We start from the raw sequence: 57,671 nt of genomic DNA on the forward strand, positions 1-57,671 counted from the left end.
ACTCGTGCCGGCAGTGCACGAAGAACCCCGACTGCGACGACGAGTGCCACCCGGAGGAGTGCGAGGTGTGCTTCGGCGAGACCGAGCCGCCGCCGGGGTGCGACGAGTCGTCGTGCGACGGCGACGCGCAGCCGTGCGAAATCGACGAGATGGGCCAGAGCGACTGCCCCGAGGGCCTCTTCTGCCAGACCGGCTGCTGCCAGGCGATCATCCCCGGCTGAGGGCGCGCGCCCCCTGGTTGGAAGCGGGGGGGCGGCGGCGGTCTAGCGAGCATGGCACGAACCATCCTGGCCACCACCGCCCTCCTGTTGTCCCTCGGCTGCGACGCCGCCGTCGTCGCCCAGGCCGAGAGCCGCGCACAGGCCGACGCCGAGGTCGTCGCGGCCGTCGATGCGCAGGCGGCCGTCGACGCGCAGGCCGACGTCGCGGTCGTCGCGGCCGCGCCCGCGAGCGCGTCGATCGAGCTGCAGGCGGACAGCTTCCGCCTGGCCGAGGTGACCGCGCTGGTGCAGGGCGGGACGATCGAGACCGCGGAGGAGCTCGAGCTGGCGGTCAACGACCCCGAGGCCGGGATCAATCGCATCGACGTCGACGCCGACGGCGAGATCGACCACGTCGAGGTGGTCGAGGTCCGCAGCGACGCGCGCGTCGACTTCCAGATGAAGGTGATCCCGTCGTCGCGCGCGACGGTCGTGCACGCGGTCGACCTGGCGACGGCGTCGGTGGTGGCGAGCCGGGCGACCAGCGAGGTGTCGTTCTCGGCCAGCTTCTCGGCCGGGGTGCACTTCTCGGCCGGCGCGGCCGTGCACGCCGAGGCGCTGACGTTCGTCGCGCCGGCGCGCTTCGAGGCCAGCATGGTCGTGGTGGCCCAGCCGCTGCTCGCGTGGGCGTTCGTGGTCGACCGGCCGGCGTACCACAGCGTGTACATCGAGGCCGAGACGGGCCGGTGGATCCCGCCCGGACACCTCAAGCACGGCCACTGGAAGGCCACCGGCGGCCTGCCGCCCGGCCACGCGAAGGGGCACGGCGGCGGGAAATTCTCGGGTCACGCGGGGTTCGGCGGCGGCGGGCACGGGCACGGGCACGGCGGCGACGGGCCCGGGCACGGCGGCAAGGGCTTCGGCGGCGGCAAGCACGGCGGCAAGGGCCACGGGGCGACGGGCGGCTCCCTCGGGCCGAAGCACTCGGCGCACGGCGGGCCGAAGAGTGGCGGCGGGCCGAAGAGCGGCGGCGGGTCGAAGGGCGGCGGCGGAGCCAAGGCCGGCGGACCGAAGGGCGGCGGCGGACACGCCGGCGGGCCGAAGGGCGGCGGCGGAGCCAAGGCCGGCGGCGGGAAGGGCGGCGGCGGCGGGCCGAAGGGCAAGAAGTGAATGCGGGGCGAATGGATGATATGTCCCTGAAGACATATCACCCATTCGCCGGGCGGGCGCGGCGGTCCGTCGGTGCCGTGAGCTATCGAGTCGGGCCGTCGGGCCCGCCGCCCGCGAATCGTGTCACCTGGACTCGCAGCCGCAGCCGGACTCCTCGAAGAACGGCTTCCAGTCGTAGGCGCAGGGGAACTGGATCACCGCGCACTCCTCGCGCGAGTAGCTGACGTAGCGGCGCCGGCTCGGGCGCTCCTGGCAGGTGCCGACGCAGTCGGTGTCGCCCGCGTTCGGGTCGCACTCGTCGGTGGGATCGTCGACGCAGGCCAGCTTGCCGGGGCAGCGCAGGCCGGCCAGGCCGCCGCACAGGAGCGGCTCCTCCTCGGGCCGGCACACGCCCTCGCAGCCCTCGTGGCCGCGCTCGGGGTGGCACGAGTCGTCGAGGTCGGCGCAGTATTCACCCTCCGGGCAGACGGCGCCGTCCTCGCCGCCGCACGAGCCGATGGGGGACGGCTGGGGCTCGGCGTCGGGGTCGGGGCGGCAGCCGCCGAGGCAGTCGCTCTCGCGCTCGGGGTCGCAGCCGTCGGCGAGGTCGACGCAGAGCCAGCCCTCGGCGCAGGCGAGGTCGAGCGGGCCGCCGCACAGACCGTCGATCGGCTGGCACTCGCCGAAGCACTTGGGGTCTTTCTCGAAGTCACAAGCGGCGCCGGAGTCGTCGATGCATTCGAGGCCTGCCGGGCACCGGCTGCTGCCGGATCCTTCGCAAATGATAGGCTCCCATTCACCCTGGCGTGGAGAGATATCGTCCTGGTCGCAGGCTGCGACGAAGCCGAGGGCGAACAGGAAGCAGTGAAAAGCGGCTCGATAGAACTTACGCATGATGTCTCCATGGTCCCGCTCGCGTCTAGCGGCTGTCGAGCGGGGTCATGGGTGTAGTGTCACGAGCGGCGCGATGGATCGGGTCGAAGCAGGAAGTGTTCCGAAATCGGTACGACCTTGTCCGGCGCGGGCGCGTCCGCGTCACACATCGGTGACTCATGCGAAATTTCGATCTGGAGCGATTCGACCATTCGCTCGTGATGACGCGCAATCCGGCGAGACCAATTGATTCGCGCGCGCCGGACACCGCACAGCTTTCCCCCCTCGCCCGCACACCAGAATTTGCCGCCGCCGCCGGCCTCGACGCCGGCGCTCATGGCCAAAGGCGCGTCCAGGGCCTCTTCCGGCGCGCCTTCGGCGGCCAGGCGTCCGAGCTCGGAGGGGCACAGCGCCGCGCCGACGCAGGAGACCCCGATGACGAACCGATCCGACGCAAGGGTGTTCAAGCCGTCGATCCAGGCCACTTCGCTGTCCTCGCCCTTGCCGAGGCGGGCGGTGGTCCGACAATTTGTCCGTCGGCCGGGCGGACCACGACAATTTCGCCGCTCGGCCGCCAGGAGGAGGGCATTCGTGCGCCATGGTGTGGGTTCGGCATCACGACCGCTATCCCGCGCCGACATGAAGTGCACCGCGGCTGCGGTGTGATCGCAGCGCATGACTGAATAAGCATGCTCTCACGGCCATGTTGTCATAAACATGGCCGATGAGACATGTCTCCGAGCGACTGCCTGGCCTATGGCCGACGACGACGTCGCGGGCCTCGACGTAGGCGGTCGAACTGTCGCTGTCGCGGAGCAGGACGGCCTGCTCGGGCTTCCGACAGCGAAGATGTTTACTGCGCGCGGGGTCCTCTCAGTTGTAGACGCGCGGGGTGATGCGGGCCCATGCGCTCGTGGATGAACACCGGCGGGCGCGGCGTGGGCGCGCCGAACGGGACCTCGTCGCCGCGGCCGGACAGCAGGTCGCGGACGCGAGCGAGCGCCCAGATACTGTAGAGGGTGGCGAGGATGGGGACGTCGTAGACGAACGGGCGCGGGCCGAGCGAGTCGGGCGCGGACGTGAAGCCGCCGTTGCGATCCTGACCGGCGAGCAAGACGAGGCTCGACTCGTAGAGCTCGCGCGAGGTGAGGCTGCCCGGGCAAGCTACGAGACCGCCGAGCGCGTAGGCGGTGCTGAGCAGGTGGCCGTGTCGATCGTCGGGGTGGATCGGCCAGCTGCCGTCGGCGCGGCGGAGGTCGCGGAGGAAGCCGACGCAGCGGCGACGGATGTCGGCGGCGAGGCTGCCCTGGCGCTCTCCGGCGGCGGCGTTGAGGACGTGGAAGGCGGGATAGGTGACGCACAGCTTCCACTCGCCGCGGAAGCCGCCGCTGGGCTGCTGGGCGCGGGCCAGCCAGGCCCAGGCGGCGTCGAGGACTTCGGGCGGGGCGATGCCGCTGTGGCGCAGGGCGATGATCGACTTGGCGGTGATCTCGGCCTCGGAGGCGGCGCCGTGGACGAAGGTCGGGAAGCCGCCGTCGCTGTTCTGCAGCGCGAGCAGGTTGGCGACGGCGCGGCGGATGCTGGAGCGGTAGACCAGCGGGCTGCGGCGGGCCAGCAGTGACAGCGCGATGCTGGTGTCGTCGGCGTCGGTCTGCGACACGCCCTCGGCGTAGGCCCAGCCGCCATCGGGTCGTTGCAGTGACACCAAGAATTGTTCGCTGCGCCGCAGCTCGTGCGCGGGCAGCCGCGCCTCGGCGAGCACGAGGCCGGCGAGGCAAGTGAGCCACACGTCTTCGTTGGTGATGAACGGGACCCCGCCGCCGGGCCGCATTTGTCCGGCGAGGAAATTGAGGCCGAGAGCGCAGCGCGGCGCGGCGCGGCCGAGGCGGGTCAGCGCGAGCAGGGCCACGCAGGTGACGAGGACGTGCTGCTCCCAGCTGCCGTCGGGCGCCTGGGCGCGGAGGATCGCCGCCACCTCGACGTCGCCGACCTCCGCGGCCCGGTCGAGGTGGCACAGCTGGAGGACGCGAATCGACATCAGCAGGATCGAGACCCAGAGGTGCGACGACTCGGCGCGGGCGACCGCGAGAGGCAATACGTTCTGCCCGGCGGGGAGCGCCCCGAGTTCGACGAGCATGACCTCGATCAGCACGCGCTTGCGCCACAGCGTCGGATGATCGAACTCTGCCAGCGTGCGATGGAGGGAGGCTAGGCCGTCGGCGCCGAGGCTGCCGTGGACCACCAGCTCGCAGAGGATGCGCGAAAGCGTGCGATCGAGCCGGCCGGCGTGGCTCGGGCCGTCGTCGTCGTCGGCCAGGGAGCGGCGGCAAAACCCCTCGATCTCCGCCTGGAGCGCCGGGCCGTGGCCGTGGAGGCGGAACAGGTGCAGCGTCAGAGCGCTCTCGAGGGCCCGCCCGGCGCAACCACCTGCGAGGCGTCCGTCGGGCAAGCGATGATCCAGCACGAAATTTACGGCACGCTCTAGCGCCGGCTCGATCTGTTCGAGCACGCCCACTTGTCGGAACATATCGATTTCGAGAGCTACTCGAAATATTGGTTGCGATCAACGTCAATCGCATCGACCTGCGAATTCCCCGGTCCTGCGTGGGGCCTCAGTGTGGAGCATGAGCCGGGTCTCCGCTATGATCGGGGAATGACGCACGACGACTCGGCAGCACGCGTGGCAATCCTCGATGTCGACGGGACGATGCACCCGCGGACGATCGGCCTGGCGCTGCTACGTGAGGTGAGTCAGCGCGGGCTGGGGCGCGGCGACGCGATCGCGGAGGTGATGACGGCCGTCGGCCAGCTGCGGGCCGGCTCCATTGATTTCCCCGAGATGGTCGCGCGCAGCACGGCGGCTTACGGGGCCGCGCTCGCGGGCGTGGAGCAGGCGCAGCTCGTCGCCCTGGCGCAGGCGATCTGGCAGGAGCTACGCCACGAGCTGTTCGGGTACGTGCGGCCGCTGATCGCGCGGCTCGGCGACGCGGGTGTCACGCCTTATATCGTTTCCTCCAGCCCCCAGGAGATCGTGGCGCTGCTCGCCGCGGACCTGGGCGTGGCGGACTGCCACGGCTCGCTATTCACGGTCGAAGCCGGTCGATACACCGGGGCTTGCGAGTTCATGCCCGGGGCGCCCGGGGGCAAGCTGACCTTGTTGCAAAAATTCGCTGCGGCGCGCGGGGCGGGGTTGTCGCGGTCGATCGCGCTGGGCAATGGGCCCGGCGATCTCGAAGTCCTCGCAGTCGTGGGTCGGCCCCTGGTGTTCGAAGCGGGGCCGCCCCTGCTCACACTTGCCCACGACCGCGGCTGGCCACGCGTCGATCGTCTCAATGTCCTCGACTATGTAGACCGCGCGCTGGCGTCTTGACGCGCCCGCAATTGGACCCGGACCCCGCCGCGGGGTCGCAAGGTCGTGGAAAATTCGGCGACCGCCGGGGCGTGGTGCACGCGCTCGACCTCGAAGCGGCGCAGGAGCGCCGCGGTGGCCAGCACGATCTCGGTCGTGGCCATGTGATTGCCGATACAGGTCCGCGGACCGTAACCGAACGGCAGGTAGCTGGCGCGGGCCCGGCCCTGGGCCACGCCGCCGAGGAAGCGCTCGGGCTGGAAGCGTTCTGCCTGGTCCCACAACGCCGGGTGGCGGTGCGTGAGGTACGGGCACAACATCACCGTGGCGCCGGCCGGCACGAGGTAGCCGCCCAGCTCGTCGTCGGCGACGACGTGGCGCGGGAACGCCCAGAACGGCGGATACAGGCGCAAGGCCTCCTGGGCGGCGGCGGCGAGGAAGGGGAAGCGGAGGCGGTCGGAGACCACCGGCAGCGCGTCGCCGAATGCATCGACCTCGGACATGACACGGGCGCGGGCCTCGGGGTGGAGGTCGAGGCAATAAAGCAACCATGTGAGGGCCTGCGCGGTCGATTCGTGGCCGCCGAGCAGTAGACTCACGGACTCGTCGCGGATCAATCGCCGGACCTCGGGAGTATCCTGACCGTCGCCGACGTGACGCAACAGAAAGGTCAGTAGATCGGGATCGTCGCCGGGGCGGGCCCGGTGCGCATCGATCGCGCGACTCACGAATTCATCGATTACCGCGAGGGCGGCCAGGAAATGGCGATTGCGCTGGGTCGGCCACGACAGCGGGACGCGGAACAGCTGGCCGCTGGCGGCGACGAAGTCGACGGCGTCGCGGATCGCGCCGCGCAGCCGCGCCTCCTCGTCGTCGAGGCGTTCGCCGAGCAGCGAGCCGAGGATCGCGTCGAGGGTGAGGGCGATCATTTCGTCGGCGAGGTCGAGCTCGTCGCCGCGGGCCGCGGCGGCCTGCCAGCGGGCCAGCAGGCGCTCCATGGCGCCGCGCAGCGGGGGCGCGAACTGGGGCAGGGCGCCGACCTGGAACCGCGGCGTGAGCAGCTTGCGCTGGCGGGCCCACAGCTCGCCGTTGCTGGCGGGCAGGCCGTCGCCGATGAGCGGGCGGGCGCGGTGCATCGCCTTGGTGTAGTTCTCCCGGCGCGTCACGAGGACATGCTGGATGTGGTCCGGGTGGACCACGAGATAGAGCAGTCTGGTGCCGACCCGGGCGCAGCTGATGTCGCCGTGGGCCCGCCACATATGATGCAGGAGCTCGAACATGCGGCCCTGCGCGACATCCGGGAGGTTGCCGAGGAGCCCGCCGCGCGGACCGGGGGCGGTGCGCCGCATCACGTGAGCGACGATTCCAGAGCGTGTCATCGCCGGCAGGATAGCAAGTCGGGGCGCGGGGCCCAACGTCGATTTCGCGAGATCCGCGGCGTACCTGCGAGGGTTCGCCCACGCGTCAGGGGTTCACGGCACAGTGCGCCGACTCTCGTGATCTTTCGGTGATCCTCGCCGGCGCGCCGCGACACTATACTCCGGCCGGTGAAGGAGAGGTGTCGTGTCATGCGTCGGAGCCTGCTGGTGTCATTTTCTGCGGCGCTTCTCATGTCTCTCGTGCCAGGGGTCGCGGCGGCCGGCGGACAACTGTCGACTGTGGCCGCGTTCAATCCGGCGCGCGGGGAATTGCCGGAGTCGATCACGACCGACGGAGACGGGAACATCTATGCCTCGATGGGGGCACACATCAAGAAGATCACTCCGTCGGGCCATGTGAGCGTGTACGCGACTCTGCCGCTGCCGACCGGCGTGCTGGCGGGCGGCCTCAAGTTCGGCGATGACGGCGACCTCTATGTCGCGACCGGCAGCATCTCGCCCACGCCGCCGGTGGCGTTCGTGTTTCGCATCGACCCAGACAGCGCGGTGTCGACGTACGCCACGCTCGATTCGACGGGCTACCCCAACGACATCGCGTTCGACGACCACGGCCAGCTGTTCGTCACCGACCCGCTGAAGGGGCTCGTGTGGAAGATCGACGAGGACGGTCATCCGGACGTGTGGCTGGCCGACCCGGAGCTCGCGGGCAACCCGGACGAGCCGTTCCTCGTGCTGTCCAGGTTCGGCGTCGACGGCATCGCCTTCGACGAGCACAAGAACAACCTGTACCTGTCGAACCTCGACTACGGGACGATCCTCCGCGTCGAGATCGAGTGCGACGGCTCGCCCGGCGCGATCGAGATCTGGGCCGACGACTTCGACGCGCTCGCCGGCGCCGACGGCATCGCCTTCGACGACAAGGGGACGCTGTTCGTCGCGGTCAACGGGCAGGACCGTCTGGTAGCGATCGACAAGCACGGCGACATCGACATCATCGCCGAGGGCGGGCTGCTCGACGCGCCGTCGTCGCTGGTGTTCGGGGCGACGAAGCAGAGCAAGAAGACGCTGTACGTGGCGAGCTTCGCCATCACGCGTCACTACGGGATCTTCCCCGGCACGCCGTACCCGGCGCTGTTGCAGCTGCCGGTGAAGCACAACGGCCTGCCGCTGCTGTGAGCGAGCGGTACTACTCGCGGGGGACCTTGGCCACGACCGCGGCGCCGGCCTCGCGCACCAGGGCGTCGCGCGGGATGCCGGCCTGCTCGACGAGCGCGCGCATCTCGGCGGCGAAGGTCCTCGGCACGGCGCGCGGGTCGTCGGGGGCGACCAGCACGACCGCGGGCGCGTCCTTGCGGGCGGGCGCGTGACCGACGGCGAGGCCCCAGGAGGCGCCGGGCGCGGCGAGGTGGACGAGGTGGAGCTCGTGGCCCTCGCCGGTGCCGCTGGTCGGGGCGGCGATTCGGCCGGTGTGGCGGATCATCTCGCTGGCCTGCTGCAACAGGCCGGCGCTGTTCGACCACAGGTGCAGCGGCCGAGATGTCCCCGGGGACAGGCGCTCGACGGCCCGCTGCAGCTGCAGCGCCTGCAGCGGGGCGCTGACGACGCCGTCGGCGGCGAGGAGACAGCCGAACTGGGCCGGCTCGTCGACCAGGTAGACCAGGAGCCCGGCCTCCTGCAGGCTGGGCTCGCGCGCCAGCTGCCCGAGCGTGACGAGCGTCGCGGGCGCGCCGACGTTGAGCTCGACGGCGATGAGCGTCGGCCCGAGCGCGCGCGCCAGCTTGACGCCGCGGCGCAGGTCGGCCTCGACGACGATGTCGAGCTGGACGTCGGCGAGCTGATCGCGCAGGGCCCGGCCGAAGCCGTCGGTCGGCCCGAGCACGAACACGATCGGCAGCTGGCCGCGCTCGCCGGTCGCGAATCTCCGCTCGGGGGTGAGGCCGCGCCAGCGCGCGGCGGCGGTGATGTCGGACGGCAGCGACAGGCGGAACGACGAGCCGCGGCCGATCTCGCTGCGCGCCCGCAGCTCGCCGCCCATGGCCCGCGCGAGCCGACGGCTGATCGCCAGGCCCAGGCCCGAGCCGCCGAAGCGGCGCCCGCCGGTGTCGTCGACCTGCGAGAACGGCTCGAACAGCCGCTCCATCTGCCTGGGCGTCATGCCGATGCCGGAGTCGGCGACGGTGAACTCGACGCACTCGATGCCCTCGATCGGCTGGTCGCCGGCGCGCTGGTTGAAGTCGCTGAGCCGGGCCTCGCGGCGCGTGACGGCCAGCGAGACGACGCCCTTGCGCGTGAACTTGCCGGCGTTCGAGAGCAGGTTGAACAGGATCTGGCGGGCCCGCGTGGCGTCGGCCACCATCTCGCCGAGCTCGTCGGCGGGGGCGTAGACGAAGCGGTTGCCGTTGCGGTGGATCAGCGGAGCGATGGCGTCGACGACCTCGCGCAGGAGGGCGGCGAGCTGGTAGCGCTCGGGCGCGAGGCTGAGGCGCCCGGCCTCGATCCGGCTGAGGTCGAGGATGTCGGTGACGAGCGCGAGCAGGTGATTGCCGGCGGCGCGGATCCGGTTGAGGTCGTCCTCGATGGCGTCGAACTCGCCGGCGCGCGCCTGGTCGATCAGCATGTCGCTGTAGCCGAGGATGGCGTTGAGCGGCGTGCGGAACTCGTGGCTCATGTTGGCCAGGAAGGTGCTCTTGGCCTGGCTGCTGCGCTGGGCCTGAACCTGCATCAGCCGCAGCTCCTCGGTCAGCCGGCGCTGGGCGGCGCCCGTGGCCGCGCGCTCGATCGCGTAGCGGATCGCCCGCTCGAGCTCGCGCGCGGTGAAGCTGCCCTTGATCAGGAAGTCGTCGGCGCCGGCGTGCATGGCCTCGACGTCGAGCTCGCGCTCGGTCTGGCCGGTGAGGAAGATGATCGGGACGTCGCAGCCGAGCCCGCGGACCTCGCGGAGCAGGTCGAGGCCGGTGCGCGCCTCGAGCCGGTAGTCGAGCAGGCACACGTCGGGCGCGGTGGTGACGAGCGCGTGCACCGCGTCCTGATACGACTGGATCCATCGCACCCGGTACTCGCCGGCCGTGATGTCGCCGAGCAGGTCGCCGGCGAGGATGACGTCGTCCTCGTCGTCGTCCACGATCAGCACGTCGACCGGCTCGTGCATGCCTATTCCGCGGCGATCTCGACGATCTCGAACCAGTACTTGCGAAGCACCTGCATGACCTCGACCAGCGAGTCGAAGGTGACCGGCTTGACGATGAACGAGTTCACGCCGAGGTCGTAGCTGCGGTAGATGTCGATCTCGGCCTTGGAGGTGGTGAGCACGATGATCGGGATCCGCCGCAGCTCGGGGTTCTCCTTGATCTCGCGCAGCGCCTCGCGGCCGTCCTTGCGCGGCATGTTGAGGTCGAGCAAGATGACGCCCGGACGCGGCGCGTCGTCGGGGTTGTCGAAGCGGCCCCGCAGCAGGAGATAATCGAGGAGCTCCTCCCCGTCCTCGACGAAGCGGATGTCGTTGGCCAGGCGGCTCTCCTTGAGCGCCTCGGCGGCGAGCATGCGATCCTCCGGATCGTCGTCGGCGATGAGTATCGTGATCGGTCGCTTGCTGTTGGACTTCATACGCGTTGCTGCTGCTTCCTCTCCTGGCGGAGCGGGAGTTCGACGATGAATGGGGTGCCGTGCCCGGCGGCCTCGAGCTCGACGAGCCAGCGGCCGAGGTGCTCGGCCTCCTGCGGGGGCCACAGACCCATCGAGGGGTTGCCGACCAGGTCGTTCGGTGAATGCCCGAAGGCAGGCGTCCAGCTGTCGTTCTCGGCCGCGACGACACCCTGTGCGTCGAGCCACCCCGCCGGGTCGAGGTTCATCGCCGAGATTGGCTCGAGATAGCTCATGGGCCGCTCTTCATCGAACCCCCGGATGATGCCCCGGAACGCCGGAACAGCGCAACATTGCGCGATCGCGCAGGCGGGCGGCTTCGAACACCACGAGGAGTTCTGCGCACTCGCTACGCTCTGCAGGCCCGTGTGTGCGGGAATTCGTGGGGAACCCGATCGCGTGAATTTCGCGGAAGACCGACGAACACCGAGGGTGCGACGGTGCCTTTCCCTGGTCCGACGGCGCAACGTCACAGGGTGCGGTTTCGCGCAAAACCGCGATTGCTGGTATTTCTGCCGCGGGCCGCGGCCCGGGACACGGTTCATTCACCCGCGGCGCCCACGGGTACGGCGATTCGTCGGCGATGAACCGGAGAGGCGATGTGCGCGAGCGCCGACGGCGAACCACCCAGGCAAACCGGCGTTCGGCATCGGGGACAGCCTCGTGTTCGAGGTCCTTCCTTTTTCTACAAGGCGCCACCCGGAGCCGCATGCGAGGAGCGCATGCAGGACCGGGTGGTGAGGTGACTCGGAATCGCGGGAGTTCACCGGAGGTGGGCGATCCCGACCGAGGAGCGCCGCGCTTGCGGCGGGCCGGCCTCGGCGATCGTGCCGCCGAACCACAGGCCGTTGTGTGCCAGGGCCGACGATTCGACGTAGATCGCGGTCGCCCCGCCGCGCAGGCTCTTGAAGGTGGCGCCGTCGTAGACGAAGATGTTGCGTTGATCGGAGTTGGGCCAGGCGAAGCCGGACGCGATCACGTATTCGCCGCGGGCGAGCAGCGAATAGAAGGCGTAGCCGGCGTCGACCGGGCCGGGCTCGGGCGTGGCGACGTCGGTCCAGGCATTGCCGTCCCAGCGGGCGAGGATCGGTCGGCCGGGGGTGCCGTCGTCGGCGGTGCTGGCGTAGATGGCGCCGTCCTCGGCGTAGGCGACGGCGAGCACGCTGCCGACGACGCCGTCGCCGAGCGACTGCCAGGCCTCGCCGTCGAATCGAGCGACGCCGCCGACTTGCATGCCGGCGAACTCGCTGAAGTAGCCGCCGACGACGACCTGCACCGGCTCGCCGGGGGCGGTGGGGCGGAACGCGAGCGCGGACACGCGGCCGTTGCTCTCACCGACGATCGTCAGCCCGGCGTCCTCGCGGGCGACGAAGCCCTCGCTGCCGCCGCCGGCGGCCCACAGCGCGCCGTTCGGATCGAAGCCGAGCGCGGCGACGCCTCCTTGCACGAACGGCTCGCCGACGACCTGCCACGAATCGTCCTCGAGCCGCAGGACGCCGCCGGCGGGCGGCTGGTCGTCCTCGGGCGGGAGGTCGCAGCCGAGCACCGGCGTGCCGGCAGCGTCGATGGCGAGCTGCCAACAATAGGCGCCCGCGGGAATCGACGGACCGACGGGCGTCCAGGCGTCGCCGTCGTCGCGCAGCACGCGATCGTCGGTCTTCAGCGCGCCGGCGTGGGTCACGCCGCCCATGACGTGCACTGCACATTCGGGGCCGCCGACGGCGAGCGAGCGCGTGGCGCCGGAGAAGCCGCGCCCGGGCTCGCCCTCGGCGACCCACTGATCGTCGGCGCCGAGCACGATGACGCTCTGCGAGGCGACGGCGTCGACGCCGGAGAACGCGCCGCCGAGGACGATCTGCTCGCCGTCGACGATCATGCGCTGGTACTGCGCCTCCCAGATCGCCGCCGGGCCCTCGTCGCCGCACTTGAGCGGCGAGAACCACGCCGAGCCGACGCCCGCGGCCGGGTCGGTCAGCGACTCCCACGCGCCGCCGGCCCAGCGAGCCACGCCGCCGGTCGGGATCGCGGCAGGATCGGAGGGCACGCCGCCGGCCGAGGTGAAGCAGCCAGCGACGTACAGATCACCTGACCGTAGGGCCAGGTCGGAGACGACCCCGCGGAAGCTCGGATTGGCCAGACCGCCGGCGACCGACTGCCATGATTGGCCGGACCAGCGGGCGATGCCGCCGGTCTCGACGCTGTTCTCGACCGAGAACAGGCCGCCGGCGTAGAGGTCGCCCTGGCCGTCGCGGGCGAGCGCGTACACTGTGGAATTCGGCAGATCGAAGGCGGTCCAGGCGGCGCCGTCCCAGGCGGCCACCGACTGCGCCGCGACGCCGCCGACGCCGGTGAAGTTGCCGCCGACGAGCAGGGTGTCGTCGTCGACGGTCAGCTCGTAGGCGCCGGCGCCGGCGAGCGCGCCGCCGGGCGGCTCGTGCCAGCCCATGTCGCCGTACACCGCGAGGTGCGGGGCGGCCGGCTCGTCGTCGAGGACGAACACGCCGGCGACCCACAGCTCGCCGTCGTACCACGTCATCGAGCGCACGGCGCCGTGGAAGGTGGCGACGACCTCGAACTCGCCGCCGTCGGCGAGCAAGATCTCGCCCTTGCGCTGCATGAGGTCGGCCGGCAGCGCGGAGTAGGTGGCGAGCGCGACGCGGCCGCCGTCGTCGGCGGCGACGGCGGAGATCGTCGGGCGCTCGAGCGCGACGCCGAGGCTCGGGTCCTCGAGCCACGCGCCGCCCTCGCGACGGGCGAACGGGTGCACGGCGTCGGTGCCGATGTAATGGAAGTAGCCGACGGCGAGCAGGTCGCCGCCGGCGTCGCGGGCGAAGTCGTGGACGCTCGGGGTGAGGCCGTCGTAACCGGCGAAGCCGGAGATCGTGAGGCCGTCGTCCCAATCGCCGTCGTCGACCAGGGCGGCCGGCAGCTCGAGCGAATGACAGGCGAGCCCGGGCTCGTCGCCGGTCGAGGTGCTGTCGCCGGTCGTCGAGGTGTCGCCGGTGGTGGTGCTGTCGCCCTCGCTGCCGCCGGTGGTGGGCGCGGTGGTGGTGGGCGTGGTCGTGGTGGGCGTCGTGTCGGTGGCCGGCCCGTCGGTGGTCGGTCCGTCGGTGGTCGGGTCGGTGGTCGCGTCGGTGGTCGAGGCGCTGCCGTCGTCGCCGCACGCGAGCAGTCCGAGGCCGGACCACGAAATCATCATCATGCCAAGCAGAGGTCGCAGGTGCATGGGGTTGCCATAGCATCGCGCACGCGCGCGCCAAGGCCGATTTCCGCCTGCAGTGATTCGCGCGAGCTGCGCGGGGCGATCGCGCTCTCGTCTGATTCACAGGACCTCGAGCAATCACACCATCGAGTGGGTGATTGTTCGGTATGTGGGAACTGAAGCCCTCGGGCGGTCGCCTGTGTCGTCGCGGCCACACCCCCGGGCGCGATGGACAAGTCGAGGCCGCTGAAACATCCTGTGATTCATGCAACTTGACCTTACGAACCCGCTGATGCGGACAGCCCGCGGTGTGGGCGCAGCCGCGATCGTCTTTCTCACTGCTTGTCCCGAGAAGGGCGCCGATTCGGCGACCGACACCGAGGCGACGACCGCTCCCACGACGACGGCGGAGCCGCCGACGACGACCGACGCGACGACGACGACCGACGCGACGACGACGACCGACGCGACGACGGAGCCGACGACGACCGAGCCGACCACGGACGGGACCACGGGTGAACCGGTGACCTGCGAGGCCGATGCCGGAGACCTCGAGGCGGCGTGCGCCGAGATGTGCGCGAACTTCTCGAACTGCGACGACGTCGACCCGACCGCGTGCACCGAGACGTGTGTGACGAACGCGTTCAAGCCGACGCCGGCGTGCACGTGCGGCTCGATCGCCTACAATCAATGCCTCGCGGGGCTGACGTGCGAGGAGTGGAACGGCGCCGCCGCCGGGGCGGAGGCCCCCTGCTTCGGGCCGGCCGCTAGCTACCTCGTCGGCTGCGGCGACTGCATCTCCGAGCCGGAGTTCATCGCCGAGGACCGCTGCGTGGCGATCCTCGAGTGCCCGGACGCGCTCGGGGTCAGCTTCGTGTGCGCCGAGGGCACGTGCACCTGCAACGACGGCGAGAGCGACTACAAGACGTGCCCCGACCCGGGGGTGTGCGCCGGGATGGATCCGGCGGCGTTCAAGGCGGCCGCCAGCGAGTGCTGCGGCGTGCCGTTCTGATCCGGCCGTGATCGGTCGGACGAAACCTGCGGGCCGGGTGTTGCCGCGGCCCGCGTGTGTGCCAACTTTCCCGGCGGACCCGTGAGAGGAGATTCGCCATGCCACGTGGAAGCAAGGAGAAGTACACCGACAAGCAGAAGCGCCAGGCCGAGCACATCGAGGCGGGCTACAAGAAGCGCGGCGTCGGTGAAGACGAGGCCGAGCGGCGGGCCTGGGCCACCGTCAACAAGGAGACGGGCGGAGGCAAAAAGTCGGGCAGCGGGCGCGGCAAGAAAGTCGATCGCTCGTCGTCACGCAAGGGCGGGCGCGTCGGCGGCAAGCGCCGCACCGCGGCGAGCCGCAGCGAGGCGGCCAAGAAGGGCTGGGAGACCCGCCGCCGCAAGGCCGCGAGCGCGGGTAAGAAGACCGGCAAGAAGACGAGCAAGAAGACGAGCCAGAAGACGAGCAAGAAGCGCTGACGCGGCGCCGCGTCAGCGTCGCGCGAGGTCGGCGAAGGGCCGAGGCCGGCGGTGGAACGGCAGGACCTGCGACACGTCGACGTGCGCGTGGCCGCGGTCGACCACCGCGCGGCCCGTGAGCATCACCGGGCCGGGGTTGCGAATCGGGTCGCCGAGCGCCGCGTAGACGTCGGCGGCGACGACGGCCTCGACGAGGCCGGTCTCGTCCTCGAGGGTGACGAATTGCATGGTCCGCCCGCGGGCGTCGCGGTGGCGGCGCGAGGCGGCGATGAGTCCGGCGACCCGGACCTGCCGGCCGGCGCGGCCGGGGACCTCGCGGGCAGTGATGCAGCCGGCCCGGCGCGCCTCGTCGCGGAGGATCCGCAGCGGGTGATCGGACAGGTGCATGTGCAAGAACGTGAGCTCGTTGCGCACGCGCACGAGGCGACGGTAGAGGTCGGCGGCGGGGCCCGCGGGAGCGCGCGCGACGAAGTCGACGAGGGCGGCCGGATCGCGGTCGCGCTCGAGGCGGGCGAGCAGCTCCTCGTGAGCGATCGGGTAGGCGTCGGCGGACAGCGGCGCGAGGTCGTCGCAGGCGCCGCACAGCACGAGCGCCCGCAGCTCGCGCGCGCCGAGCGGGACGGCCCGCAGCAGCGCGGCGAGGTCGGAGAACGGCCGCGCGTGGACGATCTGCTGCATGGCGGCGCGGGTGAGGTGCTTGACGTGGCCGAGGCCGACGCGTACGCCCTCGGGCGCGAGCGTGGTGTGCACATTGGCGTGGGCGACCGTCGGGGCGAGCAGGCGGACGCCGTGGCGTGAGAGGTCGGCGGCGATCGTGCGCAGCGGATAATGTCCGCCGTAATGGTCGAGCACGCCGCAGGCGAACGCGGCCGGGTGGTGCGCCTTCATGGCCGCGACCTGCCAGGCGAGGTGAGCGTAGCCGGCCGCGTGGGCCTTGTTGAAGGAATAGGCGGCGAAGCGGACGGCGGTGTCCCACACCGCGAGCGCGTCGGGGCCGGCGGCGGCGAGGAATCGCCGCTGCAATGGGGCCAGGGCGGCGGGCTCGGCCGCCGCCAGGGTCGCGCGGGCGGCGTCCGCCTGTTCCAAAGACCAGCCGGTCATGGCGGCGATGCTGGCCGTGACGTCCTCGTCGTAGATCATCATGCCGCGGCTGGCTCGCAGCACCGATTGCAGCCGCGGGTCCTGCGCCAGCGCCGGCTCCTCGCCGCGGGCGCGGCGGATGTAGGTCACCCGCGCGCCGCCCGAGGCCGGTCCGGGGCGGACGACGGCGAGCGCGGCCATGACGTCGTCGACCCCGTCGATCGGCAGCTTGCTCAACGTGGCGCGCACCGGGGGGCTCTCGATCTGGAAGCAGCCGAGCGTGTCGACGGCGCGGACGAGCTGCAGCGTGCGCGGGTCGTCCGCGGGCGCGAGGCCGTCGTCGCCCGCGAATCGGCGCGCGTCGGCGAGGGCGCTCAGGGCTCGATTGCCGAGCAGGTCGATCTTGACGAGGCCGAGCCGGGCGAGGCTGCGCATGTCGTATTGCGTGACGACCATGCCGCTCGGCACTCGCTCGAGCGGCGCGTGGGCGAGGAGGTGCGGCTCGGCGACGACGACGCCGCCGGGGTGCACGGAGAGGTGATGCGGCTTGCCGATCAGGCGCGCGAGCAGGTCCCGGTGCGCGGGCGATTGCAGCGCGGCGGGGAGCCGATCGTCGTCGTCGACGTCGTCGCCGAGCGGCACGCCGAGGGCCCGGGCCAGCTCGCGCGCGGCAGAGCGCCGCGCCAGGCGTTGCATGGTCGAGACGCGGGCGGCCCGATCGGCGCCGAAGCGCGCGAGCACCCACTCGATGAGCGCGTCGCGGCGGTTCGACGGCAGGTCGAGGTCGATGTCGGGCAGCTCGCGCCGGCCGGCGTGGAGGAACCGCTGAAAATGCAGGCCGTGCGCCAGCGGATCGATCGGGGTGATGCCGAGGACGTGCGCCAGCAGCGAGCTGGCGGCCGAGCCGCGAGCGGCGACCTCGATGCCGCGGCGCCGCGCCTCGTCGGTGATCTCGCAGACGATGGCGAAGTAGCCGAAGAAGCCGAGCTCGCCGACGACGGCGAGCTCCTCGGCGAGGCGCGCGTCGTAGGCGGCGTCACGCCAGCGACCCGCGGCCCGCCCGGCCTGCAGGCGAGCGCGAGCGAGCGCGTGCATGTGCTGTTCGGGCGATTCGCCGTGGGGGCCGGGCCAGGTCGGCAGGGCGGCGCGCACGGCGGTGAGGTCGAGCGCGCAGGCCTCGGCGAGGTGCGAGGATTCGTCGAGCGCGGCGGGGTCGTCGGCGAACGAGGCGCGCAGGGTCCGCGGGTCGGGCATGCTGCGGCCTCCCGCGCCGGCGGGCGCGATGTCGGCGAGCGGCCGCTGCTGGCGAATGGCGACGAGGAGGCGCTGCAGCTCGCGGTCGTGGCGGTCGAGCATGGCGACCTCGAAATCGGCGACGGCGCGGAATGTGGAGACCGGCGAGCGATCGTCGGGCGGTCGCAAGCGGCGCAGATCGGCCGCGTCGACGCCGGCGCGCTGCAGCTCGGACAGCGCGCTCGTGTCGTCGGCGAGATAGAACAGCCCGGCCGGCGATTCGGCGAGACAATCGTCGAGATTGTTGCGCGGGGCGCCGGCGCGGCGGCGAGTGACGATCCGGCACAGGCTGGCGTAACCGGCGAGGTCGCGGGCGAGCAGGACCAGGCGCCCGCGCGCTCCGCCGAGCTCGCCGGGGCCGAAGCCGTCGCGCAGCTCGACGCCGGTGATCGCACGAATGCCTGCCGCGCCGGCGGCGTGATGAAATTCGACCTGGCCGGCGAGGGTCTCGACGTCGGTGAGGGCGAGCGCCGAATAGCCGTAGTCGGAGGCGCGGCGGACGAGCTCGCTCGGGGTGGCGGTGCCCTGGCCGAGCGAGTACTCGCTCTTGACGTGGAGCAGGGTGAGCATGGCGCGTCAGCGCCGCGCCGCGATGATCAGCACGGTGCCGAGGCCGACGAGGAACAGGCCCGAGCCGAGGAAGCCGAGGTCCCAGGCGAGCTCGTGGGCGCCGGGGTGCACGTGGTGGATGCCGATGATCTCGTGATCGACGAGGCCCTCGACGAAGTTGAAGAGACCCCAGCCGAGCGCGAGGCCGCCGAGCAGGGTGCGCCCGCGCCAGGGGACGTCGCTGCGGCCGCCGGCGCGCCACAGCAGCGCCAGGCCGACCACGGTCATCAGCCAGGTGAGGACGTGAAACAGGCCGTCCCACATCATGTTGATCTTCATGTCGACGAGGTTGTCGGGCGGCAGGCGGCTGCTGAGCATGTTGTGCCACTGCAGCAATTGGTGCAGCGCGATGCCGTCGACGAAGCCGCCGAGACCGACGCCGAGGGCGATGCCGGCGGCGATCAGCGGGCCGTCGTGCTGTTCGTTCATCGCCATGGACGGGACTCCTTTGCCGCGCCTGCGCGGTAGACGAGGGCGATCACCACCGAGGCGACCACGAACGGGGCGGCGACGGCGAACGCGTACAACCACCGCTCCGGGTCGGCCGCGATGGCGGCCCGGGCCGCACGGACAGGAGCGCAATCGGGGCAGGCCAGCGACGACTGCGCGGAGACGGCGAGCGCGAGCATGGTCGCTGTGTAGCACCGGATCGCCGACGAGCACGCAGGCGAGCGATCCGCACGCGCGCATCGTCGCTACCCGCGCCATGCTTCGCGCATGCACGACGACGAAGACGACGACGTGACGGGCAGCGCGCGGGACTTCCTGCCGGCGCGGCTGTCCTTGCCCGCCCTGCGGGCGGCCGCGGACGGATGCCATGGCTGCCCCCTCTACCGCAACGCGACGCAGACGGTGTTCGGCGCCGGACCGACCGGCGCGCGCCTGATCCTCGTCGGCGAACAGCCGGGCAACGACGAGGACATCGCCGGCGCGCCGTTCGTCGGGCCGGCCGGACGCGTGCTCGACCAGGCGCTCGAGCAGGCCGGCATCGCCCGCGACGACGCGTACGTGACGAACGTGGTCAAGCACTTCAAGTGGGAGGGGCGCGGCAACCGGCGCCTGCACAAGAAGCCGAGCGCCCGCGAGGTGGGGGCGTGCCTGCCGTGGCTCGAGAAGGAGATCGAGCTCATCCGCCCGGAGGTGCTGGTGTGCCTCGGCGCGACCGCGGCCCAGGCGTTGCTGGGCCGCTCGTTCAAGGTGACGCAGCAGCGCGGGGTGCTGCTGCCCGACGAGCGCGTGCCCCACGTGCTGGCGACGGTCCACCCGTCGTCGATCCTGCGCCAGCGGACGTCGGCGGACCGCCGGGCGGAGATGGCGAGGTTCACCGCGGATCTCGAGGTGGTGGCAGACGCGCTGAATCAGCGCAGAGAGGCGGGGCGCCGCCCGGCGGCCGCACGGTGATCGCCGGCGAGGCGGGGGCACGAGGCCGGCGGCGGAATGGTGGGACGAATGAGAGCGCTCGATCGGCCGGTGGCGATATCCGCAGAAGATCCGGCCGTTCGGCGCCGCGGCGGTCCGCGGGATGAGATGTTCTCGGGAGCATGTCCTCGAGGACATGTATTCTTGTTGTACCAGGGACATGGCTGTTGACCGCGATTCATCTTCGGGTTCGGGCCGCACAGCGCCCGCCTTTGCGTATCGGGTGCTCCCTCCCGTGCCTCGCCCGCCGCGGCGAGCGCCCCGCCGCGGCGCGTGAGCGCGCGACCATCGGCCTGAGCCACGGCGGGGACAGCGGCGGGCCCGACGCCGCGATGTGCCGGAATTGTGGGCAGTCCGAGCGGCGACTCATCGGACCCACATTCACCGACGCTCGCTCCCCGTGGTGAATCCAGGCCACGGGAGGCGCGGTCGGCGGTCGCGGGCGGGGGCGTGAAGACGCTTGTTGCCGGGGGTAAACCTCGTTTAGTGTGTCGCCGAATGTCGAATGTCGAGTCGCGGATCCAGCAGCTCGTCCGGCGCGTGCGCAGCATCGCCGACGCCGGCCTCCCCGAGCCGATCGGCGCGCCCGGCGACGACGCGCTCGGCGAGCTCGAGCGCGAGGTCAACCAACTGATCCGCGCCTCCGACGCCCGCCTGCAGGAGCGCCTGCTGTTCGCGGTCGGGCCGGTGGTCGTGTTCCGCTGGCAAAACCGCGAGGGCTGGCCGATCGAGTACGTGTCGCCCAACGTCGAGCAGCTGACCGGCTACCCGCTCGAGGACTTCGCCAGCGGCCGCCGGCCGTACGCGTCGCTCATCCACGAGGCGGACCTCCCGCAAGTGTTCGAGGAGGTGACGAGCCACAGCAAGAGCGGGGCGACGTGGTTCGTCCACCAGCCGTACCGGATCTTGCACGCCGACGGGCGCCCGCTGTGGATCGCCGATTACACCGTGATCCTCCGCGACGAACGCGACGCGATCACCCACTACTTCGGCTACATCATGGACATCACCGACCAGGTGGAGCAGATGTCCCGCCTGCGCGCGCAAGAGCAGGTGATCGAGCGGATGAGCAGCCCAGTCCTGCAGGTCGGCCGCGGGGTGCTCGCGGTGCCGGTGCTGGGGACGCTGCACGGCGACCGCGCTGCGCGCGTGACCGACGACCTGCTGTCGGCGATCTCTCGCAGCGGGGCGCGCACGGCGATCCTCGATCTGACGGGCCTGCAGGAGATCGACACTGCCACCATCGAGTCGCTGCTGCGGACCAGCCGCGCGGTCGGGCTGCTCGGCTGCCGCTGCGTGCTGTCCGGCATCTCGCCGGTGGTGGCGACGCTGATCGTGCGGCTCGGCCTCGAGGCGCAGTCGCTGACGACGGTGGCGACGCTGCAGGACGCGCTCGAGCTGGCGCTGCGCTCCTGACGGCGGCGCCGGCCGGCGCCGGTGACGGACAAATGGCCGATGGGACATGTCATGAAGGACATGTCATGAAGGATATGAGTGCCGCGCCTCGCGCGCCTGGCCCCGTCGGCCAGGCGCGGCCACCCGGACACCCGGGGGGCGAGGCGTCGCTCGACACGACGCTGTTCGACCGGCCGCCGTACCGTACGCTGTGAGCGGTCACTCCCGCCGCAGGCGATCGGCGGCCCAGGACACGCGGTCGCCGATCTGGTAAGAGGCAGGAGGAACTCCCGGCGCATGCGTCCCCGGTTCATCGTGCTCGCGGTCCTCCTCCCGGCTTGCGCGCACGACCAGGTCCCCCGGACCCCCTCGGCCCGCTCGATCGTGCTGCGAGAGGAGGCCGTGATCGCCGCGACGCCGCAGCGCGTGTGGGCCGTGCTGGTCGATCTCGCGGGTTACTCGCGCTGGAACCCGTGGGTCAACCAGGTGGAGGGCAAGGCGGAGACAGGCGCGACGGTGTGGGCCGACGTCGCGCTGGGCGAGGACCGGCGGCGCGCCGAACACGTGGTGCTGGCGGTCGAGCCGAACACGCGTTTCTGCTGGCGCGACGCGGGGTGGACGACCGCGTTCGTCTACGGGCAGCGCTGCCGCTGGCTCGTGCTCCGGCCCGACGGGACGGTGCTGTTCCGCCAGGAGCTGCTGCTCGAGGGATCGAGCAGGAAGACCGCGATGCGGCGCTACGGACCGGCCCTGCGCGCGGGGATGGCGGCCGAGACCGCGGCGCTCCGCCGGCGCGCCGAGAGCGAGCAGTGAGCGCGCTGTGGGCCGCGCGTGCGCCTCGACATCTGCCTGTGTCGGCCGCATGCCGCGGAGCTCGATGGCGGGAGGTCGCCGCGGCCCATGGACCCGGATCTTCGCCCGGGCACCGAGGCTCGCACCGGTCGTCACCTTCGCGGTCGCGGGGGATTCGCCGCATCCCGATATTCACGCTCGCACCGACCTTGGAATCATGATCGGTCATCCACGGTGCTCTCGTCCTCGTCCGGCCATTGCTCGTCCCGGAGGCGTATGAGACCCTGGGAGCGAAAGGGAGCACCATGTCCACGAGCACGACGGTCAAGGAAGTCATGCGCGAGCTCGCCGCGCTGGAAGACCCGAAGATGCGCGAGGCCAACGAACGCCGCGGCGACGATCACGGGGTCAACCTCACCCAACTTCGTACGCTCGCCAAGCGGCTCAAGACACAGCATGACCTGGCAATTCAGCTGTGGGCGACCGGCGATACCGCCGCGCGCCTCCTCGCGACTCTGGTGTGCAAGCCGAAGAACTTCTCCGCGGCCGAGCTCGACGCGATGATCCGCGACATCGGCGCGCCCAAGCTCCTCGATTGGTTCATCGTCAACGTGGTGAAGCCCGGCCGCCACGCCGAGGAGCTCCGCCTCGGCTGGAAGGACGGCGACGACCTCGTCGGTCGCGCAGGCTGGAGCTTGACGACCGAGCGGGTCGTCAAGAAGGCTCAAGGCCTCGACCTCGCCGCGTTGCTCGACCAGATCGAGGCGGAGATGAAGCAGGCACCTGCGCAGAAACAGTGGGCCATGAATCACTGCCTCGCGGAGATCGGCATTCATCACCCGGCGCTTCGCAAGCGAGCGATCAGGATCGGCGAGCGGCTGGCCGTCCTCATCGACTATCCTGCTTCCCCCGGCTGCACGCCGCCCTACGCGCCGCTGTGGATCGCCGAGATGGTTCGCCGACGCGAGGAGGCGGGCGGCCCATGAGGCGGTGGCGTCGAGCACGGCGACGCCGGTGAGGTCGAGGACGTTCACAGGAGGTTGCGCAGCAGCGCCAGGGTCAGCCACACCTCGAGCACGATGGTCGCGGTGGCGGAGAGGCGGCGCAGATCGAACGGCCCGCGCAGCATGGCCACGGCGTGGCCGATCCGGGCGGCCAGGAACAGCCCGCCGAACCAGCGAATCGCGGCAGGGGAGGCGCCGGGCGATTGCTCATAGAAGTAGAGCAGGAGCACGAATGGCAGCACATGCTCGAGCGCGTTGCCGTGCGCGCGAATGGCGCGAATCATGCGCTTGTCGCCGCCGTCGCCGTCGCTGATCTTGAGCCGCATCCGCGTGAGCGAGGTGTTGACGCCCAGGAGCGTGACGAGGAGGAGCAGGAGCGCGGCGAACAGGGGCGTCTGGGTGACCATGACGACGGAGGGTATCAGCCGCGCGAGGACGGTGCAGGCGGGGGCGGCCGGGCGTATCCGCGGGGACGCCTTCACGGGTAGACTCCGGGCCACGACCGCCATGGACCACGCAACGATCCCCGCCGGCGCCGCGCGCTTCCTCCACCCCAAGGGCCACGTGATCGACGGACAGGTGATGCCGCCGACGAGCGGGGCGACGCTGCCGGTCGAAGATCCGGCGACCGGCGAGATCTTCGCCCACATCCCGGCGGGCGACGCCGGGGACATCGACCGCGCGGTCCGGGCGGCGCGCGCGAGCTTCTCCGCCGGGGCGTGGTCGCGCGCCGATCCGGCGCACCGCGGGCGGGTGCTGTGGGCGTTCGCGCGGGCGATCCGCGAGGAGGCCGAGGCGCTGGCGTGGCTCGAGACGCGCGACAGCGGCAAGCCGATCGCGGAGGCCCGCGCCGACATCACCGGGACGGCGGAGATCCTCGAGTACTACGCCGGGCTGGCGTCGCAGATCGCGGGGCAGACGATGCGCGCGCCGGGCAACAACTACGCGATGGTGATGCGCGAGCCGGCCGGGGTGGTCGGGCAGATCACGCCGTGGAACTTTCCGCTGTACGTGGGCGCGTGGAAGTTCGCGCCGGCGCTGTGCTGCGGCTGCAGCGTGGTGCTCAAGCCGAGCGAACTGACCAGCCTGACGATGCTGGCGGCGGCCGAACTGGCGCTGGCCGCCGGGGTGCCGCCGGGCGTGTTCAACGTGGTCTGCGGGACAGGTGCCGACGCGGGCGCGCCGCTGTCGATCCACCGCGACGTCGACGTGCTGGCGTTCACGGGCGGGGTGGTGACCGGCCGCAAGGTGCTGCACGCGCGCGCCGACCTGCTGCGACCGACGCAGCTCGAGCTCGGCGGCAAGTCGCCCAACATCGTGTTCGACGACGCTGACCTCGAGCGCGCCAGCGCGGGCGCGGCGTTCGGCATCTTTTACAATCAGGGCGAGAACTGCAACGCAGGCAGCCGGCTGCTCGTGCAGGCCGGCATCTACGATCGCTTCGTGGCCCGCCTGGTCGAGCGCGCGCGGGCGATCCGCGTGCTGCCGCCGCTCGACGAGCGCTGCCAGATGGGCGCGCTGATCTCGAAGAGGCACGCGCGCAAGGTCGCCGATTACGTCGAGCTCGGGGTGGCGGAGGGCGCGACGCTGCTGTGCGGCGGGCCGCCGCCGCAGGGCGACCACTTCGCGCGCGGGCACTGGTACCTGCCGACGGTGCTGGCGAACGTGGCCGCGGAGCACCGCGTGTTCCAGGAGGAGATCTTCGGGCCGGTGGTGACGGTGACGCGGTTCGAACACGACGACGAGGCGATCGCGCTGGCCAACGCGACCGAGTTCGGGCTGGCCGCAGGCGCGTGGACGTCGAGCGTGCAGCGGGCCCTCCGCTGCACGCAAGAGCTGCAGTCGGGCTACGTGTGGATCAACAACTACAACCCGACGCCCGTCGAGGTGCCGTTCGGCGGGGTGAAGTCCTCCGGCTTCGGCCGCGACTGCGGGCCGCAGGCGATCGAGACGTACACGACGTGGAAGACGGTGCTGTGGGCGCTGGCGCCGTTCGACGACTGGTACCGGCAATGAGGCGATGGCGGCGGGCGCCAGGCGCGAGAGCTGCGCGAGGTGTGTTGGCCGAAGGAGTGATGCGACCGACGCGATCAGGCCGCCCCGGAGCGCGAGCGACCGGGGCTTCGTGCGTCAAGGGGTCGATGCGAAACCAGCGAAGGTGCCGAGCACGACCACGCCGAGCAGCACTCCCGCATGCGCGGCGATCGAACCCGCCAGCCCGACCAGCATGAAGGCCCATGCGAAGGCCCACCCGTGCAGAAAAAAGGCGGGATGTGGCGCCCAACCAGCGAGCCAGTGGTACAGGAAAAACACGACGCCCGACGCCATCGCTGCCCCGCTCCGCGACAGCCGCGAGAGCGCGACCGGGATGAACAGGGCCCGATAGGGTATCTCCTCCGTGAGCGGCGGGAAGACGATGGTGCTCACCGCATGCACGCCGACGTCCCATGTCGAGAGCGGGGGCTCGAGGCGGCCGTAGATGTAGCGGTACTCGTAGCGGAACAGGTGATGGACGATCTCGCTGTAGCTCATGCCGTTCGCGGTCATGGTGCCGAGCGGGCCCGAGATATCGATCAGCGCGCCGGCGAGGAAGATCGCCAGCAGGAGCAGCACGCGACCGGCACGGCCACATCGCATCGTCCAAGCGGGAGCTTCGAGGCCGAGCTCGGCGGGTGTGAAGAGACCGCGGCGGACTGCGAGGACCAGAGCCACGCCGGCGACGATCAGCATGGGTCCGTGGACCAGCACGCCCTGGACCACGGGAGAGTCAGGCGGCATCAGGCCCGAGCGCCAGCTCGCGTTGATCCACACGAGCTGCGCCGCCATGGTCGCCAGCATGAGCGCGACGCGTTTGGACATGCCACGGCTTTACACGTGGACGGCCAGAGCCGCAACGGCTCACGGCGGGGGCTGGCCGGGAGTGTCCGGGAACTTGGGCGAGCCGCCTCCCGGCGGCGGGCAGTTGGCGAAGCAGGACGCGAACAGGCAGGCGCCGACGATCACGACCATTCCCAGCAGGCCGCCGCCGGCTTTCGCTGCCGTGCTCTCGGTGAGCTTCAAGCGCTCGGCGATCTTGAGGGCCTCGGCCTGCTGCTCGGCCGTGCCGTGCGGGCCGAACGCCGTCACGATCTTCAGCACTTCCGGGAAGTGGTCGCGCACCGCGGCCGAGACCAGCTCCAGATCGCGCTAGAGGGTGGCCTGGTCGAGGTCGTTGAGGTGAACGGCGGCCAGGTCGAGGAGAGCATGGCCGCGAGGCACGGCCCACGTGGCGAGCTGGTTGTGGCCGGGGACGGGCACCGTCTGGAACTCCGGCTTCAGGACATAGCGCAGGCTGCCCTTCGCACCCTCAAAGCCCTGTGGGACTGCGGCGAACGTTCCTGACGTGACGACGTGCGTGCGTGGTAAATCAGATCGATCGACAGACATGAACTACCTCCGCGATCTCGCCTATCACGCGACGACGCGCGGAGGGACGCGCGGCTCGAGAGCCGCTGAGCGTACATCGTTCGGAGCATCGACGACGATGTGCATGATGCCGCGGCTCCGCGACCCCCAGCGTGGCGTCGCTCCCTGACGCGGTTAGGCGAGCAGCGTGTACGCGGGCATGAGCTTGCCCGCCTCGGCGGTCACGTTAGCGAGGTTCGGCGAGTCACCGGTGGCGGCGAAGAAGCTCGTGGACGAGGCGCTGAATGACCTCGCGCCGGTGTTCGACGGTATGTACTCGAAGGTCGGGCGGCCGTCGATCCCGCCGGAATCGCCGCTCAAGGCGACGCTGCTGATGGCGCTGTACTCGCTGCGGAGCTACCGGATGTTCTGCGAGCCGCCTGGCATCCGTCGAGCTGGCTTAGATGACCATGCAATGCTTGTAGAAGTCATCGCGTTCTTCCAGGCATTTCGTACCCATGGCATGCAAATACTGATCGTATTCAGTACAGTCCTTCAGCGTGCCAACACAGCTCTCCCGGCTGACACGAGCATCAAAACACTCCGGGTCATCCTTCCGCGCCATGGAGTACGCCTTCGAGGAATGAGCCTCGCACTCCTCCTCGCTGGGGAAGTCAGCCTCAGGGTTGCACATCTGGACAATCGCGCGGTAATCGCGACTGATGGACTCCAAGTCTGGCGCGGGCTGATCGTCTCCGCACGCAAGGATGGAGCAGCAGAAGACGAGAATCATGAGGATCGAGTACGCACGCATGTTTCACCTCGCAACCCTTCATGAGTCAGAGAGGGTATAGGCGTCGACCTGTCCGAAGAGCCAGCCGAATTCACGGTTTGGGCTTGACGCACACGCCGACGTGATCCCAGTCGGGCGGCGGCTCGGTGTCGTCGAGCGAGTAGGGCGACACGCAGTCCGAGCCGTTCGGGCAGTCGGGGGCGTTCACGTCGCAGAACGGGGCGCAGCAAGCGTAATGCCCGCAATCCGTCTGCAGCGGCCACGGGAGGCAGTGGAACCCGGCGTCGCAGCCGTCGTGCTCGGAGCAGTTGTCGAGCAGGTCGCCGTCGGAGCCGGAGGTGTCGGGCAGGCAGGCGAAGCCGTCGAGGCCCGGCGAGCAGACCTGTCCCATGGGACAGTCCTGCACCAGCGGGTCGCAGATCGGCAGGCAGGCGGTGATCGTGCCGTCGCGGAGGGTGGCGCACACCTGATCGACGGCGCACTCCGGGTCGTCCGGAGTGCCGCCGCAGTTGGCGACGCACTTCTTGTCGCCGTCGCCGTCGATCGGCCAGCACAGCGCCCCGGCGGCGCAGTCGTCCTTGCCGGTCGGCGAGCCCGCGGGGCCGAGGCACGGCTCGCCGAGGGCGGGCGCGGGGTCGGCGAGCGCGACGCACTCGAGCTCCCAGTTCGAGCCCACCTTGTCGACGAGCGGGGCGCACTTCTGGCCTTCGGGACAGTTCTGCCCCCACGGGCTGCAGGCCGACGACGACCAGCCGTCGCACACCAGCGCCTCGGCGGGATCGTCGTCGCAATCGGGGCGGGGCGGGGTCGGGTGCACGCACGCCTGCATGCACGCCGCCGAGCACTTCTGCTGCGGTGCGCAGCCTGCAGGAGCCGCGACGCAGATCTTGACCCACGAGTCGCTGAGGATCTCGTAGACGCACAGCTCGTCCTCCGCGCAGTCGCACGGGGGCTGCGGCCCGAGGTCGGGAATGATGATGTACGACCCGTCGTCGCTCGTGCTCGAATCGACCGACTCGCTGGTGCTCCCCGTCGTGCCGGACGTCGTCTCGCCGCCGGTCGAGGTCGGCGATGTGCCGGTGGTGGTGGTGGTGGTCGTCGTCGCGGTCGTCGTCGTGGTCGTCGTCGTGGTCGTCGTCCCGTCGCTGTCGGCCGGCGCCGTCGGGGGACTCTTGCATCCGGTGACCAGCGCGAGCGCCACGCCTGGTAGGTAAACTTTAAAGTCGAACATGGCTGCCATTTCTATCTCATTTCGTCGCGGGTTGCACGGCCGGGGCGCGCGAGATCGCGCTTCTCGGCCACGTGCTGCATCGGGGAAACAGCGAGCCGGCTTCGTCAGTACGATTGCACCATGCGCCGCCTGCTGCTCCTCGCTGCCCTCGTGACCGCCTGTGCGCCTCCCAGCGCGCCCCCCGAGCCTCCGGCGGAGGCGAAGGGGCAGATGCTCTCGGACGCGGAGACCGAGGCGCTGGCGACGGCGTACGGCGAGCTCGGCGGGGCGCTCGGGCGCGGCGATTTCCCGGCCGCCCTGGCGGCGCTGGACCGCGCGGCGGCGATCGATGCCGGCGATCCGGCGCTCGACTATCAGCACGCGTCGGTGCTGGCGGCGGCGAAGCTCACCACCGACGCGCAGGCGGAGCTGACGCGCCTCGACAAGGCAGGCAGCCTGCTCGTGCCGCAGAGGCACGACTTCCCGGGGCTCGAGGGGCCCGAGTTCGAGCGGCTGGTGCAGGCGGCGCGGGCCCGGCTGCCGGCGTCGGCGAGCGTCCGCGCGTTCACGCTGGCCGAGCGCGACCTGATCCCCGAGGGCATCGCCCACGACCCGAAGACCGGGACCTTCTTCGTCGGCAGCATCTACAAGCGCAAGATCGTGGCGGTCGACGCGAGCGGGGCGGCGCGCGACCTCGTGGTCGACGTCGGGCCGCCGAACGAGGGGCTCTACAGCCCGCTCGGGATGAAGTTCGACGCCGACCGCGGCTCGCTGTGGGTGGCCAGCGCGGCGGTGCCGTCGATGCCGGGTTACGTCGAGGCCGAGCACCGCGGGCGCGCGGCGCTGCACGAGATCGATCCGTCGACCGGCAAGATGCTCGCTCGCTATCCGCTCGACGCGAAGCGCCAGGGCCTCCTCAACGATATGGTCATAGCGAAGGGCGGCGAGGTGTACGTGACCGACAGCGAGGGCGGGGGGGTGCACGTGCTGCGGCCGGGACCGGACGCGCGCCTCGAGGAGTTCGTGCCCGCCGGCAGCTTCGGCTACCCCAACGGGATCGCCCTGTCCGACGACGGGGGCACGCTGTTCGTGGCCGACTTCGTGCGCGGGGTGACGGCGATCCCGCTGGCGACGCGGCAGCTGCGGGTGCTGCCGCACCCGCGCGGGGCCTTCACGCACGGCTTCGACGGGCTGTACTTCCACCGCGGGGCGTTGATCGGGGTCGACAACGGCGCCGGCGGCGGGCGGATCGTGCGCCTGTCGCTGACGCCGGGCTTCGACCGGATCGAGGCCGTGACGGTGCTCGAGGCGGGTCACCCCGATTTCATCATTCCCACCACCGGCGTGCTGGTCGACGATTCGCTGGTGTACATCGCCAACAGTCAATTGCGCAGCTTCGAGGGCGGCAAGATCTTCGCGCCGGAGAAGCTGTTCCCGGTGCAGGTGCTGCGATTGCCGCTGCGCTGAATCAGCGCGGGGCGAGCTCGCGGGCCAGCGCGTCGAGCAGGTCGCGCCAGCCCTGTTCGCGCAGGCGCGGGCCGTCGGCGCCGTCGAAGAACGCGGCCTGCTCGGTGTAGACGAGCCGCGTGCCGCCGTCGACCGGGCGCAGCTCGACGGTGCCGAGCGAGGCGGAGATCCGGCGGTCGTCGGCGCTCATGGTGTAGGCCATGACGATCCGCCGGCCCGGGACGATGTCGTAACAATGGCCGTCGTTGCGGAAGGTGGCGGGGTGGGTGGTGCCGCGGAAGCTGGCGGTCTCGCGGCCGCCGACGCGGAAGTCGAGCTCGTAGCCCAGGACCTGCCAGCCCTCGCCCTCGGCGAACCACCGCCGCTTCTGCGCGGGGTCGGCCCAGGCGGCGAACACTCGCTCCGGAGCGACGGGGTAGGTGCGTTCGAGCGTGATGGTGCTGTGGACGGTCTCCGTGTTCATCTGTCTTCCTCCGTGGTGTCGGGCGCTCGCGGTTCGGGGGGCGATTCGGGCCCGGCGAGCAGGTCGCCGAGGCGGTCGAGGCGGCGCTCCCACAGGGCGCGACGGTCGGCGATCCAGCGCTCGGCGACGTTCAGCCCGGCGGGGTCGAGGCGACAGCTGCGGACCCGGCCGACCTTCTCGGTCCGGATCACGCCGCTCTGCTCGAGCACCTGCACGTGCTGCACGACCGCCGCGAGGCTCATCGACAGCGGCGCCGCCAGCTCCTTGACCGAAGCCGGCCCTCGACTGAGCCGCTCGACCATGGCGCGACGAGACGGATCGGCGAGCGCGTGAAAAACCCGGTCGACGGCGCCTTGGTCAAGCATGGACTTGAGTATCGGGGAGGCTGGTTTCATGGTCAAGTTAAAACTTTAGTGTCGTGTCGACGGGATCTGGATGGGCAGGGGAGGGGTTCTGTGGATGCGCGAAAGGCGCAGAGCTCTGCGTTTGCGCAGCACAGGGCCGTGGCGAGGGGGCGGCGCCGGGGCGCGGATTCGGCGGCGTCGGCGAGGCGAATACGGGCAATCGAATTGGAAATGCGGGCCCGATTGCATCGACCGGTTCGCCGGCGATCGAGCGGGCGCGGCGTGATAGACTGGCGCGGTGATTTCGGGCCAGGGCAAATTCGCCGGGGCGCGCGCGTCGCTGCTCGCGTTCGGCGTGGGAATCGTCGCAGTCGGTTGTGGCCAGTCGTCCGGGGCGCCGGCACCGGTCGCGGCACGAGCCGCACCGACGCCGGCGTCGACGCTGGCGGCGCCGGCGGTGCAGCCGACGCCGAGCGCCGCGGAGGCTCCGGCGATCGATCCGGCGCTCGCGGCCGATCCGGCGCTGCAGCGGGCCCACGCCGTGCTCGCCCGCGTGCCGCTGATCGACGGCCACAACGACCTGCCGTGGGCGATCCGCGAGCACGAGGCGGCGCCCGGCGACGTCGCCGCGTACGACCTGCGGGCGGCCACGAAGGGCCACACCGACCTGCCGCGGCTGCGCGCCGGCAAGCTGGGGGCGCAGTTCTGGTCGGTGTACGTGCCCGGCGACCGGCCGGCCGGGGACATGGTGCGCCTGCAGCTCGAGCAGATCGATCTGGCGCGGCGGATCATCGCCCAGTACCCCGACGACCTGGCGCTCGCCGGGACCGCCGACGAGGTCGAGCAGGCGTTTCGCAGCGGGCGGATCGCCTCGCTGCTCGGGGCCGAGGGCGGGCACACGCTGGCCAATTCGCTGGGCGCCCTGCGGGCCTACTACGCGCTCGGGGTCCGCTATTTGACGCTGACGCACAATGTACATACCGACTGGGCCGATTGCGCGGTGCTGCCGCCGCGCCACGACGGGCTGACGCCGTTCGGCGAGGAGGTGGTGCGCGAGATGAACCGCCTCGGCATGCTCGTCGATCTGTCGCACGTGTCGCCGGCGACGATGGACGACGCGCTGCGGGTGAGCGAGGCGCCGGTGATCTTCTCGCACTCGTCGGCGCGGGCGATCACCGACGTCGCCCGCAACGTGCCCGACGACATCCTGAAGCGGGTGGCCGAAAACGACGGGATCGTGATGGTCACGTTCCTGCCGGCGTACGTGTCGAGCGCGGCCAACGAGGCCCGGGAGGCGCGCAGGAAGGCGCGCGCCGAGGCGGCCAAGATCGCCGACCCGCAGGCGCGGGCCAGGCGGCAGGCGGAGATCGACGCCCAGCCGCAGCCGCGCGCCACGCTGGCGCAGGTGGCCGACCACGTCGAGCACGTGCGCCGCGTCGCCGGCGTCGACCACGTCGGCCTCGGCAGCGACTTCGACGGCATGGGCGCGGCGCCGGAGGGCCTCGAGGACGTGTCGCGCTACCCGTACCTGCTGGCCGAGCTGGCCGGGCGCGGCTGGACCGACGAGGAGCTCGAGAAGCTGGCCGGCCGCAACCTGCTCCGCGTGCTGCGAGCGGCCGAGGCGGTGGCGACGCGGCTGCAACAGACGCGACCGCCGTCGCTGGCGACGTTCTCGCCGGGCGCCGTGAAGCCGTAATCGACCGTGCGGCGCGTCGGCTTCCATCGCGAGGGCTGAGGCCGGCGCGCGGCGAGCGACGGCGACGGACGCATCGACGGCGGGGGAGCGCGCAGCGGCCTCGTCCTGCTGGGGACGGAATAGGGTGGGCGAGCGGACGAGCGCCGGGCTGCTGCGCCCACGACGCGCGGCGGCGGCCCGGCCGGCCGCGAGGCACGGTCGCGCCCGCCCAGGGTGCCCACATTCCGATCGCGGCTCGGCAGAGCTCGCCCGCTGGTTTGCGCGCGCGGGGCGATTGACCAGACTTGGCGACAACGAGGTCTGGATGCTCAAGCTTTCCGATGTGAATCGCGTGCTCAGTCAACCGGCGGCCGACAAGACGCTCTCGGTCTACGCCCAGGTCGACCCCTCGCTGTTCGAGAACCAGGGGCGGACGCCGGGCTGGCGGATCTGGCTCAAGAACTCGCTGCGCGAGCTGAAGGCCAAGCACGCCGAGCCGGAGACGGCGGAGCTCATCGCTCGCGCCGAGCACTACTTCACCAACCTGCGCCCGGAGTGCAAGGCGGTCGCGGCGTTCTTCACGCCGAGGGCCGAGCAGGTGCTGCAGCTCAAGGTCCCGATCGTCGCCCCCGAGTGCCACTTCGGGCGGCCGGCCGTGGCCTCGCTGCTGTGGTTGCTCGACGAGTACGAGCCCTACGTGGTCACCCTCGTCGACTCCGAGAAGGCCCGCTTCTTCGTCGCCCAGCTCGGGCGCGCCGGCCTCGGCGACACCCGCTTCAACGAGGTGTTCGAGTACGACTTCCCGCAGAAGACGATGATGCCGACCGGCCGCAACGAGGGCAACTATCCCCAGGGCGGCAACAACCGCGACGCGTTCGCCGCCACGATCCAGGACCACGCGCGCCGGTTCTACCGCGACGTCGCCGAGCAATGCGGTCACCTGCTCGAACAGTCAGGTGCGAAGCGGCTCCTGCTCGGGGGGATCGAGACGTCGGCGCACTGCGTGATCGAGCAGATGCACGACACGGTGGCGCGCGCGGTGATCGGGATCGTGCCGACGCCGCTGCACCTCGGCGACCAGGCGACCTGGGACGCGATGATGCCGCGGGCCCTCGAGTTCGAGCGCGAGCACGAGCGCGCGCTCGTCGACGAGGTGGTCGACCTGGCCAAGGCCGGGGGGCGCGGCGCGCTCGGGATCGCCACGGTGCTCGAGTGCCTGAAGAACAAGCAGGTCGAGCTGCTGCTGGTGCCGTGGCCGCTCGGCGACGTCGAGCTGCGCGTGCGCCTGCCCGAGCTGGCGATGGCCGCGGGGGCCCGCATCGAGCTGGTCGCCGGCCCGGCCGCGGAGCGCATCGAGCAGGAGGGCGGGCTGGCGGCGCGCCTCTACTACGGCATCCCGGAGGCCGCTCCGGCCCCGCCGCTGGCCGGCGCGGCCTGAGCCGGCGGGCACGCCGGGAACCACATGCGCACGCGCGTGCCGGCGTCGGCGGATGTCTCGAGGGACAGCCGACCGCCGTGGCGCTCGACGAACGCGCGCACGATCGCCAGCCCGAGCCCGCTGCCCGCGGGCTTGGTGGTGAAGAACGGCTCGAACACCCGCGGCTGCACGTCGGGCGGGATCCCCGGCCCGTCGTCGGCGACCTCGACGCAGGCGCCGTCCGCGTCGGCGCAGGTGCGCACCGTCACCGTGCCGGCGTCGGCGACGGCGTCGAGGGCGTTGCCGATCAGGTTGACGAGCGCCGAGGTGAGCTCGCCCCGGCAGATCCGGATCGGCGGCGCCGGTGACTCGTCGAGGGTGAGTCGCACGTTCGAGGTGCGGCGCAGGCGGTGGCGGCACAGTTCGACGGCGGCGCGGGCGACGTCGGCGAGCGCGAGCGGGAGGTGGTCGGCGCCGTCGCGGCGGCTGAACCCGCTCAGCCGCTCGATGACCTCGGCGCCGACGGCGACTACCCGATCGATCTTGGCGAGCGACTCGAGCCCGGCGGGGTCGGCGGCGAGGTGGCGGCGCAGCATGGACACCTGCAGCTGCAGCGGCGTGAAGATGTTGCGCAGGTCGTGGGCGATGCCGGCGGCCATCTCGCCGAGAGCGCGCAGCTTCTCCGACTCGGCCAGGCGCGCCTCGGTGACGCGGTGGCGGCGGCGCAGCTCGGCCTCTCGCAGCTCGCGCTCGACGGCGGGCACCAGGCGCGCGAGGCGGCCCTTGACGATGAAGTCGCGGGCGCCGGCGCGGAGGGCCTCGACGGCGTCCTCCTCGCGCAGCGCGCCCGACACCACGATCATCGGCAGGTCGAGGCCCGCCGCGCGCACCGCCGCGAGCGCGGCGAGGCAGTCGAACCGCGGCATGGCGCAGTCGCACAGGACCACGTCCCACGGGCCCGCCTTCAGCTCGTGGTCCATCCCCTCCGGCGTGTCGACGCAGGCCCAGCGGACGGCGAATTCGCCGCGCTCGAGCGCCCGCACGAGGAGGATGGCGTCCTCCTCGCAGTCGTCGACCACCAGCACGCCGAGCGGGCGGGTCACCGGACGTCCACCAGCGCCGGTTCGGGCCGGGCACGCGCGGGCGCCTCGACGGACATGTCCTTGGGGACATGAGCGAGGTCGCCCGGCGCGAGGGTGAAGTAGAAAGTGGCGCCGGCGCCGGGGCTCGACTCGGCCCAGACCCGGCCGCCGTGGCGGCGCACGATCCTCCGGACGGTCGCCAGGCCGATGCCGGTGCCGGGGAATTCGCTCTCGGCGTGCAGGCGGCGGAACGGCCCGAACAGCTCGCTCGCTCGCGCGGCGTCGAAGCCGACCCCGTTGTCGCGCACGTGATAGACGAGCTCGCCGTCGACCTCGCGCGCGCCGACCTCGACGGTCGGCTCGCTGCGCGGGCGGGTGAACTTGAACGCGTTGCCGAGCAAGTTCTGCAGCAGCACGCGCAGCAGCCCGGGGTCGGCGAGGGCGACCAAGCTCTCGGCGACGACGACGCGGACGCGCCGGGCGGGCTGGCCGTCCTGCAGCTCGCGGGCGACGCTGCGGGCCAGCGCGGACACGTCGACGGTCTCGCGGTGCGGGGCGCTGCCGCCGGCTTGGACGCGCGACAGGCCGAGCATGTCGCCGATCATGCGATCCATGCGGGCGGCGCTGCGGCGCACCCGGGTCAGCCAGTCGCGGCCGCGTGGGTCGAGGGCGTCGGCGTAGTCCTCGGAGAGCGCGGCGGACAGACCTTCGATCGCCCGCAGCGGCGCGCGCAGGTCGTGGGAGACGGCGTAGGCGAACGATTCGAGCTCGTCGGCGAGGGCCTGGAGCTGCGCGGTCCGCTCGCGGACCCGGCGCTCGAGGTCGTTGTAGAGCTCGATGTTGGTCAGCGCGATCGAGGTGCTGTCGGCCAGCGCCTGCAGCAGCGCCACCTCGCGCTCGCTGGTCGTGCGGCGCCGGGCCCAGTAGGTCCCGATCGCGCCGATCGGGCTGGTCCGGCGGATCGGCACCATCGCCATGCTCTTGACGAAGGTCGCCCGATAGACGTCGGCGGGGATCCGCGGGTCGACGAACACGTCGGGGATGACGAGGGACCGCGCCTGCTGCATCACCCAGCCGCTGACGCAGGTGGCGAGCGGGAAGCGCCTGCCCTTCCAGAGCGGGCTTATCGCCTCCTCGTCGGCGTAGAAGCATTGTCCACAGTCGCGGAGCACGAAGGTGGCGCCGTCGGCCCCGACGAGCTCGCGCGCGGCGTGGCGCACGATCGCCGTGACGTCATTCAGCGTCCGGGCGAGCGACAGCTCCTGGACGACCGCGATCAGATGTTCGAGCCTCGATTCGAGGTGCGAGACTTCAGCCATGCTCGCAAATTGTGGGCGCATTGATGCGCCTCGCCAAGGGCGCCGCCCGCGGCCGCAGACCAAGCCGTTGTGTGCTTCACGCACGCGCCGCGGCGCGGTCCTCGGCGCGGAGCGGCGCGAGCGCGCGGCTCGCTGGCGGACGCGGGCGCATGACCGCCCGGCAATGTTGGGGCCGATCGCGGACACGATTCGCGGCCGGCGTGGGGTCCGTCGTGGACACAGTCGCGTCTGGTTCGGCAAACCGGGCTCGTGTACCCTCGGCTCTCATGACTTTCGCTCGCTCCTTCCCGCTTGTTTTATGGACCATGGTGCTGGCCGCTTGCCCGGGCGACCCGGCGACGACCACCGAGAGCACGACGGAGCCCCCGGGCGACACGCCGGGCACGTCGACCTCGACCGGCGAGACCACCGAGGCGCCGACCACCGAGGTGCCGACCACCGGCGCGCCGACCACCGGCGATTCGACGACGACGAGCACGACCGGCACGACCGGCGACACGACCACCACCGGCGGCGACGGGGCGATCACGCGGGTGCTCTATCATCCGCACGTCGTGATCAACAACGCGCAGGCCGCGTCGGCGGCCCGCTACGTCGAGATCGTCGACGGCGTGGCCCAGCCGCCGGTGACCCTCGTCGATCCCGGCGGTCTGCCGCTGACGCGGGGCGAGGCGGTGGTCGACGGGCGCTGGGCGCCGTACTACACGTTCGGGCCGGAGCCGCCGCGGCTGTGGGCGGTCGACCTGGACGCCCTCGCGGCCCACGAGGTCGCGCTGCCGCCCGACGCCGAGCGGATCGCGCTGGCCAAGACGTCGCGCGACGAGTCGCATTTGATCGTCTGGTTCGCCCCGCAGGGCAGCAGCGACGGCGCGGACTATCAATATTACGTGTGTGCGCTCGGGCCGGCGGGCGAGTGCGAGCTCGCGCCGGTCGAGTCGGCCGCCGGTCCCGCCACCTACATCGATGACATCCACGACATCTCGGGCACGAGCGGGCGGATCTGGTACAGCACGGCCGAGGTCGACGGCCCGGGGCGCACGGAGCTGATGGGCGACGTCACGGCCCCGGCCGACGCGATCACGCTGGCCGAATTCCCCGACTACGACAGCGGCCACTTCAGCTTCGTCTCGCTCGACGAGAAGACGGTGTACTTCAACCTCGCCGACGGGGCCGAGACGCACGCGATGGACATCAGCGCCGACCCGCCGGGCCCGATGGTGTCGCTGCACCCGCCGCTGCCGGGCGTGCGCCGCCGCTGGTCCGACGACGAGAAGGACCTGCTGCTGTTCGTCAGCGACGGCCTGTGGGGCGACCTGTCGCACGTCGCCGTCGACGGCGCGAGCGCGGGGCCGATGGTCGACCTCAACACCGGCGGGCCGGGGCACGTCTACACCAAGCCGCTGCAGCTGCTCCCGGACAGGCGCGTGCTGATCCTCGCCGACATCGAGGCGCCGATGATCAACCACGCGTACGTGCTCGACATCGCCGAACCCGACGCGCCGCCCCTGCAGCCGAGCGGGCCGCTGGGGCCGACCGGGACGGTCAACGACGCCTTCGTGCGCGACGACCCGGCGCACGTGTTCTACTACGCGCAGGAGACCGACCAGTCGCCCAACGAGCTCTACCGCGCGCGCCTCGAGCCGCCGGGCGAGCCGCACAAGCTCAACGCGCCGCTGCCCGACGGCAGCTATCTGCTGAGCGGGGCCTTCGCCACGTCGGCCGACGGTCAGCGGGTGATCTACGCCGGCTCGGAGGTCGCCGACCGGCTCGACCTGTTCCTCGTCGAGTTCGCCGGCGAGGCGCCGGGGACGCCGGTCAACCTCACCAGCGGCCTCCAGGATGAGGTCCACCTGCTCGGTCGCCTCGGGCCCGACGCCGCCCAGGCGTTCTTCGCCGTCAAGGACGCGAACAACGAGTTCGGCGCGCTCTACATGGTGCCGCTGTCGCCCGAGGTCGGCCCGCCGCAGGCGATCTCCGCGGCGGGCGAACAGGTGCAGCAGTACTACCTGCTGCCGGCGAAGTGAATGCGAGTATGTCGTGAAGGACATGCCCTTGAGGACATGTCCTTCGCGCCTTTCCGTGCGCCGGCGGGCGGTCGGTCAGTTGTCGGCCAGCAGCTAGGTCGCGAGCTGCTTGCCGATGGCGCTCGGATAGACCGGGGTCGGGGACGGCGAGCGGCTGGTCACCGGTATCGGCGGTCTCGCGTCCGCCCTCGCTCACGCCGGCGAGGGCGAGCCGCGGGATCACCATGATGGCGCGCGTCCAGACGGGCCAGAGATCCCGCGAGGACAAGCGGGACCAGGGCGGGGGCGGGCAGCCACTCGAGGGCGCGTACGGGGTGAGGCGGCAGGCGAACGATGACTCGGGTTCATCCGCGGCCACCCGGCCCGGCTGCGCCGGCGAGCGCGTCGTCGCAGACGTCCTTGCGGGCGCGTGGTGGCACGGCGGTTGCTGGCGTCGCGCCATGGCACCGGCGCTGCCGGTGTGCGCCGCTCCGCACCAACGTCCTCGACGCCGTGGTACGCATGCGAACGGCATGACGAGTCACGAGGGCATGAGTCGCGAGGGTGCGGGAGTTAGGGCTCGCCTGGCTGCGCAGCTCGCTGCCGGGGGGCTGCGGCTCACGGGGTCGGCGCCTCCGGTCGAGCTGGTCCGGCTGGACGAGGCGGACGCCGAGGCCCTGTTCCGGCTGATCGACGCCAACCGGGCCCACCTGCGCGAGTGGCTCGGCTGGCTCGACGCGACCGACAGCGCCGCGAACGTCCGCGAGTTCATCGCCGAGTCGCGGCGCCAGTTCGACGACGACGGCACGATCGTGTGGTCGATCCGCCACGACGGCGAGCCCGTCGGGGTGATCAGCTTCCACGCGATCGCTTGGGACGAGCTGCGCGCGTCGCTCGGGTACTGGCTGGCGCGACCGGCGATGGGCCGCGGGATCGCCACCTCGGCCCTGCGCGCGGTCGTGGCCTTCGGCTTCGGCGGGCTCGGGCTGCGCTGCCTGCGGGCGCGGATCGCCCCCGGCAACACCCGCAGCGCGGCCCTGGTCCGCCGGCTCGGCTTCCGCTCGGTCGGGATCATCGACCCCGGTGAGTGGCTGTACGGCCGGTCGGTCGCCCACGAGGTGTTCGAACTCGAGGACATGTCCTGAAGGAAATGTCCTGAAGGGCATGTTCTTCGGATCATGTCCTTACAGCCTGGCGAGCGCGCCCGCCAGGATCGCCGCGGTGGCGGCGACGGCCGGCTCGTCCATCATCGAGAAGTGGTCGGCGTCGACGCCGGCGCGGGTGAACGCGCCGTCGACCAGGTCCATCCACGCGCGGTCGGCGTGGCGATCGTCGGGGTCGGCCTGGACGCGGGCCTTGACGTACAGCGCGTCGACCGGCAGCGGGGCCGGCTCGCAGCCGGCGAGGGCCTGCCAGGTGGCGCGGACGAGCGCGCGGAAGGCCGGATCGCCGCGCAGGGTCGCGGCGAACTGTTCGTAGGCGCGGGACGAGTCGGCGCGCATCTGCTCGGCGATCCGGAACAGGTCGTCGTCGCCGGCGATGACGAGGCGGCGCGCGAGGTCGAGGGCGGAGGTGTCGAGCAGCGCGACGAGGTCGACGCGCTCGCCCTCGGCGAGCAGCTGCCGCGCCATCTCGAAGGCGATGACGCCGCCCGCCGAGTGGCCGCCGAGCAGGTACGGGCCGCTGGCCTGGACGGCGCGCACCTCGGCGAGGTAGCGGGCCACGAGCTCGTCCATGCGCGCGTACACGGGCTCGCCGGGCTCCATGCCCGAGGCGCGCAGGCCGGTCACGTGCAGCGCGGGCGGGAGCCGCTGCGCCAGTGGCAGGTAGGTGAAGACGGTGCCGCCGATCGGCTGGACCAGGAAGAGCCGCCGGCCCGGACCCGGGCGCAAGGTGACGGCGAGGCTGGCGGGCGCGGGCGGGGTCGCGTCGGTCGGCTCGCTCGCGGGCAGGCGCGCGCGCACGGCCGCGGCGAGGCCGGCCGGCGTGGGGTGCTCGACGAACGCGTGCACCGGCAGCTTGACGGCCAGCAGCTCCTCGAGGCGCACGCGCACACGCAGGGCCAGGAACGACGAGCCGCCGAGGTCGAAGAAGTTGTCGTCCGCGGCCGGCGGCGGGACGCCGAGCACGTCGGCGAACACGTCGGCGATCGTCCGCGCGACGGGGTCGGCGGAGGACGGCGCGCGCGACTCGACGGCCGGCGATGCGAGCGGCGACGCCGGTGCTGCGAGCGCCGCGGCGCCGCGACGGGGCAGCTCGTGGTGGACGCGCTCGAAGGCGTAGGTCGGCAGCGGAACGCGGCGCCGCTGCTCGCCGGCGAACAGCTCGCGCCAGCGAATGTCGGTACCGCGGCACCACAGCTGCGCGAGCGCGTGGGTGAACTCTTCGAGGTCGGTGCGGCGACCGCCGCGGGTCGCCATCGTGGTCAGGATGAGGCGGCCGCGCGCGGCGGGATGGCGCCGCGCGAGGCCGGCGAGCGTGCGCCCGGGGCCGACCTCGACGAGGACGAGCTCGGGATCGGCGAGCAGCCGGTCGAGGCCGGCGGCGAAGCGCACGGTGCCTCGCAGGTGGCGCGCCCAGTGCAGCGGGTCGCGGGCCTCGTCGGCGCCGAGCCAGTCGCCGGTGACGTTGGAGACGAGGGGGATCGCCGGGGCCGAGAGTTGCAATTGCTGCGCGCAGGCGACGAGCTGTGGCAGCAGCGGCTCGACCAATGCGCAGTGCGAGGCGCCGGCCACCGGCAGCCGCTTGTATTCGACGCCGTCGCGGGCGAGCTCGGCCTCCATGCGGGCGATCGCGTCGACGCGGCCCGCGACCACGCAGCTGTCCGCGGCGTTGACGACGGCGAGGTCGAGGCCGTCGCCGAGCCGGGGCGCGAGCTCGTCCGCGGGCAGGGCGACGGCCAGCAGCGCGGCCTCGACGTCCAATGATTCGTGAAGGCGCGCGCGCGTGGCCAGCAGGCGGACGGCGTCGTCGAGCGAGAGGACGCCGGCGATCGCGGCCGCGGTGTACTCGCCGAGGCTGTGGCCGGTCAGCGCCGCCGGCACGACGCCGAGTGCCATCATTCGTCGGGCCAGCGCGTATTCGCAGCAGAAGATCGCCGGCAAGAAGCGGGTCGGCCGGCGCAGCTCGCGGGCGGCCGCCTCGGGGTCGCCGGCGTACAGCAGGGCGCGGACGTCGAATTCGAGCTCGCCGGCGAAGCGCGCGGCGGCGGCGTCGAATTCGGCGCGGTACTGCGGATCGTGCTCGTACGACTCGCGGCCCATGCCGACCTCCTGCGTGCCGCCGCCGGGGAACAGGAAGGCGACCCGCGGCGGACGCTCGCCGGCGACGCCCTCGACCACGAGGGTCCGATCGGCGGCGCGCAGCGCATGGACGGCCCCGGCGACGTCGCGGGCGATCACCGCCATTCGCCGCGGCAGGGCGGTCCGGCCGCGGGCGAGCGTGTGGGCGACGTCGGCCAGCGGCGGCGCGTCGGGGCGGTCGAGGGCGTCGCTCAAGCGCGCGGCGCCATTCGCCAGCGAGCCGGGCGACCGCGCCGACAGCACGAGCAGCTGCACCGGCCGCGACGGGCCCGAGGGCGGGAGCGCCGGGGCCTCCTCGAGGATCGCGTGGGCGTTGGTGCCGCCGACCCCGAACGAGCTCACGGCGGCGAATCGCGGCACATGTCCTCTCGGCCATGGCCGCAGCTCGGGGTCGACGAAGAACGGGCTGTCGGCGAGCGCGAGCTCGGGGTTGGCGGCGCGGAAGTGCAGGGTCGGCGGGATGGCCTCGCGCGCGAGCGCCAGCGCGGCCTTGATCAGGCCGGTGACGCCAGCGGTGGCCCCGAGGTGACCGATGTTGCCCTTGATCGAGCCGAGCGCGCAGTAGCCCGACCGGGCGGTGGTGCGGCGCCAGGCCTGGGTCAGGGCCGCGACCTCGATCGGGTCGCCGAGCCGCGTCGCGGTGCCGTGCGCCTCGACCAGGCCGATCGCCCCCGGGTCGACGCCGGCGAGCGCGAGCGCCCGCTCGATCACCTCGCATTGCCCCGGGACGCTCGGCGCGGTCAGGCCGACCTTGCGCGCGCCGTCGTTGTTGATCGCCGTCGCCCGGATCACCGCGTGGATCGTGTCACCGTCGGCCAGCGCGTCGGCGAGCCGCTTCAGCACCACCACGGCGACCCCGCTGCCGGCGACGATGCCCTGCGCGTCGGCGTCGAAGGGCCGGCAGCGGCCGTCCTGCGACACCACCGCGCCGCCCTCCGACACGTGCCCGAGCCGGTCCGGCGGCAGCACCACCGCGCCGCCGGCGAGGGCGACCGAGCATTCGCCCGCGAGGATGCTCTGACACGCGAGGTGCACTGCCACCAATGAGGTCGAGCAGGCGGTCTGCACGGTGAAGGCCGGACCGCGCAGGCCGAGCTCGTAGGCGACGCGGGTGGCCAGGGTGTCGCTCATGTTGCCGAAGCCGGCCTCGTACTCCTCGAGGCTCAGCGGACCGCCGGCGTCGCCGATCCGCTCGAGCCAGTAGCGCGGCACGTCGCAGCCGGCGAACACGCCGACAGGCTCGTCGATGCCGCGCGGCGGATGACCGGCGTGCTCGAGCGCGGCCCAGGCGACCTCGAGCAGGACGCGCTGCTGCGGATCGATGAGCCGGGCCTCGCGCGGCGAGTAGCCGAAGAAGGCGGCGTCGAAGCACATCGCGTCGGGCATGACGCCGATCGCCGGGACGAACCGCGGGGACTGCACGAGCGCCGGGTCGACGCCGGCGGCCGCGAGCTGCTCGCGCGTGAAGAACGACACCAGCTCGCGGCCGGCCGCGATGGCCTCCCACAGCGCGTCGACGCTGGCGGCGCTGGGGAACCGCCCGGCCATGCCGACGATGGCGATCGCCCGCGCGCTCGCGTCGGTCGGTGTGTGGGGGCGCGGAGCGGGAGCGTGCGGCGCAGGGTCGTCGCGCCGGCCGTCGAGGTGCGCGGCGAGGCTGCGGACGGTCGGGTGGCGGAACAGGTCGACGATGCCGAGCTCGCGCCCGAGCGCGCGCGCGAGGCCGGCGCGCACCTGGGCGAGCAGCAGCGAGTGGCCGCCGAGGTCGAAGAAGCGATCGTCGAGGCCGACGTGATCGACGCGCAGCACCTCGCGCCAGATGCTGGCGATCGTCTGCTCGAGCGCGGTGCGCGGCGACGAGTCGCGGTCGGCGTTCACGGCTCGTTCGCGGGCAGGCGGCAGGGCCCGGCGATCGAGCTTGCCGCTCGGCAGCAGCGGCAGGCCCGGCAGCTCGACGAAGGCGGCCGGGAGCATCACCTCGGGCAGGCGCGCGCGCAGGCGCGTCCGCAGCGCGGCGATGTCGAGCGGCGCGGCCCCGCGGGCGGTGACGTAGGCGACGAGGCGCCTGTCCCCGGGGACATCTTCGCGCACGATCGCGGCGGCGCTCGCGATCGCGGGGTCCTCGGCGAGCACCGCCTCGATCTCGCCGAGCTCGACCCGGACGCCGCGCAGCTTGACCTGCGCGTCGGCGCGGCCGACGTACTCGAGGGTGCCATCATCGGCGCGCCGCGCGAGGTCGCCGGTGCGGTACATCCGCGCGCCCGGCGCCCACGGATCGGCGACGAAGCGCTCGTCGGTGAGCTCCGGCCTCCCGAGGTAGCCGCGGGCCAGCGCGACGCCGGCGATGTACAGCTCGCCGGTCACGCCCGGCGGCACGGGGCGCTGGCGGGGGTCGAGCACGTAGATCCGCGTGTTGGCGATCGCGCGCCCGATCGGCGGCAGGTTCGGCCAGGCCGCGGCAGGCCCGGTCAGCACGTGCGCGGTGACCACGTGCGCCTCGGTCGGTCCGTAGTGATTGTGCAGCGCGCACGCGGGCAGCCGCGCGAAGCAGTCGCGGATCGCCGGCGAGATCTTGAGCTGCTCGCCCGCGGTCACGACGTCGACCAGCGTGGTGGGCACGCGCGCGAGCGTCGCGGCGGCCTCGGCCAAATGCTGCAGGAACACGAACGGCACGAACAGGCGCGCGATCGCCTGGCGCTCGATGAGGTGCCACAGCGCCGGCGCGTCGCGCCGCGTCTCCTCGGACACGAGCACCAGGGTCCCGCCCGCGGCCCAGGTCGTCAAAAACTCCTGGGCCGAGACGTCGAAGTTGAGCGAGGCGAACTGCAGCGTCCGCGCCGGCCGCCCGAGCCGCGGATCGTCGAGGTGCCACTGCACGAGGTTGCGCAGGGCGCCGTGACCCATCGCCACGCCCTTGGGCCGGCCGGTCGAGCCGGAGGTGTAGAGCACGTAGGCGAGGTCGTCGGCGCCGAGGGTGATGCCCGGGCGCTCGGGGGAGGCGTGGTGTGATGATTCCGGCGCGACGAGGAGCGCCGCGTGCGGCGGCAGGTCGGCGGCCGCGGCCGGGTCGGCGACGATCCACCGCAGCGCCGCGTCCTCGACGATGTAGGCGAGCCGCTGCGCCGGATACGACGGATCGAGCGGCACGTAGGCGCCGCCGGCCTTGAGGATCGCCAGCACCGCGACGAAGGTGGTCGGCGTGCGGGCGGCGACCACGCCGACGAGGCTGCCGGCGCCGACCCCGAGCGCGCGCAGGTGCTGCGCCAGGCGATTGGCCCGCCGCTCGAGCTCTTCATACGAGAGGACCTCGTCGTCGGCGACGAGCGCGGCGGCCTGCGGGGTGCGATCGACCTGCGCCTCGACGAACGCGTGCACTCCGCCGTCGAGCGCGACGTCGCGGACCGGCCCGCACGCGCCGGCAAACTGCTGCGATTGCTCGGCGGGCGACATCAAGGGCAATGTGGTGAGGCTGGTCGGCGGCGCGTCGACGGCGGCCACCACGGCCGCGAAGGCGCGCGCGAGCGCGGCGATCCGCCAGCGGTCGAACAGGTCGCTCGCGTACTCGAAGGCCGCGTCGAGGCCGCCGTCCGCGGTCTCGCGCGTGAGCAGGGTGAGGTCGAAGATCGCGCCGCCGGCGTGCAGGTCGAGCGGCCTCGCCTCGCAGTCGGGCAATTGCAGGCCCGGCTCGCCGCCCGGCTGCGGCGCGAACGCGACCTGCACCAGCGGCGAACCGCCGGCGTCGCGCGGCGCTCCGATGGCCCGGACGATCTGCTCGAAGGGGACCGCCTCGTCCTGATGCGCGGCGAGCACCGCGTCGCGCACGCGCGCGAGCAATGTCGGCAGTGCGGGATCGTCGGCGAGCTCGAGGCGGATCGGCAGGGTGTCGACGAAGAAGCCGGCGATGTCCTCCAATTCGAGCCGCGTGCGCGCGGCGGAGGTCAGGCCCACGACGAGGTCGTCCTGGTCCGAGAATCGCCGCAGGACGGCGGCGAAGATCGCCAGCAGCCCCATCGCCAGGGTCGCGCCGGCCGAGCGCGCCAGGCGGCGCAGGGGGGCCAGCTCCGCGGGGGATACGGTGAATCGCAGCCGGTCGCCGCGCAGGGCCGGCGCGTCCGTCCGCGGCCGGTCCGCCGGCAATGCGAGCAGGGCGGGCGCGCCCGCCAGGCGGGTCCGCCAGCGCTCCAGCGCAGCCGCGCGTGAATCAGTGGACCACGAACTGCGCTGCCAGGCGGCGTAATCGGCGTACGACAGGGCGGGTGGTGCGGTGGGCGCGACGACGCCAGCCCGTGCGGCGACGTACGCCTGGCCGAGCTCGCGCAGCAGCAACGCCTCGGTCCAGGCGTCGGTGGCGATGTGGTGCAGCACGAGCCACAGGACCCGATCGCGCGGTCCCAGGCGGACCACGCCGGTGCGGACGGGCGACCCGGCTGCCAGGTCGAAGGGACGGGCCGCAGCGGCCTCCAGCGCGCGCTGCAGGGCAGACTCGCGGTCCTCCGGCGGCGCGTCGCCGAGGTCGAGGCGTTCGAGCGCGAGGCGGGGCGCGGGATCGATCACGCGCTGCGGCACGCCGGCGACGCTGATGAATCGCGTGCGCAGGATCTCGTGGCGCTGCGCCAGCGCTCGCAGGGCGGCCTCGAGGTGATTTTCATTAAAATCGCCGGTGACGCGAAACGCCAGCGGGCAATGATAGGCAGCGCTGTCGGGCGCGAGCTGGTGGAGGAAGTACAGCCGCTCCTCCGCGAACGAGAGCACCACCGGCGGCTCGCCGGGTGCGCGGCGGAGCGCGTCGGTCTCGCCGTCGTTGCCGCGGTGCTCGAGCTGCGCGGCGAGCCCGGCGATCGTGGGGCGGGCGAAGAAATCGGCGAGCGAGACCTCGCCGCCGAGCGCCCGGCGCAGGCGCGTGAGGATCTGCGCGGCGTGCAGGGAGTGACCGCCGAGGTCGAGGAAATCGTCGGTTACCCCACATTCGCGCAGGCCGAGGACGTCGGCCCAGATCGCGGCGATGCGGGCCTCGAGCGGCGTCCGGGGCGCGACGCCGCTGGACGAACGCGCGAACTGGCGCTCGTCGGGGGCGGGCAGGGCCTTGCGGTCGATCTTGCCGTTCGCGTTGACCGGGATCGCGGCCAGCGGGACGATCGCCGCCGGGACCATGTATGCCGGCAGCCGATCCGCCAGGTCGGCGCGCAGCGACGCCACGCGGTCGTCGGTCGACCGCGGTGAATCGGCGAGGACGACGTACGCGACGAGGCGGCGGTCGCCTGCGTGCTCGGCCACGACGACGACCGCGGCGCGCACCCCCTCTTGCTCGCGGAGCGCGGCCTCGATCTCCCCCGGCTCGACGCGGAACCCGCGGATCTTGACCTGGTGATCGATGCGGCCCAGGAACTCGATCAAACCGTCGGCGCGCCGGCGCGCCAGGTCGCCGGTGCGGTACAGCCGCTGGCCGGGGACTGTGGTGAATGGGTCGGGCACGAAGCACTCGGCCGTCAGCTCGGGGCGGCCCCAGTAGCCGCGGCTGACCTGCACGCCGCCGATGTACAGCTCGCCCGGGGCGCCGGGCGGGACCGGCTCGCCGTGGCGGTCGAGCAGGTAGATCGTGCAATTGGGGAGCGGCGCGCCGAGCGGGACGGTCCGCGCGTCCTCGCCGGGCTCGCAGCGGTGCGAGGTGACCTCGATCGCCGCCTCGGTCGGGCCGTAGAAGTTGTAGAGCTCGACGCCGAGGCGGGCGTGGCAGGCGCGCGCGACCGCGGGGGGCAGCGCCTCGCCGCTGCACAGCACCCGCCGCAGCGAGCGGCACGGCGACAGATCGACCTGCTCGAGGAAGGCCGCCAGCATCGGCGGCACGAAGTGAATCGTCGTGATCGCGTGCCGGTGGATCGCCTCGACCAGGTACGCCGGATCGCGGTGACCGCCCGGTCGCGCCATCACCAGCGTCGCGCCGGTCACGAGCGGCCAGAAGAACTCGTTGACCGAGACGTCGAAGCCGTACGGGGTCTTCTGCAGCACCGGCTCGCCCGTGGCCAGCGGGATCTCCCGCTGCATCGCCAGCAGGCGATTGACGACACCGCGGTGGACGTTCATCACTCCCTTGGGCCGACCGGTCGAGCCCGAGGTGTACAGGACGTAGATCAGATCGTCGGGCGAGACGCGAACGGGGCCTGTCTCCGGAGCCAGGTCGGCAGAGTGCACACATTCGTCGAGGACGAGGACCGCTTCGCCCGGCAACGCCGCCAGGTGCTGCCGCTGCGCCAGCAGCACCCGGGCGCCGCAGTCCGCGAGCATCCGCGCGAGCCGCTCCCGCGGGTGCTGCGGATCGAGCGGCACATACGCGGCCCCGGCCTTGAGGATCCCGAGGAGCCCGGCGACCAGCTCGAGCGAACGGTCGGCGCAGATGGCGACGAGCGCGCCGGGGCCGGCTCCTCGCCGCCGCAGCGCGCCGGCGACCGCGTCGGCGCGGCGATCCAGCTCGGCGTAGGTCCACTGGCCGTCGTCGGCGACCACGGCGACGCGATCGGGGCTGCGCGCGACCTGGGCCTCGACCAGCGTGTGCACACAGACGTCATTCGCCAGGTCGATCGTCGTATCGTTGCCTTCCGCGACGACGCGGCGCCGCTCGCTCGCCGACAACAGCGGCAGCGCGGTGGCGGGCGCCCCGGGTGTGGCCGCGGCCGCGCGCAGCAGCACGTGCCAGCGGGCGAGCACGCCGGCGAGCGCGGCGGCGTCGTGGCTCCCGGGCCGCCACGAGGCGCGGAGCGACATCTTCGCGGTGCTCACATTGGCGCTGAACACGAGATCGACGCGCCGCGCCTCGCCTGTCCCCGGCCGCGGCGCGTCGTCGTCGCCCCCGATCACCCAGAATGCGATCGGAAACGCCAGATCCTGACCTCCGGCGGCGGCGGCGGCGATGATGTCGTCGGCGCCGGTCGGGTGGGTCGCGCCGCTGCGGATCATGCCCTGGGCCGCGCGGACCACGGCGGTGAAGGCGACGTCCGGCTCGATGTGCCCGCGCGCCGGCGCCGGTGGTCTTCCACCGTGGCAGCGCGCGAGGACGACGATGTCGGATTGCCCGGTGTGCCGGGCCAGCACGACCCACAGACTGGCGAGCACGATCGCCGCCGGCGGGACGTCGAGGCTCGCCGCCAGCGCGCGCACCGCGGCCGAGTCCTCGGCGCCGAGCGAATGATCGAGCGCCGTCGCGGCGTCGTCGGCGGAGTGTGCAAATTCTCCGGGGAGGTCCAGCCGAGGCGGCGCGCCGGCCAGCGCGCCGAGCCAGAACGCGACGGACTCATGAGACTCCCGGAGGTCGTCCAGGGGCTGTCCCGATTTCATGTTGGTACTCCTCGTCGGCGATCGTCGTGGCCTCGAGGCCACGCGCCGGGCGCCACCGCGCCTCGCTCAGATTGGATTGACCCCGTACACGGGGAAGTAGGAGCGCAGGCGGCCGGCGGTCGCGTCGCGGGCGAGGCGACCGATCTCTTCCCAGGAATAGATCTCCGAGACCTGCGGCATCCAGCCCTCACGCGCGGCGTAGTCCATCGCCGCAGGCGAATCCCCGTGGCGGATGTAATGTGAATGCACGTGGACGTGGCGGCCGATGCACTCGATCGCGCGGTTGACCGTCATCTGCATACCCATCAGCCAGCCGGCCGTCGCCAGCACGCCCTGGCGGGCCAGCGCCTTGACGCTGGCGCGGAACACCGGCGCGCCGATGTAATCGAAGACGATCGCGGCGTTCCGCCCGTGCGTCCAATCGCCCACGATGTCGAGGAACGCGCGCTCCGACTGGCGATATGCCGCCCGGTAATCGGGGTCCCGCCCATATCGTGCCTCGTCGAACTCGATGTCCGAGAAGCGCCTGCGGTCGATCCCCACGATCCCGAGCCTGGCGAGCTCGGCCAAGCGTTCGGAGCTGCCCGTCACCATCGCGGTGCGGCAGCCGGCGCGCCGGGCGAGGTCGAGGGCGGCGAGCGTCGATCCTCCGCCCCAGCCCAGCACGTAGGGCGCGGGGTCCTCGTGCGCGTCGACCTGCAGGCGGTACGCGCCGATGGCCACGCGATAATTCGACCATGCCGTCAAATACCGCACCGAGAACGCCGCCCACTGCTCGAGGCGATAGTTCGAGGCGGGCGGCAGCGGGAGGAAGTTGCGCGCGGCGACCTTGGTGCGCTTGGCGAGGACACCGACAGTGCCGGGGGCGTCGTAGCCCTGCACCAGGACGGTGTAGCCGAATTCGTCCTGCACATGACCGCCATAGAGAATCCCGACGTCGCCCTCGTGGATTCCACGAACATCGCTACCGGCCCGCAGGACCCGCAGGACGCTGCCGTTGCCGATGACGACGCGTCGCTCGCGGCGCTGGCTGCAAATGTCGATCGGGCGCCGCTGTAGGGAATGGGTCATGTTGCCCTCCCAGCTGCCGAACAGCGGCTCGACCAGCAATTCGTCGCTCTCCGGGCCGGGGAACGAGAATTTCTCGAGGCGAAATTCATCGGAGTCCAGCGCGGATTGAATGTGACCAGAGCGCTCGTAGAGCACCCACGCTTCGGTGTCGATCATGCGCACCCCCCCGTCCTCGACGGCGCCCACACGAAATGGCTACACCCCGCGGCGCAGCCATCAATGATCTGTCTATGCCACGGCCATTCGACAGACGGAAGGGGGCGCGCGGAAAAGCGGAACGATGGAGACTCACACGGCGACGGCGATAGCGCGTATGTCGGAGCCCGACGAGTGTAGGTGTCGGTCGGATGAACCGTCGGTGAAACCGGGAAATGCCGGCGCCTCGCTCGAAGCTGCACAGGGGGGTGGGGGCGCCACGGCGCCGGGCGAGATCGCCCGGGGGCTTCCGCGGCGGGGACGGTGTTCCGAACAATGCAGCGTCGCGCGTTGGCGCTTTGCGCGGATGCCCGGGGCTGATAGGGTGAGGCGCGGAGGGCGAGGCGATGATGACGAGTGATGAGGCGGATACGCGACGCCTTTTCGAGCGATATGCGATGGCGGTGTCGGTCTCCGGGGACGGGATCTGGGAGTATCCTGCCATCGATCCCGAGCAGGCCTTCCACCGCAATATCCCGGTGCATTACTCGAGTCGCTTCCCCGAGCTCCTGGGCTACGACGAGCGGGACTTCGCGCCGATCGCCGGCAGCTGGTGGGATGCCATCCACCCGGACGACCTGGGCCTATCGTCGAAGTCGATCGCCGACCATCTGATGACTGGAAAGCGGATGTTCGCCGAATACCGTGTGTACAACCGGCTGGGCGAAGTTCGCTGGTGGCAGGTGTTCGGCGACTCGATGCCCGATGCCGACCACAAGGGCAAGATCCGTGCGATCGGGGTCGTCCGCGACATCACCGTCCTCAAGACCGCGGAAGAGACCGCGCGCAGTCAGCTCGAGCTGATCACCAGACAGCAGAAGGCGATCCGGGCCCTGTCGACCCCGATCATTCAGCTGTGGGACAACATCATCACGCTGCCGCTGGTCGGCGCGGTCAACTCGGAGCGCGCCGCCGAGATCATGGACCGCCTGCTCGCCGAGGTCGTGCGCCTGCGCGTCCGCTACGCGATCCTGGACCTGACCGGCGTCGAATCGGTCGACACCACCACGGGCGAGCAGCTGTACCGCATCATCCGCGCCGTCGGTCTGCTGGGCGGACAGGTGCGGCTGTCTGGGCTCAATCCTTCGGTCGCCCAGACGATGACCAGCCTCGGCGTCGACATCTCGCCGTTCATCACCCACCGCAACCTGCAGGACGCGCTGCAGGCTTGTCTGCGCGACAGCGATCGGTTCGTCACGCATTGACCGAGCGTCGGTCGTGGCGCAGCACGTGGTCGATGTCGTAGCGGTGGGTCACCAGCGCGCGGTCGAGCGGGCCGGGGCTGCGGCCGGCGCGGAACAGCCACACGGGAGTCTCGTCGGGCGGGAGATCGAACGCGCGGCGCAGGACGGCCATCCCCGGCGCGAACACCCGCCGCTGGTGCGCGGGCCATTCGCGCGGGAGCCGGCCGGTCTCGGCGTCGGCCGCGTACAGCGATGCGCCCGTGAACGGCTGCAGGGCGTATCCTGCGGCGTGCAGGCGCAGCCACGCGCGCGTGTGCAGCCTCGCGGCGGCGACGAAGGCCTCGCGCGCGGGCCGGCGCACGGTGATGAGACCGACGCCGGCGGCGCTGCGCAGCGCGGTGTACGTCAAGCGATCGACGGCGTCGAGGAACCCCAGGCGATTGAGCAGCAGCTGCACCGGCCAACGCCTCGACCGCTTGAGCACGTGCGCCGCGCTGCTGCCGAGCCCGAGCGCCTTCCACAGCACGCCGTCGCGGGTCGCCGCCGCCTCCTCCGCCGACCAGCGCACGACCTTCATCACTTGCTGCTGCACCGGCTTGCACGTCCAGAAGAAGCGCTCGCTGGCGGCGACGTAGGCCAGCAGTTCGTCGGTGTATTCGCTGCGGTCTCGCAGGTGCAGGCGGCATTCCGGGTACTGCTCACAATCGTCCACGATCGCGGCGAAAACCGGGTCGGTCACGGCGCCGCCGCGATAGTCGCGCCGATCGGTGCATCTGCCCATGAGCGCCGCGGCGAGCGGGTCCGGGGCGCCCGCGCGGGCCTGGAAGCGGATCGTCGCCCAGCGCCCGGCCTTCGCCGGCTCTGCCTCGAGCGCGATGACGGCCGCGAAATTCACGGTCGTCGCGGCGATCGCCAGGTATTCCAGCAGTCCGCCGAGCGTCAGGGCGCTGGCCCGTCCCTCGTGATCGAGGGCCGATATCTCGCCGCCGCCGAAGCCGGCGATCTCGAGTTCGGTCCCGCCCCAGCGGAATCGCCACGGCTGCATGTTCCCGGCGCTCGGGGCCCGAGTGGCCAGGTACAGCAGCGGGGCGAGCTGCGAATCGGCCAGCGTGACGGAGGGCGAAGCTACGATCATATGCTGCGAGCATAGTCAAACATCGCCGGTCACGAAAGGGGGGGCAGCAGGACCCGGACAGCGAGGAGTCTCATGGAATGAGCGGATCCAGACGCCGGGTTCGCGGCCGACGAACCTGTCCCGGGGGACCCCCCACTGGGGATTCGGGCGTACCTCCTTTTGCGGCAGCGCATGGCACGCGGCGCGACGGGTCCGCCACGGGCATCGGCGCGCCGCGCGGCGGTGTTTCATCGGTCGGGTGCTGCGGAATGCTCACAGCCGCACGAGCTGGGCCCCGACGTGCGCGCCGGCGCCGATGGCCGCGAAGGCGACCAGGTCGCCGCTGCCTTCGCGCGCCTCGACTTCACCCGGCAATGTCGGATCGCAGCGCGGTCGAGCGTGTGTGCACCGCGAGTAGAGTGCTCACAATGGATAGAATATGACCGGGAACTCGAGGTTGGACTCGTCGCCGTTGGCGAGGATCGCGTCCTTTCCCTGGCAGTCCGGCGCGGCGTCGGAAAGACAGTAGTCGACGCCCCACTGGAGGATGAAGGGTCGTGACTGGAATTCTGGCGGTACCGGGTCGCCCTTGGCCCAGAGCTCGTGGGCGAAGCCGGTCTTGGGCGAACCCATGGTCGGGAGGAGCTGGCAGTTCACCGATTTGTCGCCGTCAGGCTCGTCGGGCGCCGCGACGAGGGGACAGAGCCCGAAGCAGCCGTCGTCGTCGGTCGTGCACGGCCCCGAGCCGAACGGCGACTGCGTCACGCGGTAGAGGAAGCCGAAGAAGCACGAGTCTCCGCACACGACGTTGTTGACCGCGAATTGCGGCGCCGCCTCACCGCCGAGCAACAGGGGCTGGTCCTTGTCGACCTTCACGACCAGCGGGACGAGGACGTTGTTGTCGGCCGCGCCGCCGTGACTGACGAAGATCGAGTACGCCGTGAGCGCCTGGAGCGGCTGGAACGCGCAATACGGGGCATACACCCGCGCGCCGGACTGTTCGGCGGCCACCATCCAGGCCCAGGTGCCGTAGCGTGTCTCGGTCAGCTCCCCGACGATCGTGCACGTCTCGGGGTCGACGTCGAGGCCTGCGGGGAGCTTGCCGTCTCCGCTCGATCCCGGGACCGAGCAGGTGATCGGCGAGCCGTCGCCATGATCGAGATAATCGAGGATCGATCTTGTCCCGCCGACGATGCAGGGCCCGTCCGCCTCGAACGCGTAGCGGTCGACCGTCAGCGCCGGATTCACGACGAGCGGCGGACACGTGGTCATGGCCTGGCCGCCGGCGGCATCCGCGAGCGAGAGCTCGATGTCGTAGGTCCCGACGGTCGTGGGCACACCTTCGATCAGCCCGAGCGCGGGGTCGATCTCCAGCCCGGGCGGAAGGCCGGCGGCGATCCACGTATATGGGGGCACCCCGCCGGAGGCGGTCGGCTGATGATGAAACGCCGCGTCGCGGGCTCCCTCGAGAGGCGTCCCACAATCGACGCCGAGGGCGGGTGCGACGTCCGTGACGCCGCCTGTCGTCGGCGCGTCGATGCTGGTCGCGGTGCTGCCCGCAGGCGAGCCCGTCGCGTCGGGCGGGTTCCCATCCGGAACGAAGAAGCAACCCGAGCCGAGGACCACGCCGGCGAGGCAACAACGGCGACCGATGCGCGTGAACATGGCTTCTCCTCGGCTTCAGAAGCGCAGCTTCCACACCAGTCCCGTCATGCGCGGCCCCACCACCGGGGCGAAGGCCTGGTGCGACGATTGACGCCGTTTGGCCAGTACCAACATGGCGATGCCCGCGCCGAGCAGCAGCGGGGCGGTGATGAGGCCGGCGCGTGCGACCGCCTCGGCCCGCTTGCCGTCGTCCCAGATGTCGCGGCACTCGCCGACGGGGTTGTCGGGATCGCATTGCCGCGAATCGGAGTCGAAGTCGGCCTGGAACGATTTCGTGCGCGCGAGCCCGGCGATGAAGGTGATCAGCATGACCGCGCCCGCGCCGGTTGCCACGCCGCCGCCGATCGTCAGGCCACGCAATGCGCGATCCCGCGAGGGGGGCGGCGCCGCGGTTCCTTTGTCGTCCCCGGCGGCGACCGGGCCCTCCGGTTTCGGGCTCTCGGGGGCCGGCAGTGCGGCGAGAAAGCGATCCCGGGCGGTGGCGATGTCCGCGGGGACGGTCTCGGTGGGATAGACGCGGACGAAGCCCTCCGCGTATTCGTGCAGCGTCGCGTACGCCTCGCGGGCGATCGCCTCGCTGGCGTCCAGCGCGAACGCCTGCTGGTAGGCGCCGGCGATGTAGCGAAACAGCGCCTTGCGATTGGCCTGATGCTCGGGCGCTTCGGGCAGGAGCCCGGCCGCCGCGGCCCAGATGCGGGCGGCGGCCATGAAGTCGCCGCGCTCGTAATGCGCCTGACCATCCGCGAGGCCGGCGTCGAAGCTGACGGGGGCGTTCGTCTCGGCGGGGTCCTGCGCGACGGCGCGGTGGGGGAAGGCCCACACGATACTCGTAAAAACTGCGACGAGAGCCCGATGCCGACGCTCTACCATCGGAACAGCCTATCATACGGTCGGTGCTCCGAAGCCATCACCGGCATCATGTTCTCGCTGATCCTTCGTTCAGTGCTTCGGTGCGGCGGAGGAGGAGCGGTGCGAGGTCGCGTTGCTGTGCCATGGGCGGAGGGTGTAAAAGGTGGATGTTCCCGTGCTCGATTCTGCCAAGGATCCACTGATCGGGGCGGTGCTCGAGCGGCGCTACGAGGTCCTGGCGGCGCTCGGTCGCGGCGGCATGGGGACCGTTTACCTGGCCGAGGACAAGCGGCTCAAGCGGCGCTACGCGCTGAAGGTCCTGCTGCCGGAGCTGGCGACGGACCGCGTGTTCGTCGATCGGTTCTTGCGCGAGGCGCAGACGATCGCGCAGTTCGAACACCCGAACATCGTCAATATCCACTCGTTCGGCGAGGAGCCGTCCGGGGTGGTGTTCTTCACGATGGAGCTGTTGAGCGGCGAGGACCTCGACGCGCGGATCGGTGCACGCGCCGAACGGCCCTACAGCATCAAGGACGCGTGTGCCTGGGCCGTGCAGCTGGCGCGGGCCGTCGCGGCGGTCCATGACGGGGGGCTCATTCACCGCGACCTGAAGGCGTCGAACGCCTTCCTCGCCCGCCGCCCCGACGGCGAGAGCGTGGTCAAGTTGCTCGACTTCGGCATCGTCCGGCCCGAGGCGAACTCCGATCTGACGCGGACCGGCATCGCGCTGGGGACGCCGAGCCACATGTCGCCGGAGCAGTGCAGGAACCTCAAGCTCGATCGCCGCTCCGACATCTATTCGTTCGGGGTCCTGCTGTTCAAGCTGCTGACGGGGCGGGTGCCGTTCACCGGAGACGCGGTGCAGGTGGCCACCCAGCACTGCCTCGCCCCCGTGCCGATGCCGTCGAGCATCAACCCCGCGGTCCCGCCCGAGCTCGACGCGCTGGTCGTGCGGCTGATGGCCAAGGAGCCTCACGATCGACCGCAGTCGATGCACGAGGTCGTCACGGTGCTGGCGAGCATTCATGCCTCTGCGCCGGCGCAAGCGGGGGCGGCCCGCACCGCGACCGCGTCCGAGGTCGTGCGTGCGGTCGCGGACGAGCCGGGCCAGCGCGCGGCGGCGCCGGCGGACACGATCCTCGAGGAGCAGGAGGAGGCCACGACCGCCCCCCGCCCGGCTCCCCCGGTCGCAGATCCCGAGACCACGCCGAACCCCCGCGCCGCGAGCTCGGTGGTGGCATTGCCGTCGACCCGGACCGATCCGGAGCAGGCGCCGGTGGTGGTGCTGCCGGCGCCGACGCAGTCGCGACCAGGCCGCGCGATCGTGCTCACCGCGGTCATGGGACTGCTCGCAATCGTGACCGTCGTGATCGCCACGCGCGAGCCTGCGGGCGTCCAGCTCGCGCCCGTCGCGGAGCAGCCGCTTTCGCCGTCCGAGGCGCCTGCGGTCGAGAATTCGCGGTCCCATGATTCGGCGGTCCCAGGCCCGGCGAGTCCTCCCGCGGTCGCGGTGCCGGAGAGTCAGGAGGTCGAGGCGCCGCCGCCCACGGCCGAGGCGCCGCCGCCCACGGCCGAGGCGCCGCCACCTCCCGTGGAAACGCGGCAGGAGCGGCCCGTCAGCGCGCCGGAGCCGGAAAAGATCAAACCGAAGGCGAAGGCGACGCCGAAGCCGGCGCCCCCTGCTTCGGCCACGAAGCCACCAGCGAGCTCGCCCGCGCCGACGTCGACCGGACCCGCGGGGCCGCCGGTGTCGCAGTCGAAGTCCCAGCTGCAGTCGCGCGCTCGCGCCTGCCGAAAAACGCACAACGCCGAGGGCAGCCCGCTGCTCGTGTTCGACGTCGCCACGACGAGCGACGGCAAGGTGGTGCGCGTCGAGACGACCCACAAGACCGCGCTGGCCGAGTGTCTGCGCGCGGCCATCCGGGAGACCTTGTTCGAGCCCAAGACGCAGGTGGGCCTCGAGGTCAAGCTGTGATCATTCGGGCAGGACGATCAGGGAGAAGCGGTAGCCGCCGCCGCCGTTCTCGCGGATGATCGCGGCCTTCTCGTCCGGATCGGCCGTGTTGTTGCCGCAGTCCAAGTCGTTCTGGGCCATGCAGTAGTCCCAGGTGATGGGGACCACGAAGGCGCGAGCGCGGTAGCCGTCGAGGAGCGCCGTGTCGGGCTCGGTGATGCGGATGGCGTGCGTGAATCCTTCGAAACCCATCGCCGGGTACTTCGCGGACGGGCTGGAGCTGACGTTGGCCGAGGCCGAGACCGTGGCGTAACTGAAGATATAAGCGTAGAAGCAGGATCCGGGGCAGTCCATGCCATAGTCGACCCGGACCTGCGGATCGGGCAGGTCGCTGCCGTACGTCAGTTCGTTGGCCGACGCGCCGAGGAACGCGAGGCCCGGGGCGAGCGTGCGGTCCTCGCCGGCATCGGTGCGGATGATCTCGTAGTCCGGCTCGATCGTCTGGCTCGCGCAATAGGGGAGGTGGACGTCCACGCCGGTTTGTCTCACCGTGGTGATCCAGGCGTAGACGCCGTAATGCAGGGAGGGATCGACGGTGCCCGACAGGCGACAGGTCTCGGGGTCGACGGCGAGCCCGGGCGCGATGGTGTCCGGCGTCTCGAAGTCTCCGTCGAAGTTGGACATGCCATGGCCGCGCCCGGGGATCAGGGAACACGTCGGCTGTGTGCCGTCACCCCCGTTCAGGATCCCGAGAGCGAGGAGATCGTCGATGCCGACCGCGGGATCGGAGATACAGCCGTCGGGGAAGGCGCTGACGAGCGCGGCCGGATCGAGCGCCAGCGGGGCGAAGACGGAGATGGTGCCGCATGCGCTCGTGCTCGGCGTGCCCCCGGCGTCGATCACGGAGAGCTCGACCGGGAAGTCGCCGGTGGCCTGCGGGATCCCCCAGATGACGGCTTCGGCGCTGTCGGCGTCGGAGACCTCCAGCTTCAGGCCCG

General features: G+C 71.7%; 43 protein-coding genes and 1 pseudogene (2 of these 44 cut by a window edge). 19 read left to right on the plus strand and 25 right to left on the minus strand.

Annotation, left to right across the window (positions count from 1 at the left end):
- Nucleotides 1-221: the final stretch of a hypothetical protein gene (locus K7C98_RS23785; protein ID WP_224194037.1), read on the plus strand. Its footprint begins 730 nt before the window's first position; only the last 221 of its 951 coding nucleotides appear in the window; its start codon lies off the left edge, out of view; its stop codon occupies nt 219-221.
- A gap of 51 nt (nt 222-272) precedes the next feature.
- A complete protein-coding gene (locus K7C98_RS23790) occupies nt 273-1,370 on the plus strand; it encodes a hypothetical protein (protein WP_224194038.1) in 1,098 nt (365 codons plus the stop codon).
- 123 nt (nt 1,371-1,493) lie between these two features.
- Here the strand turns inward: K7C98_RS23790 and K7C98_RS23795 are convergent, their stop codons facing one another.
- From K7C98_RS23795 to K7C98_RS23805, 3 genes are all read right to left on the minus strand, one after another.
- Nucleotides 1,494-2,243, minus strand: a complete 750-nt coding sequence (locus tag K7C98_RS23795) for a hypothetical protein (protein ID WP_224194039.1) — start codon at nt 2,241-2,243, stop codon at nt 1,494-1,496.
- A gap of 59 nt (nt 2,244-2,302) precedes the next feature.
- Nucleotides 2,303-2,899 (minus strand): hypothetical protein, encoded by a 597-nt coding sequence (locus K7C98_RS23800; protein WP_224194040.1) that lies wholly within the window; start codon nt 2,897-2,899, stop codon nt 2,303-2,305.
- Between the two features lie 176 nt (nt 2,900-3,075).
- Nucleotides 3,076-4,671 carry a prenyltransferase/squalene oxidase repeat-containing protein gene (locus tag K7C98_RS23805; protein WP_224194041.1) on the minus strand — a complete coding sequence of 532 codons (1,596 nt, stop codon included), beginning with the start codon at nt 4,669-4,671 and terminating at the stop codon, nt 3,076-3,078.
- Between the two features lie 204 nt (nt 4,672-4,875).
- On the opposite strand from K7C98_RS23805, the gene K7C98_RS23810 reads away from it, so the two are divergent.
- Nucleotides 4,876-5,592, plus strand: coding sequence for an HAD family hydrolase (locus K7C98_RS23810; RefSeq protein ID WP_224194042.1), 717 nt, complete (start codon nt 4,876-4,878; stop codon nt 5,590-5,592).
- On the opposite strand, the gene K7C98_RS23815 is transcribed toward K7C98_RS23810, so the two are convergent.
- The gene (locus K7C98_RS23815) at nt 5,565-6,950 is read right to left on the minus strand and encodes a cytochrome P450 (protein ID WP_224194043.1); all 1,386 of its coding nucleotides are present in this window, start codon (nt 6,948-6,950) and stop codon (nt 5,565-5,567) included. The genes K7C98_RS23810 and K7C98_RS23815 overlap by 28 nt on opposite strands.
- Before the next feature lie 279 nt (nt 6,951-7,229).
- Here K7C98_RS23815 and K7C98_RS23820 point away from each other — a divergent pair, with 279 nt between their 5' ends.
- Nucleotides 7,230-8,126 carry an SMP-30/gluconolactonase/LRE family protein gene (locus K7C98_RS23820; RefSeq protein WP_224194044.1) on the plus strand — a complete coding sequence of 299 codons (897 nt, stop codon included), beginning with the start codon at nt 7,230-7,232 and terminating at the stop codon, nt 8,124-8,126.
- A gap of 10 nt (nt 8,127-8,136) precedes the next feature.
- Here the strand turns inward: K7C98_RS23820 and K7C98_RS23825 are convergent, their stop codons facing one another.
- From K7C98_RS23825 to K7C98_RS23840, 4 genes are all read right to left on the minus strand, one after another.
- The gene (locus tag K7C98_RS23825; protein WP_224194045.1) at nt 8,137-10,098 is read right to left on the minus strand and encodes a sensor histidine kinase; all 1,962 of its coding nucleotides are present in this window, start codon (nt 10,096-10,098) and stop codon (nt 8,137-8,139) included.
- 2 nt (nt 10,099-10,100) lie between these two features.
- Nucleotides 10,101-10,553 (minus strand): response regulator, encoded by a 453-nt coding sequence (locus K7C98_RS23830; RefSeq protein WP_224194046.1) that lies wholly within the window; start codon nt 10,551-10,553, stop codon nt 10,101-10,103.
- The gene (locus K7C98_RS23835; protein WP_224194047.1) at nt 10,550-10,825 is read right to left on the minus strand and encodes a hypothetical protein; all 276 of its coding nucleotides are present in this window, start codon (nt 10,823-10,825) and stop codon (nt 10,550-10,552) included. Before K7C98_RS23835 ends, K7C98_RS23830 begins: the two co-directional genes overlap by 4 nt.
- Nucleotides 10,826-11,352: 527 nt before the next feature.
- Nucleotides 11,353-13,815, minus strand: coding sequence for a hypothetical protein (locus tag K7C98_RS23840; RefSeq protein WP_224194048.1), 2,463 nt, complete (start codon nt 13,813-13,815; stop codon nt 11,353-11,355).
- 241 nt (nt 13,816-14,056) lie between these two features.
- On the opposite strand from K7C98_RS23840, the gene K7C98_RS23845 reads away from it, so the two are divergent.
- Together K7C98_RS23845 and K7C98_RS23850 are read left to right on the plus strand one after the other, a co-directional pair.
- The gene (locus tag K7C98_RS23845; protein WP_224194049.1) at nt 14,057-14,803 is read left to right on the plus strand and encodes a hypothetical protein; all 747 of its coding nucleotides are present in this window, start codon (nt 14,057-14,059) and stop codon (nt 14,801-14,803) included.
- Between the two features lie 98 nt (nt 14,804-14,901).
- A pseudogene (locus K7C98_RS23850) lies at nt 14,902-15,186 on the plus strand (plasmid stabilization protein); the annotation flags it as partial.
- An 87-nt stretch (nt 15,187-15,273) separates the two neighbouring features.
- Here the strand turns inward: K7C98_RS23850 and K7C98_RS23855 are convergent.
- The 3 genes from K7C98_RS23855 to K7C98_RS23865 are packed head-to-tail and all read right to left on the minus strand — an operon-like array spanning nt 15,274 to nt 18,872.
- Nucleotides 15,274-18,204, minus strand: coding sequence for a PHP domain-containing protein (locus K7C98_RS23855; RefSeq protein WP_224194051.1), 2,931 nt, complete (start codon nt 18,202-18,204; stop codon nt 15,274-15,276).
- Between the two features lie 6 nt (nt 18,205-18,210).
- Nucleotides 18,211-18,678, minus strand: coding sequence for a DUF2243 domain-containing protein (locus K7C98_RS23860; RefSeq protein WP_224194052.1), 468 nt, complete (start codon nt 18,676-18,678; stop codon nt 18,211-18,213).
- Nucleotides 18,669-18,872 (minus strand): hypothetical protein, encoded by a 204-nt coding sequence (locus K7C98_RS23865; protein WP_224194053.1) that lies wholly within the window; start codon nt 18,870-18,872, stop codon nt 18,669-18,671. Before K7C98_RS23865 ends, K7C98_RS23860 begins: the two co-directional genes overlap by 10 nt.
- A gap of 88 nt (nt 18,873-18,960) precedes the next feature.
- Here K7C98_RS23865 and K7C98_RS23870 point away from each other — a divergent pair, with 88 nt between their 5' ends.
- The 4 genes from K7C98_RS23870 (at nt 18,961) to K7C98_RS23885 (ending at nt 22,835) form a co-directional block, all read left to right on the plus strand.
- On the plus strand, nt 18,961-19,644 hold the full coding sequence (locus K7C98_RS23870; protein WP_224194054.1) for a UdgX family uracil-DNA binding protein: 684 nt from the start codon (nt 18,961-18,963) through the stop codon (nt 19,642-19,644).
- 516 nt (nt 19,645-20,160) lie between these two features.
- Nucleotides 20,161-21,078 (plus strand): STAS domain-containing protein, encoded by a 918-nt coding sequence (locus K7C98_RS23875; protein WP_224194055.1) that lies wholly within the window; start codon nt 20,161-20,163, stop codon nt 21,076-21,078.
- A gap of 276 nt (nt 21,079-21,354) precedes the next feature.
- Nucleotides 21,355-21,870, plus strand: a complete 516-nt coding sequence (locus tag K7C98_RS23880; RefSeq protein WP_224194056.1) for an SRPBCC domain-containing protein — start codon at nt 21,355-21,357, stop codon at nt 21,868-21,870.
- A 284-nt stretch (nt 21,871-22,154) separates the two neighbouring features.
- Nucleotides 22,155-22,835, plus strand: a complete 681-nt coding sequence (locus K7C98_RS23885; RefSeq protein WP_224194057.1) for a DNA alkylation repair protein — start codon at nt 22,155-22,157, stop codon at nt 22,833-22,835.
- A 44-nt stretch (nt 22,836-22,879) separates the two neighbouring features.
- Here K7C98_RS23885 and K7C98_RS23890 read toward each other — a convergent pair whose 3' ends face one another.
- The gene (locus K7C98_RS23890) at nt 22,880-23,260 is read right to left on the minus strand and encodes an MAPEG family protein (RefSeq protein WP_224194058.1); all 381 of its coding nucleotides are present in this window, start codon (nt 23,258-23,260) and stop codon (nt 22,880-22,882) included.
- Between the two features lie 100 nt (nt 23,261-23,360).
- Between K7C98_RS23890 and K7C98_RS23895 the strand changes: the two genes are divergently transcribed.
- A complete protein-coding gene (locus K7C98_RS23895; RefSeq protein ID WP_224194059.1) occupies nt 23,361-24,869 on the plus strand; it encodes an aldehyde dehydrogenase family protein in 1,509 nt (502 codons plus the stop codon).
- Nucleotides 24,870-24,983: 114 nt separating this feature from the next.
- Here K7C98_RS23895 and K7C98_RS23900 read toward each other — a convergent pair whose 3' ends face one another.
- Together K7C98_RS23900 and K7C98_RS23905 are read right to left on the minus strand one after the other, a co-directional pair.
- Nucleotides 24,984-25,712, minus strand: a complete 729-nt coding sequence (locus K7C98_RS23900; RefSeq protein ID WP_224194060.1) for a CPBP family intramembrane glutamic endopeptidase — start codon at nt 25,710-25,712, stop codon at nt 24,984-24,986.
- Nucleotides 25,713-25,751: 39 nt separating this feature from the next.
- On the minus strand, nt 25,752-26,012 hold the full coding sequence (locus K7C98_RS23905) for a hypothetical protein (RefSeq protein WP_224194061.1): 261 nt from the start codon (nt 26,010-26,012) through the stop codon (nt 25,752-25,754).
- Nucleotides 26,013-26,457: 445 nt separating this feature from the next.
- Between K7C98_RS23905 and K7C98_RS45525 the strand changes: the two genes are divergently transcribed.
- Nucleotides 26,458-27,075 (plus strand): hypothetical protein, encoded by a 618-nt coding sequence (locus K7C98_RS45525; RefSeq protein WP_431312839.1) that lies wholly within the window; start codon nt 26,458-26,460, stop codon nt 27,073-27,075.
- Nucleotides 27,076-27,121: 46 nt separating this feature from the next.
- On the opposite strand, the gene K7C98_RS23915 is transcribed toward K7C98_RS45525, so the two are convergent.
- Nucleotides 27,122-28,270, minus strand: a complete 1,149-nt coding sequence (locus K7C98_RS23915; protein WP_224194062.1) for a hypothetical protein — start codon at nt 28,268-28,270, stop codon at nt 27,122-27,124.
- 111 nt (nt 28,271-28,381) lie between these two features.
- Between K7C98_RS23915 and K7C98_RS23920 the strand changes: the two genes are divergently transcribed.
- Nucleotides 28,382-29,707, plus strand: coding sequence for an SMP-30/gluconolactonase/LRE family protein (locus K7C98_RS23920; RefSeq protein WP_224194063.1), 1,326 nt, complete (start codon nt 28,382-28,384; stop codon nt 29,705-29,707).
- Nucleotide 29,708: 1 nt separating this feature from the next.
- On the opposite strand, the gene K7C98_RS23925 is transcribed toward K7C98_RS23920, so the two are convergent.
- Nucleotides 29,709-30,170, minus strand: a complete 462-nt coding sequence (locus K7C98_RS23925; RefSeq protein ID WP_224194064.1) for an SRPBCC family protein — start codon at nt 30,168-30,170, stop codon at nt 29,709-29,711.
- Complete coding sequence (locus K7C98_RS23930) at nt 30,167-30,535, minus strand: ArsR/SmtB family transcription factor (protein WP_224194065.1); 369 nt, start codon at nt 30,533-30,535, stop codon at nt 30,167-30,169. Before K7C98_RS23930 ends, K7C98_RS23925 begins: the two co-directional genes overlap by 4 nt.
- A gap of 472 nt (nt 30,536-31,007) precedes the next feature.
- On the opposite strand from K7C98_RS23930, the gene K7C98_RS23935 reads away from it, so the two are divergent.
- The gene (locus K7C98_RS23935; RefSeq protein ID WP_431312840.1) at nt 31,008-32,210 is read left to right on the plus strand and encodes a dipeptidase; all 1,203 of its coding nucleotides are present in this window, start codon (nt 31,008-31,010) and stop codon (nt 32,208-32,210) included.
- Nucleotides 32,211-32,514: 304 nt separating this feature from the next.
- Nucleotides 32,515-33,627 (plus strand): hypothetical protein, encoded by a 1,113-nt coding sequence (locus tag K7C98_RS23940; RefSeq protein WP_224194067.1) that lies wholly within the window; start codon nt 32,515-32,517, stop codon nt 33,625-33,627.
- Here the strand turns inward: K7C98_RS23940 and K7C98_RS23945 are convergent.
- Together K7C98_RS23945 and K7C98_RS23950 are read right to left on the minus strand one after the other, a co-directional pair.
- A complete protein-coding gene (locus K7C98_RS23945; protein ID WP_224194068.1) occupies nt 33,576-34,709 on the minus strand; it encodes a sensor histidine kinase in 1,134 nt (377 codons plus the stop codon). The genes K7C98_RS23940 and K7C98_RS23945 overlap by 52 nt on opposite strands.
- Nucleotides 34,706-36,007 carry a sensor histidine kinase gene (locus K7C98_RS23950; RefSeq protein WP_224194069.1) on the minus strand — a complete coding sequence of 434 codons (1,302 nt, stop codon included), beginning with the start codon at nt 36,005-36,007 and terminating at the stop codon, nt 34,706-34,708. Before K7C98_RS23950 ends, K7C98_RS23945 begins: the two co-directional genes overlap by 4 nt.
- Nucleotides 36,008-36,273: 266 nt before the next feature.
- On the opposite strand from K7C98_RS23950, the gene K7C98_RS23955 reads away from it, so the two are divergent.
- Together K7C98_RS23955 and K7C98_RS23960 are read left to right on the plus strand one after the other, a co-directional pair.
- Nucleotides 36,274-38,031: a hypothetical protein gene (locus K7C98_RS23955; RefSeq protein WP_224194070.1), complete on the plus strand. Its 1,758-nt coding sequence runs from the start codon at nt 36,274-36,276 to the stop codon at nt 38,029-38,031.
- Between the two features lie 512 nt (nt 38,032-38,543).
- On the plus strand, nt 38,544-39,155 hold the full coding sequence (locus K7C98_RS23960) for a GNAT family N-acetyltransferase (protein ID WP_224194071.1): 612 nt from the start codon (nt 38,544-38,546) through the stop codon (nt 39,153-39,155).
- Nucleotides 39,156-39,194: 39 nt separating this feature from the next.
- Here K7C98_RS23960 and K7C98_RS23965 read toward each other — a convergent pair whose 3' ends face one another.
- Together K7C98_RS23965 and K7C98_RS23970 are read right to left on the minus strand one after the other, a co-directional pair.
- Nucleotides 39,195-48,641, minus strand: a complete 9,447-nt coding sequence (locus K7C98_RS23965; RefSeq protein WP_224194072.1) for a non-ribosomal peptide synthetase/type I polyketide synthase — start codon at nt 48,639-48,641, stop codon at nt 39,195-39,197.
- A 66-nt stretch (nt 48,642-48,707) separates the two neighbouring features.
- Complete coding sequence (locus K7C98_RS23970; RefSeq protein ID WP_224194073.1) at nt 48,708-49,868, minus strand: zinc-binding dehydrogenase; 1,161 nt, start codon at nt 49,866-49,868, stop codon at nt 48,708-48,710.
- 389 nt (nt 49,869-50,257) lie between these two features.
- Between K7C98_RS23970 and K7C98_RS23975 the strand changes: the two genes are divergently transcribed.
- On the plus strand, nt 50,258-51,112 hold the full coding sequence (locus tag K7C98_RS23975; RefSeq protein WP_224194074.1) for a PAS domain-containing protein: 855 nt from the start codon (nt 50,258-50,260) through the stop codon (nt 51,110-51,112).
- Here K7C98_RS23975 and K7C98_RS23980 read toward each other — a convergent pair.
- The 3 genes from K7C98_RS23980 to K7C98_RS23990 form a co-directional block, all read right to left on the minus strand.
- Complete coding sequence (locus K7C98_RS23980; protein WP_224194075.1) at nt 51,102-52,226, minus strand: hypothetical protein; 1,125 nt, start codon at nt 52,224-52,226, stop codon at nt 51,102-51,104. The two genes, K7C98_RS23975 and K7C98_RS23980, sit on opposite strands and share 11 nt — an antisense overlap.
- A gap of 402 nt (nt 52,227-52,628) precedes the next feature.
- Nucleotides 52,629-53,870, minus strand: coding sequence for an Ig domain-containing protein (locus K7C98_RS23985; RefSeq protein ID WP_224194076.1), 1,242 nt, complete (start codon nt 53,868-53,870; stop codon nt 52,629-52,631).
- 15 nt (nt 53,871-53,885) lie between these two features.
- On the minus strand, nt 53,886-54,692 hold the full coding sequence (locus K7C98_RS23990; RefSeq protein WP_224194077.1) for a hypothetical protein: 807 nt from the start codon (nt 54,690-54,692) through the stop codon (nt 53,886-53,888).
- Between the two features lie 202 nt (nt 54,693-54,894).
- Between K7C98_RS23990 and K7C98_RS23995 the strand changes: the two genes are divergently transcribed.
- Nucleotides 54,895-56,694 (plus strand): protein kinase domain-containing protein, encoded by a 1,800-nt coding sequence (locus K7C98_RS23995; protein ID WP_224194078.1) that lies wholly within the window; start codon nt 54,895-54,897, stop codon nt 56,692-56,694.
- On the opposite strand, the gene K7C98_RS24000 is transcribed toward K7C98_RS23995, so the two are convergent.
- Nucleotides 56,695-57,671, minus strand: partial view of a hypothetical protein gene (locus tag K7C98_RS24000; protein WP_224194079.1) — the 3' portion only. Its footprint extends 577 nt past the window's final position; the window shows 977 of its 1,554 coding nt (coding positions 578-1,554); the start codon falls outside the window, past its right edge; it ends in the stop codon at nt 56,695-56,697.

Origin of the sequence: Nannocystis pusilla (assembly GCF_020073745.1) — a bacterium.
In the GTDB taxonomy this organism is placed as follows: Bacteria; Myxococcota_A; Polyangia; order Nannocystales; family Nannocystaceae; genus Nannocystis; species Nannocystis radixulma.

Excerpts from the sequence above, each read along its gene's own strand:
- K7C98_RS23790 (WP_224194038.1), top strand. The coding sequence starts at position 273 with ATGGCACGAACCATCCTGGCCACCACCGCCCTCCTGTTGTCCCTCGGC.
- K7C98_RS23795 (WP_224194039.1), bottom strand. The coding sequence starts at position 2,243 with ATGCGTAAGTTCTATCGAGCCGCTTTTCACTGCTTCCTGTTCGCCCTC.
- K7C98_RS23800 (WP_224194040.1), bottom strand. The coding sequence starts at position 2,899 with ATGCGCTGCGATCACACCGCAGCCGCGGTGCACTTCATGTCGGCGCGG.
- K7C98_RS23810 (WP_224194042.1), top strand. The coding sequence starts at position 4,876 with ATGACGCACGACGACTCGGCAGCACGCGTGGCAATCCTCGATGTCGAC.
- K7C98_RS23815 (WP_224194043.1), bottom strand. The coding sequence starts at position 6,950 with ATGACACGCTCTGGAATCGTCGCTCACGTGATGCGGCGCACCGCCCCC.
- K7C98_RS23825 (WP_224194045.1), bottom strand. The coding sequence starts at position 10,098 with ATGCACGAGCCGGTCGACGTGCTGATCGTGGACGACGACGAGGACGAC.
- K7C98_RS23830 (WP_224194046.1), bottom strand. The coding sequence starts at position 10,553 with ATGAAGTCCAACAGCAAGCGACCGATCACGATACTCATCGCCGACGAC.
- K7C98_RS23835 (WP_224194047.1), bottom strand. The coding sequence starts at position 10,825 with ATGAGCTATCTCGAGCCAATCTCGGCGATGAACCTCGACCCGGCGGGG.
- K7C98_RS23840 (WP_224194048.1), bottom strand. The coding sequence starts at position 13,815 with ATGCACCTGCGACCTCTGCTTGGCATGATGATGATTTCGTGGTCCGGC.
- K7C98_RS23845 (WP_224194049.1), top strand. The coding sequence starts at position 14,057 with ATGCAACTTGACCTTACGAACCCGCTGATGCGGACAGCCCGCGGTGTG.
- K7C98_RS23855 (WP_224194051.1), bottom strand. The coding sequence starts at position 18,204 with ATGCTCACCCTGCTCCACGTCAAGAGCGAGTACTCGCTCGGCCAGGGC.
- K7C98_RS23860 (WP_224194052.1), bottom strand. The coding sequence starts at position 18,678 with ATGGCGATGAACGAACAGCACGACGGCCCGCTGATCGCCGCCGGCATC.
- K7C98_RS23865 (WP_224194053.1), bottom strand. The coding sequence starts at position 18,872 with ATGCTCGCGCTCGCCGTCTCCGCGCAGTCGTCGCTGGCCTGCCCCGAT.
- K7C98_RS23870 (WP_224194054.1), top strand. The coding sequence starts at position 18,961 with ATGCACGACGACGAAGACGACGACGTGACGGGCAGCGCGCGGGACTTC.
- K7C98_RS23875 (WP_224194055.1), top strand. The coding sequence starts at position 20,161 with ATGTCGAATGTCGAGTCGCGGATCCAGCAGCTCGTCCGGCGCGTGCGC.
- K7C98_RS23880 (WP_224194056.1), top strand. The coding sequence starts at position 21,355 with ATGCGTCCCCGGTTCATCGTGCTCGCGGTCCTCCTCCCGGCTTGCGCG.
- K7C98_RS23885 (WP_224194057.1), top strand. The coding sequence starts at position 22,155 with ATGTCCACGAGCACGACGGTCAAGGAAGTCATGCGCGAGCTCGCCGCG.
- K7C98_RS23890 (WP_224194058.1), bottom strand. The coding sequence starts at position 23,260 with ATGGTCACCCAGACGCCCCTGTTCGCCGCGCTCCTGCTCCTCCTCGTC.
- K7C98_RS23895 (WP_224194059.1), top strand. The coding sequence starts at position 23,361 with ATGGACCACGCAACGATCCCCGCCGGCGCCGCGCGCTTCCTCCACCCC.
- K7C98_RS23900 (WP_224194060.1), bottom strand. The coding sequence starts at position 25,712 with ATGTCCAAACGCGTCGCGCTCATGCTGGCGACCATGGCGGCGCAGCTC.
- K7C98_RS45525 (WP_431312839.1), top strand. The coding sequence starts at position 26,458 with ATGAGCTTGCCCGCCTCGGCGGTCACGTTAGCGAGGTTCGGCGAGTCA.
- K7C98_RS23915 (WP_224194062.1), bottom strand. The coding sequence starts at position 28,270 with ATGGCAGCCATGTTCGACTTTAAAGTTTACCTACCAGGCGTGGCGCTC.
- K7C98_RS23920 (WP_224194063.1), top strand. The coding sequence starts at position 28,382 with ATGCGCCGCCTGCTGCTCCTCGCTGCCCTCGTGACCGCCTGTGCGCCT.
- K7C98_RS23925 (WP_224194064.1), bottom strand. The coding sequence starts at position 30,170 with ATGAACACGGAGACCGTCCACAGCACCATCACGCTCGAACGCACCTAC.
- K7C98_RS23930 (WP_224194065.1), bottom strand. The coding sequence starts at position 30,535 with ATGCTTGACCAAGGCGCCGTCGACCGGGTTTTTCACGCGCTCGCCGAT.
- K7C98_RS23940 (WP_224194067.1), top strand. The coding sequence starts at position 32,515 with ATGCTCAAGCTTTCCGATGTGAATCGCGTGCTCAGTCAACCGGCGGCC.
- K7C98_RS23950 (WP_224194069.1), bottom strand. The coding sequence starts at position 36,007 with ATGGCTGAAGTCTCGCACCTCGAATCGAGGCTCGAACATCTGATCGCG.
- K7C98_RS23955 (WP_224194070.1), top strand. The coding sequence starts at position 36,274 with ATGACTTTCGCTCGCTCCTTCCCGCTTGTTTTATGGACCATGGTGCTG.
- K7C98_RS23960 (WP_224194071.1), top strand. The coding sequence starts at position 38,544 with ATGACGAGTCACGAGGGCATGAGTCGCGAGGGTGCGGGAGTTAGGGCT.
- K7C98_RS23965 (WP_224194072.1), bottom strand. The coding sequence starts at position 48,641 with ATGAAATCGGGACAGCCCCTGGACGACCTCCGGGAGTCTCATGAGTCC.
- K7C98_RS23970 (WP_224194073.1), bottom strand. The coding sequence starts at position 49,868 with ATGATCGACACCGAAGCGTGGGTGCTCTACGAGCGCTCTGGTCACATT.
- K7C98_RS23975 (WP_224194074.1), top strand. The coding sequence starts at position 50,258 with ATGACGAGTGATGAGGCGGATACGCGACGCCTTTTCGAGCGATATGCG.
- K7C98_RS23980 (WP_224194075.1), bottom strand. The coding sequence starts at position 52,226 with ATGATCGTAGCTTCGCCCTCCGTCACGCTGGCCGATTCGCAGCTCGCC.
- K7C98_RS23985 (WP_224194076.1), bottom strand. The coding sequence starts at position 53,870 with ATGTTCACGCGCATCGGTCGCCGTTGTTGCCTCGCCGGCGTGGTCCTC.